At 39.7% G+C, this 57430-nt stretch carries 58 protein-coding genes and 2 tRNA genes; 38 read left to right on the top strand and 22 right to left on the bottom strand.

Translation table 11 applies throughout. From position 1 onward, the window contains the following. The first annotated feature begins 636 nt into the window (after window positions 1-636). The 5 genes from thrS to ACKWB9_RS09460 all read left to right on the top strand — a co-directional run bounded on the left by thrS (window position 637) and on the right by ACKWB9_RS09460 (window position 4712). Window positions 637-2577, top strand: coding sequence for a threonine--tRNA ligase (gene thrS, locus ACKWB9_RS09480; RefSeq protein WP_414002772.1), 1941 nt, complete (start codon window positions 637-639; stop codon window positions 2575-2577). Between the two features lie 30 nt (window positions 2578-2607). Beyond that, the gene (gene infC, locus ACKWB9_RS09475; RefSeq protein ID WP_414002780.1) at window positions 2608-3162 is read left to right on the top strand and encodes a translation initiation factor IF-3; all 555 of its coding nucleotides are present in this window, start codon (window positions 2608-2610) and stop codon (window positions 3160-3162) included. Window positions 3163-3268: 106 nt separating this feature from the next. Then, window positions 3269-3466: a 50S ribosomal protein L35 gene (gene rpmI / locus ACKWB9_RS09470; protein WP_109649079.1), complete on the top strand. Its 198-nt coding sequence runs from the start codon at window positions 3269-3271 to the stop codon at window positions 3464-3466. A gap of 126 nt (window positions 3467-3592) precedes the next feature. Continuing rightward, window positions 3593-3937, top strand: coding sequence for a 50S ribosomal protein L20 (gene rplT, locus ACKWB9_RS09465; RefSeq protein ID WP_414002771.1), 345 nt, complete (start codon window positions 3593-3595; stop codon window positions 3935-3937). A gap of 85 nt (window positions 3938-4022) precedes the next feature. Continuing rightward, entirely contained in the window at window positions 4023-4712 is a 690-nt protein-coding gene (locus tag ACKWB9_RS09460) for an SGNH/GDSL hydrolase family protein (protein WP_414002770.1), read from the top strand. A gap of 110 nt (window positions 4713-4822) precedes the next feature. On the opposite strand, the gene ACKWB9_RS09455 is transcribed toward ACKWB9_RS09460, so the two are convergent. Further along, window positions 4823-5245 carry a secondary thiamine-phosphate synthase enzyme YjbQ gene (locus ACKWB9_RS09455; RefSeq protein WP_414002769.1) on the bottom strand — a complete coding sequence of 141 codons (423 nt, stop codon included), beginning with the start codon at window positions 5243-5245 and terminating at the stop codon, window positions 4823-4825. 146 nt (window positions 5246-5391) lie between these two features. Here ACKWB9_RS09455 and ACKWB9_RS09450 point away from each other — a divergent pair, with 146 nt between their 5' ends. Together ACKWB9_RS09450 and ACKWB9_RS09445 are read left to right on the top strand one after the other, a co-directional pair. Beyond that, complete coding sequence (locus ACKWB9_RS09450) at window positions 5392-6186, top strand: HAD family hydrolase (protein ID WP_414002768.1); 795 nt, start codon at window positions 5392-5394, stop codon at window positions 6184-6186. A 26-nt stretch (window positions 6187-6212) separates the two neighbouring features. Continuing rightward, entirely contained in the window at window positions 6213-7076 is an 864-nt protein-coding gene (locus tag ACKWB9_RS09445; protein ID WP_414002767.1) for a DUF2911 domain-containing protein, read from the top strand. On the opposite strand, the gene ACKWB9_RS09440 is transcribed toward ACKWB9_RS09445, so the two are convergent. From ACKWB9_RS09440 to tgt, 6 genes are all read right to left on the bottom strand, one after another. Next, window positions 7073-8335: an asparagine synthetase B gene (locus ACKWB9_RS09440; RefSeq protein WP_414002766.1), complete on the bottom strand. Its 1263-nt coding sequence runs from the start codon at window positions 8333-8335 to the stop codon at window positions 7073-7075. The genes ACKWB9_RS09445 and ACKWB9_RS09440 overlap by 4 nt on opposite strands. 161 nt (window positions 8336-8496) lie before the next feature. Continuing rightward, the gene (dnaB, locus tag ACKWB9_RS09435; protein ID WP_414002765.1) at window positions 8497-10047 is read right to left on the bottom strand and encodes a replicative DNA helicase; all 1551 of its coding nucleotides are present in this window, start codon (window positions 10045-10047) and stop codon (window positions 8497-8499) included. A 168-nt stretch (window positions 10048-10215) separates the two neighbouring features. After that, window positions 10216-11169 (bottom strand): acetyl-CoA carboxylase carboxyltransferase subunit alpha, encoded by a 954-nt coding sequence (locus tag ACKWB9_RS09430; RefSeq protein WP_414002764.1) that lies wholly within the window; start codon window positions 11167-11169, stop codon window positions 10216-10218. A 56-nt stretch (window positions 11170-11225) separates the two neighbouring features. Continuing rightward, complete coding sequence (locus tag ACKWB9_RS09425; protein ID WP_414002763.1) at window positions 11226-12119, bottom strand: DMT family transporter; 894 nt, start codon at window positions 12117-12119, stop codon at window positions 11226-11228. Next, on the bottom strand, window positions 12106-13188 hold the full coding sequence (locus tag ACKWB9_RS09420; protein WP_414002762.1) for an LptF/LptG family permease: 1083 nt from the start codon (window positions 13186-13188) through the stop codon (window positions 12106-12108). Before ACKWB9_RS09420 ends, ACKWB9_RS09425 begins: the two co-directional genes overlap by 14 nt. Before the next feature lie 2 nt (window positions 13189-13190). Further along, the gene (gene tgt / locus ACKWB9_RS09415) at window positions 13191-14321 is read right to left on the bottom strand and encodes a tRNA guanosine(34) transglycosylase Tgt (protein WP_414002761.1); all 1131 of its coding nucleotides are present in this window, start codon (window positions 14319-14321) and stop codon (window positions 13191-13193) included. Window positions 14322-14551: 230 nt separating this feature from the next. Between tgt and ACKWB9_RS09410 the strand changes: the two genes are divergently transcribed. Beyond that, window positions 14552-15139: an outer membrane beta-barrel protein gene (locus tag ACKWB9_RS09410; protein ID WP_414002760.1), complete on the top strand. Its 588-nt coding sequence runs from the start codon at window positions 14552-14554 to the stop codon at window positions 15137-15139. Window positions 15140-15221: 82 nt separating this feature from the next. Here the strand turns inward: ACKWB9_RS09410 and ACKWB9_RS09405 are convergent, their stop codons facing one another. Continuing rightward, window positions 15222-16184 (bottom strand): FKBP-type peptidyl-prolyl cis-trans isomerase, encoded by a 963-nt coding sequence (locus ACKWB9_RS09405; RefSeq protein ID WP_414002759.1) that lies wholly within the window; start codon window positions 16182-16184, stop codon window positions 15222-15224. 75 nt (window positions 16185-16259) lie between these two features. On the opposite strand from ACKWB9_RS09405, the gene ACKWB9_RS09400 reads away from it, so the two are divergent. Next, window positions 16260-16658, top strand: coding sequence for an RNA-binding S4 domain-containing protein (locus ACKWB9_RS09400; RefSeq protein ID WP_414002758.1), 399 nt, complete (start codon window positions 16260-16262; stop codon window positions 16656-16658). A gap of 159 nt (window positions 16659-16817) precedes the next feature. Beyond that, window positions 16818-17315, top strand: coding sequence for a phosphoribosyltransferase family protein (locus tag ACKWB9_RS09395; RefSeq protein ID WP_414002757.1), 498 nt, complete (start codon window positions 16818-16820; stop codon window positions 17313-17315). Here the strand turns inward: ACKWB9_RS09395 and ACKWB9_RS09390 are convergent. Further along, on the bottom strand, window positions 17307-17846 hold the full coding sequence (locus ACKWB9_RS09390) for a shikimate kinase (RefSeq protein ID WP_414002756.1): 540 nt from the start codon (window positions 17844-17846) through the stop codon (window positions 17307-17309). The two genes, ACKWB9_RS09395 and ACKWB9_RS09390, sit on opposite strands and share 9 nt — an antisense overlap. 115 nt (window positions 17847-17961) lie before the next feature. Here ACKWB9_RS09390 and ACKWB9_RS09385 point away from each other — a divergent pair. The 16 genes from ACKWB9_RS09385 to ACKWB9_RS09310 all read left to right on the top strand — a co-directional run bounded on the left by ACKWB9_RS09385 (window position 17962) and on the right by ACKWB9_RS09310 (window position 31745). Beyond that, window positions 17962-18037: transfer RNA gene (locus ACKWB9_RS09385), tRNA-Lys, on the top strand. 290 nt (window positions 18038-18327) lie between these two features. After that, window positions 18328-19410 (top strand): Fic family protein, encoded by a 1083-nt coding sequence (locus ACKWB9_RS09380; protein WP_414002755.1) that lies wholly within the window; start codon window positions 18328-18330, stop codon window positions 19408-19410. A gap of 312 nt (window positions 19411-19722) precedes the next feature. Beyond that, window positions 19723-21339, top strand: coding sequence for a glutamate synthase-related protein (locus ACKWB9_RS09375; RefSeq protein WP_414002754.1), 1617 nt, complete (start codon window positions 19723-19725; stop codon window positions 21337-21339). 3 nt (window positions 21340-21342) lie between these two features. Next, entirely contained in the window at window positions 21343-22599 is a 1257-nt protein-coding gene (locus ACKWB9_RS09370) for a cation:proton antiporter (RefSeq protein ID WP_414002753.1), read from the top strand. Next, a complete protein-coding gene (locus ACKWB9_RS09365) occupies window positions 22592-24547 on the top strand; it encodes a thiamine pyrophosphate-binding protein (RefSeq protein ID WP_414002752.1) in 1956 nt (651 codons plus the stop codon). The genes ACKWB9_RS09370 and ACKWB9_RS09365 overlap by 8 nt, the downstream gene beginning before the upstream one ends. Before the next feature lies 1 nt (window position 24548). Beyond that, the gene (locus tag ACKWB9_RS09360) at window positions 24549-24761 is read left to right on the top strand and encodes a hypothetical protein (protein ID WP_414002751.1); all 213 of its coding nucleotides are present in this window, start codon (window positions 24549-24551) and stop codon (window positions 24759-24761) included. Continuing rightward, window positions 24758-25168: a hypothetical protein gene (locus tag ACKWB9_RS09355; RefSeq protein ID WP_414002750.1), complete on the top strand. Its 411-nt coding sequence runs from the start codon at window positions 24758-24760 to the stop codon at window positions 25166-25168. The genes ACKWB9_RS09360 and ACKWB9_RS09355 overlap by 4 nt, the downstream gene beginning before the upstream one ends. Further along, window positions 25168-26199 (top strand): Rieske 2Fe-2S domain-containing protein, encoded by a 1032-nt coding sequence (locus ACKWB9_RS09350; protein WP_414002749.1) that lies wholly within the window; start codon window positions 25168-25170, stop codon window positions 26197-26199. Before ACKWB9_RS09355 ends, ACKWB9_RS09350 begins: the two co-directional genes overlap by 1 nt. 3 nt (window positions 26200-26202) lie before the next feature. After that, on the top strand, window positions 26203-26991 hold the full coding sequence (locus ACKWB9_RS09345; protein WP_414002748.1) for a hypothetical protein: 789 nt from the start codon (window positions 26203-26205) through the stop codon (window positions 26989-26991). A 1-nt stretch (window position 26992) separates the two neighbouring features. Further along, window positions 26993-27439, top strand: coding sequence for a YHS domain-containing (seleno)protein (locus ACKWB9_RS09340; RefSeq protein WP_414002747.1), 447 nt, complete (start codon window positions 26993-26995; stop codon window positions 27437-27439). Window positions 27440-27473: 34 nt separating this feature from the next. Further along, the gene (locus ACKWB9_RS09335; RefSeq protein WP_414002746.1) at window positions 27474-28133 is read left to right on the top strand and encodes a LysE family transporter; all 660 of its coding nucleotides are present in this window, start codon (window positions 27474-27476) and stop codon (window positions 28131-28133) included. Continuing rightward, on the top strand, window positions 28130-28621 hold the full coding sequence (locus ACKWB9_RS09330) for a DinB family protein (RefSeq protein WP_414002745.1): 492 nt from the start codon (window positions 28130-28132) through the stop codon (window positions 28619-28621). Before ACKWB9_RS09335 ends, ACKWB9_RS09330 begins: the two co-directional genes overlap by 4 nt. Further along, window positions 28609-29334, top strand: a complete 726-nt coding sequence (locus ACKWB9_RS09325; RefSeq protein ID WP_414002744.1) for an NRDE family protein — start codon at window positions 28609-28611, stop codon at window positions 29332-29334. The genes ACKWB9_RS09330 and ACKWB9_RS09325 overlap by 13 nt, the downstream gene beginning before the upstream one ends. Continuing rightward, window positions 29331-30374: an ATP-grasp domain-containing protein gene (locus tag ACKWB9_RS09320; protein WP_414002743.1), complete on the top strand. Its 1044-nt coding sequence runs from the start codon at window positions 29331-29333 to the stop codon at window positions 30372-30374. Before ACKWB9_RS09325 ends, ACKWB9_RS09320 begins: the two co-directional genes overlap by 4 nt. A 66-nt stretch (window positions 30375-30440) precedes the next feature. After that, entirely contained in the window at window positions 30441-31025 is a 585-nt protein-coding gene (locus tag ACKWB9_RS09315) for a hypothetical protein (protein WP_414002742.1), read from the top strand. Between the two features lie 24 nt (window positions 31026-31049). Further along, window positions 31050-31745, top strand: coding sequence for a hypothetical protein (locus ACKWB9_RS09310; protein ID WP_414002741.1), 696 nt, complete (start codon window positions 31050-31052; stop codon window positions 31743-31745). Between the two features lie 32 nt (window positions 31746-31777). Here ACKWB9_RS09310 and ACKWB9_RS09305 read toward each other — a convergent pair whose 3' ends face one another. After that, complete coding sequence (locus ACKWB9_RS09305) at window positions 31778-32530, bottom strand: hypothetical protein (RefSeq protein ID WP_414002740.1); 753 nt, start codon at window positions 32528-32530, stop codon at window positions 31778-31780. Window positions 32531-32742: 212 nt separating this feature from the next. Here ACKWB9_RS09305 and ACKWB9_RS09300 point away from each other — a divergent pair. Beyond that, window positions 32743-32829, top strand: a tRNA-Leu gene (locus tag ACKWB9_RS09300). A gap of 246 nt (window positions 32830-33075) precedes the next feature. Here ACKWB9_RS09300 and ACKWB9_RS09295 read toward each other — a convergent pair. The 5 genes from ACKWB9_RS09295 to ACKWB9_RS09275 form a co-directional block, all read right to left on the bottom strand. Next, window positions 33076-33633, bottom strand: a complete 558-nt coding sequence (locus tag ACKWB9_RS09295; RefSeq protein WP_414002739.1) for a TlpA family protein disulfide reductase — start codon at window positions 33631-33633, stop codon at window positions 33076-33078. Between the two features lie 74 nt (window positions 33634-33707). Further along, window positions 33708-35981, bottom strand: a complete 2274-nt coding sequence (locus tag ACKWB9_RS09290; protein ID WP_414002738.1) for an aconitate hydratase — start codon at window positions 35979-35981, stop codon at window positions 33708-33710. A gap of 242 nt (window positions 35982-36223) precedes the next feature. Continuing rightward, entirely contained in the window at window positions 36224-37195 is a 972-nt protein-coding gene (locus tag ACKWB9_RS09285; protein ID WP_414002737.1) for an AAA family ATPase, read from the bottom strand. Window positions 37196-37199: 4 nt separating this feature from the next. Beyond that, window positions 37200-38642 carry a peptidylprolyl isomerase gene (locus ACKWB9_RS09280; RefSeq protein ID WP_414002736.1) on the bottom strand — a complete coding sequence of 481 codons (1443 nt, stop codon included), beginning with the start codon at window positions 38640-38642 and terminating at the stop codon, window positions 37200-37202. Next, on the bottom strand, window positions 38632-39471 hold the full coding sequence (locus tag ACKWB9_RS09275; RefSeq protein ID WP_414002735.1) for a peptidyl-prolyl cis-trans isomerase: 840 nt from the start codon (window positions 39469-39471) through the stop codon (window positions 38632-38634). The genes ACKWB9_RS09280 and ACKWB9_RS09275 overlap by 11 nt, the downstream gene beginning before the upstream one ends. Window positions 39472-39679: 208 nt before the next feature. On the opposite strand from ACKWB9_RS09275, the gene ACKWB9_RS09270 reads away from it, so the two are divergent. The 4 genes from ACKWB9_RS09270 to ACKWB9_RS09255 all read left to right on the top strand — a co-directional run bounded on the left by ACKWB9_RS09270 (window position 39680) and on the right by ACKWB9_RS09255 (window position 43538). Further along, window positions 39680-39919 (top strand): hypothetical protein, encoded by a 240-nt coding sequence (locus tag ACKWB9_RS09270; RefSeq protein WP_414002734.1) that lies wholly within the window; start codon window positions 39680-39682, stop codon window positions 39917-39919. An 11-nt stretch (window positions 39920-39930) separates the two neighbouring features. Continuing rightward, the gene (locus ACKWB9_RS09265) at window positions 39931-41067 is read left to right on the top strand and encodes a serine hydrolase (protein ID WP_414002733.1); all 1137 of its coding nucleotides are present in this window, start codon (window positions 39931-39933) and stop codon (window positions 41065-41067) included. 100 nt (window positions 41068-41167) lie between these two features. Then, complete coding sequence (gene rluF / locus ACKWB9_RS09260) at window positions 41168-41899, top strand: 23S rRNA pseudouridine(2604) synthase RluF (protein WP_414002779.1); 732 nt, start codon at window positions 41168-41170, stop codon at window positions 41897-41899. 325 nt (window positions 41900-42224) lie between these two features. After that, window positions 42225-43538, top strand: coding sequence for a carboxypeptidase-like regulatory domain-containing protein (locus ACKWB9_RS09255; RefSeq protein ID WP_414002732.1), 1314 nt, complete (start codon window positions 42225-42227; stop codon window positions 43536-43538). A gap of 115 nt (window positions 43539-43653) precedes the next feature. On the opposite strand, the gene recQ is transcribed toward ACKWB9_RS09255, so the two are convergent. Then, window positions 43654-45873, bottom strand: coding sequence for a DNA helicase RecQ (gene recQ / locus ACKWB9_RS09250; protein WP_414002731.1), 2220 nt, complete (start codon window positions 45871-45873; stop codon window positions 43654-43656). A 176-nt stretch (window positions 45874-46049) separates the two neighbouring features. On the opposite strand from recQ, the gene ACKWB9_RS09245 reads away from it, so the two are divergent. From ACKWB9_RS09245 to lptB, 3 genes are all read left to right on the top strand, one after another. Then, entirely contained in the window at window positions 46050-47015 is a 966-nt protein-coding gene (locus ACKWB9_RS09245; protein WP_414002778.1) for a KpsF/GutQ family sugar-phosphate isomerase, read from the top strand. Between the two features lie 32 nt (window positions 47016-47047). After that, window positions 47048-47860: a twin-arginine translocase subunit TatC gene (gene tatC, locus ACKWB9_RS09240; RefSeq protein ID WP_414002730.1), complete on the top strand. Its 813-nt coding sequence runs from the start codon at window positions 47048-47050 to the stop codon at window positions 47858-47860. A 120-nt stretch (window positions 47861-47980) separates the two neighbouring features. Next, window positions 47981-48721: an LPS export ABC transporter ATP-binding protein gene (gene lptB, locus ACKWB9_RS09235; protein WP_414002729.1), complete on the top strand. Its 741-nt coding sequence runs from the start codon at window positions 47981-47983 to the stop codon at window positions 48719-48721. 21 nt (window positions 48722-48742) lie between these two features. Here lptB and ACKWB9_RS09230 read toward each other — a convergent pair whose 3' ends face one another. The 6 genes from ACKWB9_RS09230 to ACKWB9_RS09205 form a co-directional block, all read right to left on the bottom strand. Beyond that, window positions 48743-50005, bottom strand: coding sequence for an MFS transporter (locus ACKWB9_RS09230; protein ID WP_414002728.1), 1263 nt, complete (start codon window positions 50003-50005; stop codon window positions 48743-48745). A gap of 90 nt (window positions 50006-50095) precedes the next feature. After that, on the bottom strand, window positions 50096-50497 hold the full coding sequence (locus ACKWB9_RS09225) for an RDD family protein (protein ID WP_414002727.1): 402 nt from the start codon (window positions 50495-50497) through the stop codon (window positions 50096-50098). A gap of 45 nt (window positions 50498-50542) precedes the next feature. Next, window positions 50543-50911: a DUF1801 domain-containing protein gene (locus ACKWB9_RS09220; RefSeq protein WP_414002726.1), complete on the bottom strand. Its 369-nt coding sequence runs from the start codon at window positions 50909-50911 to the stop codon at window positions 50543-50545. 5 nt (window positions 50912-50916) lie between these two features. Continuing rightward, window positions 50917-51375: a GyrI-like domain-containing protein gene (locus tag ACKWB9_RS09215; protein WP_414002725.1), complete on the bottom strand. Its 459-nt coding sequence runs from the start codon at window positions 51373-51375 to the stop codon at window positions 50917-50919. A 49-nt stretch (window positions 51376-51424) separates the two neighbouring features. Further along, complete coding sequence (locus ACKWB9_RS09210) at window positions 51425-52138, bottom strand: helix-turn-helix transcriptional regulator (protein ID WP_414002724.1); 714 nt, start codon at window positions 52136-52138, stop codon at window positions 51425-51427. Between the two features lie 37 nt (window positions 52139-52175). Then, window positions 52176-52931, bottom strand: coding sequence for a CDP-alcohol phosphatidyltransferase family protein (locus ACKWB9_RS09205; protein WP_414002723.1), 756 nt, complete (start codon window positions 52929-52931; stop codon window positions 52176-52178). A 176-nt stretch (window positions 52932-53107) separates the two neighbouring features. Between ACKWB9_RS09205 and ACKWB9_RS09200 the strand changes: the two genes are divergently transcribed. The 4 genes from ACKWB9_RS09200 (at window position 53108) to ACKWB9_RS09185 (ending at window position 57315) form a co-directional block, all read left to right on the top strand. Continuing rightward, on the top strand, window positions 53108-54289 hold the full coding sequence (locus ACKWB9_RS09200; RefSeq protein ID WP_414002722.1) for a lipoprotein N-acyltransferase Lnb domain-containing protein: 1182 nt from the start codon (window positions 53108-53110) through the stop codon (window positions 54287-54289). 25 nt (window positions 54290-54314) lie between these two features. Then, window positions 54315-56189 carry an ABC-F family ATP-binding cassette domain-containing protein gene (locus tag ACKWB9_RS09195; protein WP_414002721.1) on the top strand — a complete coding sequence of 625 codons (1875 nt, stop codon included), beginning with the start codon at window positions 54315-54317 and terminating at the stop codon, window positions 56187-56189. Window positions 56190-56447: 258 nt separating this feature from the next. Then, the gene (locus tag ACKWB9_RS09190) at window positions 56448-56684 is read left to right on the top strand and encodes a hypothetical protein (protein ID WP_414002712.1); all 237 of its coding nucleotides are present in this window, start codon (window positions 56448-56450) and stop codon (window positions 56682-56684) included. A gap of 112 nt (window positions 56685-56796) precedes the next feature. Then, window positions 56797-57315 carry a hypothetical protein gene (locus ACKWB9_RS09185; protein WP_414002720.1) on the top strand — a complete coding sequence of 173 codons (519 nt, stop codon included), beginning with the start codon at window positions 56797-56799 and terminating at the stop codon, window positions 57313-57315. Window positions 57316-57430: the final 115 nt, after the last annotated feature.

Raw genomic sequence — 57430 nt, 5'->3', positions numbered from 1 at the left:
TTAGGCCTGCCGCTAGCGTTCATCCTGAGCCAGGATCAAACTCTTCATCGTTATACTATATATACTATTAAGCAAACGACCAAAAAATATCCCCGGGCCCGTAATCTCGATTCAAATCCTTTTGTTATATGATTCAAAAAAAACCTACCGTCCATCTATCTATAATCCAGATGGACGCTGTCTCTACAATATGTCAAATGAACTTCCAGTCCAAGGGGAAAAGATATACCGAAATATCCCTCGAACCCCTCTCCAACACCCAGGCCTCAGTGCCTAAGCGGGTGCAAATATAAGAGGGTTTTTTAAATTAAAAACAAAATCCACATCTTTTTTACACTATTTTTTGCATCTAATTTTTAACTCATTAAAATCGAGCTAATTACAATTAGAAAAAAATCAGAAAGGGCATTGAATTTAATGATTTTCTTTTAATCCCGCAAGGCCCCTTCCATAATTATCTCCCCACACCTGGCTTTTATTGTAGGATAATATAGTAGCAGCATCTCCGAGGAGGGTTAGAGATATAACATATAGTCCCGCCATTCCACAAAACGGGAAACATCAAAACATATTCAATACACTATTGTAGGCCTGCAAACAAGATATTATCTTTGCCCATTGTTTAGCAAAAAAATAATGATTAAAATAACCTTACCGGACGGTTCCATAAAAGATTTTGAAAAAAGCCCATCCCCTATGGATGTTGCCAAAAGTATTAGTGAAGGTCTGGCACGAAATGTAATCTCGGCCAAATTTAACGGCACCACGGTCGAAACGGTTACACCATTGCAAATGGATGGGAGCCTGGTACTCTACACCTGGAAGGACAAAGAGGGCAAAACCGCTTTTTGGCATTCTACATCCCATATTGTGGCCCAAGCTCTGGAAGAACTTTACCCCGGCATAAAATTAACCATTGGCCCGGCCATTGATAATGGGTTTTATTATGATGTTGACCTACCCGAGGGCAGCATCTCCGAAAAGGACTTTCAAAAAATTGAACAGAAGGCTTTGGAAATCGCACGGGGAAAGCATGATTACAAAATGCGGTCGGTCTCAAAATCCGATGCTTTAAGGTTTTACAAAGATCAGGGAAACGAATATAAAGTAGAACTCATAGAAAACCTGGATGATGGAACTATTACCTTTTGTGATCACGATACTTTTACCGATCTGTGCCGTGGTGGGCATATTCCAAATACCGGCATTGTAAAGGCCATTAAAATATTAAGCGTTGCAGGAGCTTATTGGAGGGGAGACGAGAACAACACCCAGCTCACCAGAGTATATGGAATCTCTTTTCCAAAACAAAAAGAACTTACGGAATACCTTCAATTACTTGAAGAGGCCAAAAAAAGAGATCACAGAAAATTAGGGAAGGAACTGGAACTGTTTACCTTCTCACAAAAAGTAGGTCAAGGGCTTCCTTTATGGCTACCTAAGGGTGCGGCATTACGGGAACGGTTAGAACAGTTTTTGAAAAAGGCGCAAAAAAAGGCCGGTTATGAAATGGTAGTTACTCCGCATATTGGTCAAAAAGAACTATATGTTACTTCCGGACATTATGCAAAATATGGCGAAGACAGTTTTCAACCTATTAATACCCCAAAAGAGGATGAAGAGTTTTTATTGAAACCCATGAACTGTCCGCACCATTGTGAAATATACAATGCCAGGCCATTTAGCTATAGGGAACTACCTAAACGTTATGCCGAATTTGGAACGGTATATAGGTACGAACAAAGCGGGGAACTCCATGGTTTGACTAGAGTACGTGGTTTTACCCAGGACGATGCCCATATTTTCTGTACACCGGACCAGTTGGATACCGAATTTAAAAATGTAATCGATCTTTCCCTTTATGTTTTGGGATCATTGGGTTTTGAAGATTTCACTGCTCAAGTTTCCATTAGGGATTTAAACAATCCGGATAAATACATAGGGGCGGCAGATAATTGGGATAAAGCAGAGCAGGCCATCATCAATGCCGCCAAAGAGAAAGGTCTGGATTATATCATTGAAAGTGGAGAGGCCGCCTTTTATGGGCCTAAATTGGATTTTATGGTCAAAGATGCGCTCGGCAGAAATTGGCAATTGGGTACTATTCAAGTAGATTACAACCTTCCTGAACGTTTTGACCTGACCTATAAAGGCAGTGACAATGAACTCCATAGGCCTATAATGATCCATCGGGCCCCTTTTGGAAGTATGGAACGTTTTATAGCCCTTCTATTGGAACATACCGGTGGTAATTTCCCGTTATGGCTTATCCCGGAACAGGCTATTGTATTGCCTGTCAGCGAGAAACATGAAAAATATGCGGAAAAAGTTTTAAAATCACTGGAAAATAACGAAATTCGCGCCCTCATTGATAGTAGGAACGAGACGGTTGGTAAAAAGATACGCGAGGCAGAAATGAACAAAATCCCATTTATGCTGATCGTAGGTGAAAATAATGAGAAAGCAAAAACGATTTCCGTTAGGAAACATGGCGGAGAGGATTTAGGTGCTATCACCATTGATCAATTTACTAACTTGGTAACTAATGAAATAAATAGTACCTTAAAGTCGTTTTGAAAATTTAAGTTTAACTAAAAAATATAAGTCATAGCAATACGTAAAAGATTTAGGCCCCAACCTAGGAGGGAGAATAAGAACCCCCATAATATCAATGAAAAGATACTTGCTCCAGAAATAAGGTTGGTCGGAGACAATGTAGAAGTTGGCGTTTATCCTATCCGAAAGGCATTGGATATATCCAAGGAACTGGAATTGGACCTAGTCGAAATTTCACCAAAAGCGAACCCTCCTGTTTGTAAGATCATAGATTATAAGAAATTTCTATACGAACAGAAGAAGCGTGAAAAAGCCATGAAGGCGAAAGCTTCCAAAGTGGTGGTAAAAGAAATAAGATTTGGCCCGAATACGGACGACCATGATTATGAGTTCAAAAAGAAGCATGCAGAAAAGTTTCTTAAGGACGGTGCCAAATTAAAGGCTTATGTATTTTTTAAGGGAAGGTCCATAGTGTACAAGGATCAAGGTGAAATACTGTTATTAAGATTGGCTTCCGAATTGGAGGAATTAGGGAAAGTGGAACAAATGCCAAAGTTGGAGGGTAAACGAATGACCATGTTCATCGCCCCTAAGACAAAGAAGTAAAATAGATAATCGGACAATTGTTATCGTCCGTGCGACAAGATACTGAGCCAAGCCCTATCAACAGGCTTGTTCAGCATAGAGTGAGATTAATAAATAAATAGGAAAAATGCCTAAACAAAAAACAAAATCCAGTGCCAAAAAGCGATTTAAGCTTACAGGTACGGGTAAAATCAAAAGAAAACACGCTTTTAAGAGCCACATTCTTACAAAGAAATCCAAAAAGCGTAAACTTGCTTTGACCCATAGCACTTTAGTGCACGATCATGATGTCAATAGCATTAAGGAACAATTACGTTTAAAGTAATTTGTACTTAAAAAGGTAAATTTATTAACCATGGAGTTAGGCCAAAAATAAAAGAGTTATGGGTTATGGGTTCAAGATTATGAACACTGACAAAATTAACCGCCTACTACAAAAAATTAAAAAGAAATGCCAAGATCAGTAAATGCAGTAGCTTCCAGAGCCAGGAGAAAAAAGGTAATGAAGCAAGCCAAAGGTTACTTTGGGAGACGTAAAAACGTTTGGACAGTAGCCAAAAATGCGGTTGAAAAAGCAATGTTATATGCTTATAGGGACCGTAGAAACAAAAAAAGAAATTTCCGGGCACTATGGATTACCCGTATCAACGCGGGTGCCAGAATGCACGGGATGTCCTATTCTCAATTTATGGGTAAAGTAAAAGCAAACAATATCGAATTGAACAGAAAAGTTCTTGCAGATTTGGCCATGAACCACCCAGATGCCTTTAAAGCCATTGTAGAGCAGGTAAAATAAATTGTAAATTATAAAAAATCTCACGCAGAAAATCCGATTCTTTCGAATCGGATTTTTTGTATCTTGACTTTAAGTAAGAACATGAATGGGGAAATCGATAAAAATATGGACGCAGGTCATATCGCTTATAACCGCCCTCGTTTTTAGTTGTTCCACTTTTTCCCAAAAAGACAGTCTTTTATTTTTGGCATTGGGTGATAGTTACACCATTGGCACCAGTGAATCCTATCCATCTTGCTGGCCCGTTCAATTACAAAAAATATTACATAAAAAGGGAATCCATTTTAAAACACCGAAAATTATTGCCGGTGCCGGTTGGACGAGTAAAAAATTATTGGAAGAACTGTCATTGGAGGCTCCTACCGATAGTTATCATATGATCTCTTTACTCATAGGCGTGAACAACCAATATAGAAATCAAGGTATATCGGCATTTAAAAAAGATTTCTCCACACTCCTGAAAAAAAGCATCGTACTGGCAAAAAACAATACCTCTGGGGTGTTCGTACTATCTATTCCAGATTGGAGCGTAATGCCATTTGCACGGTATAAGGACAAAGAAAAAATTGTTGGGGAATTGAAGGAATACAATGCGATCGTAAAAAGAGAAGCTGAAAAACACAATGTTCTTTTTATCGATATTACCAAATTATCCAGAAAAGCACTATTTGATACTTCCCTCATAGCTAGGGACAGTCTGCATCCTTCACGAAAAATGTATAAGGCCTGGACAAGAAAAATCAGTAAAGAACTTCTTAAAAATTTTCATTTTTAGTTTGGCTCAACAATCGCGTAATTTTAATCGTATTCAAAGCAGGGAATCCTAATCTTTGGTTGTTCTATCTTTTTTATTGAATGCCTATTCCCCGGGACTATTTATTCGGACTACATGCCGTATGCACTTAGGACCAAAGTCCTTCCCGAGGCATAATTCCTGTGTTCACATAAATAAATGCCCTGCCATGTCCCTAAATTCAACGTCCCCTTGGTTATGGGTATTTGAACGGAAGTTCCCATTAGGGAAGCTTTGATGTGTGCGGGCATATCATCGGGGCCTTCATAATTATGAAGGTAATAAGGTGCATTTTCAGGAACCATTTTGTTGATATGGCTTTCAAAATCGACCCGAACCGTTGGATCTGCATTTTCATTTATGGTAAGGCTCGCAGAAGTATGTTGAATAAATACCTGTAACATTCCGGCATCAATATTTTTAATTTCCGGAATCCCATCGATTATTATATCGGTAACCAAATGGAAACCCCTCTCACAGGCGGGTAATTTTATGCTATTTTGATAGAATTTCATGTATTCCGCAATACTTTTATGGTTATAGACAAGCTTTGTTTACACCTACAAAGTCCCCTTAAAGGACAATCTATTGTAAAAACCCCATAAAACTAAACGATTATCTAACGCATAACAAATACCTTTGCGCTTTTAAAATCAGAGCGATGAATCTATCAAACATCAAAATGGTAGTCAGCGACATGGACGGAACGCTTTTAAACTCCAACCATGAAGTAAGCAGTAGTTTTTTTGAACTGTTCGAAACCATGAAAAACAAAGGTATCCGGTTTGTAGCGGCAAGCGGCAGGCAGTATAACAGTATTATTGAAAAACTATCCCCTATAAAAGAGGATATTATCGTAGTTGCCGAAAATGGCGGATTTGTTGTACAGAACGATGTGGAGCTTTTATCTACGCCCCTATCACAGGGTGTTAAAAATACCGTTCTTGACCTTCTCAACGATTTTCCTGAAATACATCCGGTACTATGCGGAAAACATGAAGCTTATTCATCTGGCCAATCGGCTAATTTTATTGAAAGATTAAAGGAATACTATTCCGAGTTTCAGGTGTTGGATGATTTAAAATCCTGTGATATGGAAATCGTTAAGATAGCCCTGTTTCATTTTGAAAGTTCCGAACAATACATCTATCCATTGGTCAAACATTTAGAAGAAAACCTAAAAATAAAAATTTCTGGGGAAAATTGGGTAGATATCTCCAGCCCCAATGCACATAAAGGTTTTGCACTTGAAAAATTAATGAAAACATATAATTTAGATTCCAATGAGGTTATGGTGTTTGGCGATTATAACAACGATTTGGAAATGATGGCACTCTCCGATTATAGTTTTGCGATGGAAAATGCCCATCCCAATGTTAAAAAAGTGGCCAACTTCACGACATTGAGTAATGATTCCATGGGGGTGGAGACTATTCTCTCGCAACTCCTTAGATAATAAAATAATATAACATTCAGCATACCATGAAAAAACACGTCGATCAATTATTCATATCCCTATTTCTTATTATTGCGGCCTTAGGAAACGCTCAAATTAACAAACCAAGCCTTAGTCCACTTATAAAAACGGAACAGCAAGTGGGTTTGGCAAAGGTTACGCTGGAATACGGGCAGCCCAACATGCAAAGAAGAACTATTTTCGGGAAACTTATTCCTTTTAACAGAATATGGCGCACTGGTGCAAATTCATCTACCAAAATCAGTTTTGATAAGGACATACAGCTTGATGGGAACCTTATTACTGCTGGAAGCTATTCTTTATATACCATACCCGGCCCGAAAGAATGGACCGTTATCCTGAATTCGAACACAAAACACTGGGGAAGTGCAGGTTACAATGAAAGTGAAGATGTTGTACGTATTAAAATCGCCGTACAGGAAATGAAGGATGCAAAAGAAACCCTTCAAATATATTTTGAGGGTTTTAATGCCAATGGTGCGGATATGGTCATTGCATGGGAAAACACCAAAATATCCTTGCCATTTTTTGTAGATTCCGATGCGGCCATCTTAAAAGAAATAGATCAAAAGATAAATGCGGCATCGGGTACCATCAATGCTCAAACTTATTTTGATGCCGCCCAGTTTTATTATTTTAAGGACATTGATCTGGATAAGGCAGCAGTTTGGTTCGACAAGGCCATTGAACTAAGGCCAAGTGCCTTTTGGTATGTATATTATAAGGCGGAGTTGGCTTATAAATTGAATAAAACGGACATGGCGAGAAAAGCGGCGGAAAGTTGCCTGTATGCGGCAAAACAGAGTACTTCCAGTGATTACGGTTACATCGCCAAGGCCACCCTGCTTCTTGAAAAGATAAATAACTAGGTCTTTTGCTTCTTTTTCCGAGCTGCGGGAAACAGGACGTTGTTTAAGATCAAGCGATATCCTGGCGAAGTCGGGTGCAACTCCAGTTCGGTTTTTGGGTCCCCTACCCTATGTTGGTAATCTTCGGGATCATGCCCTCCATAAAAGGTAAAAAACCCCTTGCCCTTGATGCCGTGGATGTAGCGTGCTTCCGAGTTTATTTTGTTCTCTCCCAAAACCATAACCGTAGGTTTTATTTCCGATCGTGAAAACGCAGTGGTCTGCCCCATAAACCCTTTTACCAAAGTCGTATGGTTCTGACACAACATGGTGGGGACCGGATCCCATTTGGCGGAAAAATCCATTAATGAAAAATAATCGGATTCTTTCGGAACATTTCCTCTTTTACCGGTCATGTCAATGGAAGAAAACTCATATTTTAAGGGGTTTCGTTCTAAAATAAAATCCCTGAACGCAAAGGTCTTGTTATAATCCAAACTGGATTGGTAATTGGGATCGGAAGCGTCCCCATCGAACATCGGTTCACAAATATCCACTTCATCCGCGGCCAATGCAATATCAAAACTATCCGTAGCGGAACACATGGCAAACATAAATCCGCCCCCGATCACATAATTCCTGATCTTTAGGGCCACTGCCCTTTTTTCTTCGGACACTTTATTATATCCCAGTTTCTTGGCCAGTTTCTCGGCTTCCCTTTTTCCTTCTATATACCATGGTACGGTACGGTAAGCCCCATAAAATTTACCGTACTGTCCCGTAAAATCCTCATGGTGCAAATGCAGCCAATCATACAGAGCCAATTTATCATCCAGTACTTCTTCATCATAAATGGTCACATAAGGAATCTCCGCATAGGTCAATGCCATGGTCACCGCATCGTCCCAAGGTTGATTGCCCTTTGGGGAATAAACGGCTATTTTTGGTGCTTTTTCCAAAATTACGGCATCCTGGTTTTTGGAAGGGCTACTAATTTCATCAAGAATAGCATTGGCTTGATCATCCGATAAAATCTCAAAGGAAACACCACGTATTTGACATTCTTTCCGGATACTTTCACCATCCGGCAATAAAAAGGAACCTCCCCTATAATTTAACAGCCATTGGACCTTTTGCTGTTTGGACAATATCCAGAACGTTATACCGTAAGCCTTTAAGTGATTTTTTTGACTTTCGGCATCCATAGGGACTAGGATGGAAGACGCAGAAATTTGTAGGCAAAAAAGAACGGAGAGTAGGGTAAAAAGCTGTTTATGCATAAAGTATTATGTTGCGGGGAGCTGCTCAAAATTAAGCGAAAAAAAGGCGCACCGTATTTACGGAGCGTTAAAGATTTGAAAAAATGGTATCGAACTCTTTGAAACATCCATCAAAACCTAATCCTAATAAAGCTCAACAAATGGTTTTAAAAGGTGCTGTTTTAGAACGGCACGTCATTATCTTCATCAGGACTTAAATCTTCGTTCATGGCACTACCGAAGGCATCATCCGCACTTGGAAGGTTTTTAACGGCGAACGGATTTTCCTCGTTGGCGTTCATCTTGGACTGAAACTCAAAAGGGGAATCAAAATCATCTAAATTATCGAACTTTCCTAATTGTCCGATGAACTTCAAACGGATATTCTCCAATCCGCCATTTCTGTGTTTGGCCACTATAAATTCCGCTTGGCCCTGTGTTGGCGTTCTTTCCTCATCGTCCCATTCCTCGATCTTATAATATTCCGGCCTATAGATGAACGAAACAATATCCGCATCCTGCTCGATGGCCCCGGACTCCCTCAAATCCGAAAGAATAGGGCGCTTGCTCCCCCCCCTGGTCTCTACCGCCCTTGAAAGTTGGGACAATGCGATTACCGGTACGTTGAGTTCCTTGGCCAATGCCTTCAAGTTCCGGGAAATGGTAGAAATCTCCTGTTCCCTGTTCCCTCCTTTTTGACTACCTCCCGCGGTCATAAGCTGTAGGTAATCAATAATTATCATTTTAATGCCATGCTGGGAGGCCAATCGCCTAGCCTTGGCCCGTAGATCAAAAATGGACAACGAAGGGGTATCGTCTATAAAAAGCGGTGCTTTTTCAAGTGTCTTTACCTTAACGTTCAACTGTTCCCATTCATGTTTCTCCAATCGGCCCGTACGTAGTTTCTCGGAAGACAATCCCGTCTCGGAAGATATTAATCTCGTTATTAATTGCACCGATGACATTTCCAGTGAAAAGAAGGCTACAGGTATTTCTGAATTAACCGCAATATTCCGGGCCATAGATAATGTCAGTGCCGTTTTACCCATACCGGGACGTGCGGCCACAATGACGAGGTCACTGGGTTGCCAACCAGAAGTTAATTTGTCCAATTTATCAAATCCGGAGGGAATACCGCTCAGGCCCTCTTTATTTGCAATTTCTTCGATTCGTTTCTTGGCCTGTATTACCAAATTTTGGGCAGTCTCCGCCGATCGCTTTAGATTTCCTTGGGTTACATCATACAATTTGGATTCCGCATTGTCCAAAAGATCAAAAACGTCGGTAGATTCATCATAGGCATCCTCGATTATCTCATTGGAAATTTTAATTAGGCTCCGTTGGATGAACTTTTGAAGAATAATTCTCGCATGAAACTCAATATGGGCGGAAGAAGCCACTTTTTGGGTCAATTTTATCAAATAAAAATCACCTCCAACGGCCTCTAACTTGCCAGCCTTCTTTAATTGTGAAGAAACGGTTAATAAATCCACCGGTTGGGACTCCTCGAATAAAACAAAAATAGCTTCGTAAATAAATCTATGGGCGTCTTTATAGAACACCTCCGGGTGCAGTATATCTATTACCTCATCCACACCTTTTTTATCGATCATCATAGCCCCCAACACAACCTCCTCTAAATCAACTGCTTGAGGAGGTATTTTCCCTCTTTCGAGGTTGATAATGGTAGATTTGTCGATCTTGCGACCAACTAAGGGCTTTGTGTTCTCCATACCTGCGAAAATATATAATTAACCTTAAGTTAACATAAAAGCATCCGTTCTGGATATTCACCGTTAACTAACAATTATGGTGTTAATAAGTTACAATTTAATGTTGATAACAAAAAAAATCCAAGAATCTTTGTTCCTGGATTTTTCTAAACGTGCTAAAATGGTATATCAACCACTATAAACCCCCATTTGAGCATATTTATCCATTCGTTGGTCTACCAATTCTTTTGGTGATAACTTTTGCAATTCCTCAAAATGGGCAATTATTTTATTTTTTACCGTGTCAAAGGTCTTCTCCCTATTGGCATGGGCACCACCGGCAGGTTCGCGGACTATTTCATCGATGAGTTTTAATTTTTTCATGTCCGTGGCCGTAAGTTTTAAAGCATCTGCAGCCCTTTCCTTAAATTCCCAACTTCTCCATAGGATAGAGGAACAGGATTCTGGCGAAATAACGGAATACCATGTATTCTCCAGCATCAACACCTTGTTCCCTACGCCTATACCCAACGCTCCCCCGGATGCACCTTCACCTATAATTACTACAATGATCGGTACTTTTAATCGGGTCATTTCCAGAATGTTTCTCGCAATGGCCTCTCCTTGGCCCCGTTCTTCGGCCTCAATACCCGGATAGGCTCCCGGCGTGTCTACGAAGCAAATTACGGGAACATTGAATTTTTCGGCAGATTTCATTAATCTCAAGGCCTTCCGATATCCTTCTGGGTTGGCCATGCCAAAATTGCGGTACTGCCTTGTTTTGGTATTGTATCCTTTTTGTTGTCCCACGAACATAAAACTCTGATCGCCGATCTTGCCCAAACCTCCTATCATGGCTTTATCATCCTTTACATTGCGATCACCGTGGAGTTCCAAAAAGGTATCGCCACATATAGCACGAATGTAATCCAAGGTATAAGGTCTGTTCGGGTGTCTTGAAAGCTGAACGCGTTGCCAGGCCGTAAGATTTTTATAAATCTCCTTTCTGGTCTCCGTAAGTTTTTTTTCAATCTGTTTACAGGTTTCGGTAACATCTACATCACTCTCTTCCCCTATAATCATGCATTTGTCCAATTGTTCTTCCAATTCCTTGATCGGAAGTTCAAAATCCAAATATTCCATAGTTAATCCGGTTTTTCTTTTGGTATGGGCAAATATAAAACTTAAATGGCTAATCTTTAGTTCCTGTTTCTTTTTCTATTTGCCCTTTGTTTTAATATACCGTTTGCAATTACCGTAATCAAAATCAAAAATGTCCCCAAATAAAATAAAGGATTCATTTTTTCCTCGGAACCGAACAATATCCACGCCAGAAGTATGCCGTAAACCGGTTCTAAATTAGTGGTGAGCATAACGGTATAAGGTGTTAGTACCTGCATTACCTTTACCGATGCAATAAAGGCGTATGCCGTGCAAAAGAGTGCCAAAATCAAGAGGTATATCCAATCCGTATGGTTTAAATTGAAAAAACTGCCTGAAAAATTTCCTCGGCATCCTAACAATATGGTAAGAAAAAGTACCCCGATACCCATTTCATAAAATGAAATTACCGAAGGCCGATAGGTTTTGACCAGTTTTCCATTGATCAATGAAAAAACAGCGGCCAAAAATGCGGATATCAAAGCAATGGCCATTCCATAAACGTATTTTGATTCTACCTTAAAAATAAGATAGAGTCCCACTATTACCAATAGACCAAAAATCACCTCATATCCGATAATCCTCCGTTTATATAAAAAAGGTTCCATTAATGCCGTAAAAAATGCTCCCGCTGACATCATGGCCAGTGCAACGGAAACCGTAGCTACCTTTATGGCCCAGAAAAATGTTACCCAGTGCAGGGCGATCACTATCCCGGCCGCAACAAACCACCAAATTGCCCTTTTGCTTATTCGCAAACTTAATTTTGCAAAAATCAGATACAAAAAAATGAACAATGTGGCCAAACCCATGCGGTACCAGACCAATGGTAGGGAGCCTATGGTAATAAGCTTGCCCAGAATAGCCGTAAATCCCCAGATAAGGACAATAAAATGAAGATGCAAAAGGTTTGTGGTCCTATCTCTTTGCATTTTGCAAAAGGTAAAATGCAAGGATGCCAAAGATTACATTGGGGATAATTACCGCAAGTAAAGGTGAAAAACCCGATTGCTCCGCCAATGTTCCAAAAACCTTATCGAAAAAGATGTAGATGAAAGCTATCAAAATACCAAAGGCCAAGTTTATTCCCATGCCTCCCCTCCTTTTTATCGAGGATACCGCAACGGCAATGATGGTCAGGATAAAAGCCGCCAAGGGTAGTGCCCACCGCTTATATTTTACAAGAATATACGCATTGATATTGGATGCCCCTTTTCTTTTCTGATTCTCGATAAATTTATCCAATTCGTACAGGTTTTTCGTCTCCGCCACATAGGATACGGGGGTCAGGTCATCTATTTTAAACGCAAACAAGGTATCCAACCTTCTTTTACTTTCAATAATGGCACTGTCTCCAACTATCTTTCGTTTTCTATAAGAAGTCAACCTGTAGGTGCTGTCCTTATCTACCCACCTAATATTTCCCGCGGATATTTTAAAATCCAATTTGTTCTTATCGGTAAAACGTTCATATGTAAAATTGTTCCCTTTTTTTCGGGCAGGGTCAAAACTGCTCACATAAATGAAATCCGTTTCGTTCAATTGGTTGAAAATATTGGTAGTGACCCGGTCTTTTTTGCCTTTTTTGAGATACTTGTATTTAAATTCATTGAACCCCACGCTAGCTTGTGGTACAATGAACATGGTCATAAAGAACATGAGAATGGCTATTATGGTAGCACCGATAAAATAAGGGCGCAAAAATCTGTTGAAAGAAATACCGGAACTTAAAATAGCTACAATCTCCGTGTTATTGGCCAATTTGGAGGTAAAAAAAATAACGGATAAGAACAGAAAAATAGGGAAAAGCAAACTGCCTATATAAATTGTAAAATCCAGATAATACCATAAAATCTCGTTCAAGGGAGCCTCATTGTCTATCATTTTCCCTATTTGCTCCGCCAGATTGGCCATGATACCGATAGGGATGAACAACAACAACATTACGGTAAAGGTTACCAGATATCGTTTTAGTATGTATTTATCTATTATGGAAAGCATAGTTACAAACGTTTATCCATTTGTTTGACCATCTTATTCTTCCAATCCCCAAAATCACCGGCCAAGATATGCTTTCTGGCCTCCCGTACCAGCCAAAGATAAAAGCCCAAGTTGTGAATAGTAGCTATTTGTTTGCCCAAATACTCCTTGGCCACGAACAAATGGCGCAAATAGGCCTTGGAATATTCCCTATCCACAAAGGTGATTCCCATTTCATCAATGGCGGAGAAATCATCCTCCCATTTTTTGTTTTTGATGTTGATGGTTCCGTGGGCCGTAAACAACATTCCGTTACGTGCATTTCTGGTAGGCATCACACAATCGAACATATCAATACCCAATGCAATATTTTCTAAAATATTTATCGGGGTTCCCACACCCATTAGATATCTGGGTTTATCTTCCGGCAATACCTCACAGACAACCTCGGTCATCGCATACATTTCCTCAGCCGGTTCTCCAACGGACAGGCCGCCTATCGCATTTCCTTCGGCTCCTGCATTGGCAACATATTCCGCAGACTGTTTCCTTAAATCCTTAAATGTAGAGCCTTGTACTATAGGAAAGAAACTCTGGGAATATTCATAGGTATATGGTATTTTTTTCAGATGCTCAATACAACGATCCAACCACCTATGGGTCATATGCATGGAACGCTTGGCGTAATTATAATCACAGGGATAAGGAGTGCATTCGTCAAAGGCCATGATAATGTCCGCACCTATTACACGTTGAATCTCCATTACATTTTCCGGTGTAAACATGTGCATGGAACCATCTATATGCGATTTAAACTTAACTCCTTCTTCTTTTATCTTACGGTTTCCGGATAATGAGTAGACTTGGTAACCACCGCTATCCGTTAAGATGTTCCTATCCCACCCCATAAATTTATGAAGGCCTCCCGCCTGTTGCAAGATAGATGTTTTGGGCCTTAAAAATAAGTGATACGTATTCCCTAGAATTATATCGGGATTTATTTCTTCCCGCAGTTCTTTTTGATGTACTCCTTTGACCGATGCCACAGTCCCTACAGGCATAAAAATGGGTGTTTCTATCGTGCCATGATCTGTTCGCATGGTTCCTGCCCTGGCCTTGGTCCGGTCATCTTTTTTATGTAATGTAAATTCCAATAGCTGCTAATAAAGCTGCAAAGATAACGAACTCCGCACCTCTAAAACTTAATAAAAACCAAAGAATATATATAATAAAGGTAATTTTCCTATTAAAGGGAGGGCATACTTTTTGAACCCCTATTTATTCCAACAATAAAGAAACAGGACTTGCGTTCTGGTGGTATAACTAGAAACAAAACATTTGGTATTGTTCTTGATTATCATGCATCAATTAAAACAAAACAATTATGAAAAAAGCACTTTTAGTAATGGTTATGGTATTTGCCGGGTTAATTGCCCATGCGCAAAGTGGGTCAGGATTTGGCCTTAAGGGAGGGTTGAATTACAACGGTAACGGAAAATTTTTTGATTCTGCAGAAAACACTTTTAGAAATCCCGATAAGAATGTGGGCTTTCATGCGGGTATCTTTGGAAAACTGGGAAACAAAATTTATGTACGCCCGGAACTGGTCTACACCAGTACCAAATCCGGTTACAACGAAGGCGACCTAAAAATCAATAAGTTGGATGCACCTGTTCTAGTAGGGATTAAAGTTATAGGGCCATTACATGTTTTTGCGGGGCCTTCCTTTCAATACATCTTGAATACGAAATTCAATGACCTGACCATAGACGATATAGAAAATGATTTTACCATTGGGCTTAATATTGGCGCAGGGATAAATTTGGGAAAACTGGGAGTCGATGTACGTTATGAAAGGGGATTCTCGGAAAATGAGGTCAACTTTATAAATTCCAATATAACAACACTTAATGGTGATCGTGTAGATACACGGCCCGATCAATTCATCGTGAGTCTTTCATTAAAGATCTAGTAAAAACTATCGCTAAAAACCAAAGACCCTTTGATTGCTCAAAGGGTCTTTTTTTCAATATTATTTATTGTAAAGATTCCTGTTAGTCGTTATCCAGATGATCGTCTATCCCATCACCATCCGTATCCTTAAAGCGCACAAAGTTGCCCTCATCATCTAAAACAATTTCTTCCCTTGTAGGAATACCATCATTATCATCATCCGCATCCCTATAATTGTACAGAATTCCACGTGGATCAAAATCACCATCGGTATTGTCATTATTGAGGTTCCCGTCCCCATCCAAATCTTCTAAAATTGAGGGGATGCCATCACCATCTAAATCCGTATCAGGCTCATAATCAAAAGCATCTATCTTAAAAACTAACGGTGAATATGCAGAAATACCTGTTCCGGCGGGCGGGCTATTAAAATAACCCAGTCCCGAGGGGATAAATATGGCCCCTATTCCAAAACCTTCATAGGTTATTGTACCGTCCGTATTTTCTATGGGCCCAGTCCCTTTTTGAAAATACTCCACTCCATTGCCAAACCCTCGTACGACACCAGAAAGATTAAAACGTACAGGTTGGTTGGTAGAAGCATCAAATAGCGTTCCGTTCAACAAAGAACCCTCATATCTTAAAATTGCATTGTCTCCGATGGTCGGCACACTATCTGGAACAGCACCCTGCCGTGCTACAAGAATATAAAGATTATGCTCAAACTCCTCTTCATCATTTATTCTAAATTCAGAAGAAGCAACCATAATCCGTTCCGTAATTAATTCAGATCTGTCAAAAATTGAGATCTTGTCCGCATTATCACCGGCTATGGTATCCAACCTTATTTTATAGTCAAAACCTGTGGGTGGTGTCTCAAACTCTTCGTAATTATAGAAGTGGGTCTTTAAGAAAGTAACGATCTCTTCGTCATCTTCAGCAGCTACCTCACTCAACAATCTTGGCGGTGCGCCCCCCCCCCCGCCAGAATCGTCATTCTTTTTACAGGAAGATAAAAAACCCAACATTAAAGCAATAATGATATAAACGCTTTTCAATTTCATCAACATAGAATTTAAGGGCGCAAGATACAATTTTCCCCTATTTTTGTTGAATACGTTAACAAAGATTTTAGTCTTATGCGCATAGACAAATACTTATGGAGTACCCGTTATTTTAAGACACGAAATATAGCTACGCAAAGCTGCAAAAAAGGTCATGTTAAAATTAACGGACACGTATGCAAACCGGGCAGGGAAGTTTTCCCCATGGATGAGATCACCGTAAGAAAAAATCAAATCGATTATAGGCTTACCGTGCTGGATATACCGGAAAGCAGGGTAGGTGCGAAATTGGTAGATATATACCGTAAGGATACCACACCAAAAGAAGCTTTTCAGCACAATGAACTGTTACAATATTCAAAAGATTATTACCGGAAAAAAGGAACCGGAAGACCCACCAAAAAGGACCGAAGGGAAATCGAAGATTATCTGGCCCCTTCCGATGAAGTAAAAAAGAAGACCAGCGAAAAATAGTTAAATATAAAGGGCCAGCCTAAGTCATATTCCTTATTCTTTCCCATGAAACAGTTATGCTCATTAAAAATACTTCATACAAGGCATAAAACCACTAATTTTTATGATCGTCCAAAAAGTTTGGGCGAGTTCAGTATCTTTATATTTTAATGGTATCTAATGGAACAAAATATACTTTCACATCAGCAAATACAATACAAAATAGAACGTATGGCATATCAAATATATGAGGCCAACGTACATGAAAAAGAAATCATTATTGCCGGAATAGCAGGCGGAGGCATCAATTTTGCTAAAAAAATAATACGTATCCTAAAAAAAATAACGGATGCCGAAATTACCCTTTGTAAAGTCAACATGAATAAGGACGAGCCCCTTAAACATAAGGTAACCACGTCTTTACCAAAAGAAATTTATGAAAATAAATCCGTGGTATTGGTAGACGATGTGCTCAATTCCGGAACAACCTTGATCTATGGAGTACACCATTTTTTAAAAACACCTTTAAAACAGCTCAAAACTGCGGTTTTGGTCAACAGAAACCATAAAAAGTATCCCGTAAAAGCGGATTATAAGGGCATAAGTCTTTCCACATCATTACAGGAACATGTGAACGTTGTTTTTGAAACTAAAAATGACAGGGTGTTCTTAGATTGATAAAGATATGATCTCCGTTACAATTTCTTCGGGAGATTTACCGTCCGCAACAATATTATGCGTAGCTTTATTATAGTAATAGCTACGTTCAAAGAGGTGCTTACCAATAAATTCAGCCAATTCCTCTTTTTCAAAACGAGCGATCATAGGTCGTTGTGTTTTTTCCAGTGACAATCTGGAAACCAGTTCCTTTAAGGAAACTTTTATGTAGTAGGTATTTGGTGTAGCATTGTTAATGGTATCCATATTAGTGCCAAAACAAGGTGTTCCTCCACCCGTTGAAAGAACCAAACTTTCCTTGGACGATAAAATTTCTTTCAGATATGCTATTTCCTTTTTTCTAAAATACACCTCACCTTTCTCCTTAAAAAGTTGACTTATGGTAGTACCTTCCAAAGATTCTATATGGTCGTCCAGATCTAAAAAATTAATATTCAATTGTTTGGACAACAGTTTTCCGAGCGTGGTTTTTCCGCTCCCCATATAACCGACCAATATGATTTTCACATCCTTATTTTGTGTAAAATTCAACTAAATTCCGATGTTTTCAAAAAAAAAGAAATTTCTCTTAAAATAGCCTTGTAAAATAAATGAATCCCTTTATATTTGCACCCGCATTCAGGGAAATGAATGTAATTGAAATTTTGACCTGGTAGCTCAGTTGGTAGAGCATCTCCCTTTTAAGGAGAGGGTCCTGGGTTCGAGCCCCAGCCAGGTCACCACTAACAAAACCCCTATCCATAGGGGTTTTTGTATTTTTATATCCTTCCCTTTTTTTAGATGAACTGGAATCAAGATAGTCCAGGTTCTCCTTTGACTTTAAAAGTTATACGCGGGAATTTAGACCGCTCCCTTGTTATATTGAATGAGAGCAGGTGGTCGATTATATTGTTTACTTCCAATCTAAAACCCAATAAAAGTAATTTTTACTCCCATTAATCAAACGAAGGTAATATTTATGTATATTTACCCTTGTATTGAGAGCAAGTGTAAATTCTACTCCTAAAAAGTGATGACATTTAACAAAGGCATTCCATATAACGATTTACCATTACTCCCCCCTAAAGGAGCTATAGAAACTACTACTGTCCTACGAAAAGCCATTTCGGCCAGTAGAAATTTATCAAAATTAAATGGAGCCATTACCAACCTGTCCAACCCAAAACTTTTTCTAGATATTATTCATTTACAAGAAGCGAAAGCAAGTTCTGAAATAGAAAACATCATTACCACCAATGATGATTTATATCGGGCCATTGTAGCCGATAAAAAATTTGATAATCCCGCAGCCAAAGAAGTAATCAACTATAAAGAGGCTCTATGGTACGGATTGGATCAATTAAAAAAAAAGCCGTTCATAACTACAAATCTCTGCATTGAACTTGTACAACGGATAAAACAAAATACATCAGGAATTAGAACAACGCCCGGCACTACCCTATCCAATGCTAAAGGAGAAACAATTTATATCCCACCGACAGGAGAAACCATTATTAGGGAAAAACTGGCCAATCTGGAAAAATTCATCAATGAACCAAGTAAATTGGATCCACTTATAAAAATGGCCTTGATGCACTATCAATTTGAAGCCATACATCCCTTCTCCGATGGAAATGGAAGAACGGGACGTATTCTACTCCTTCTCTATCTAAAGTTGGAAAAATTATTGGACGTACCTGCTATCTATCTCAGTGAATACATCATCGACAATAAAGCTGCTTACTATAAAAAACTGAGGCTGGTCACAGAAAAGGGAGATTGGGAAAGTTGGATATTGTACATGCTCGATATGATCGAAACAACATCAGAAAAAGGATTGCTCCGTCTTGAAAATATTCTTGCTCTAATGGAGCGTATGTCAACAGAAATAAAGGATAAATTACCCAAAGCTTATTCCAAGGAGTTGATAGAGATTCTGTTCCGATTACCTTATACCAAAAGACAACATTTAATTGATGAAAAATTGGGGACTCCAAAAACTGTAGGCAATTATTTAAGAGATCTCGAAAAGACCAATTTTTTAAAATCCGTCAAAATAGGAAAAGAGAAATTATATCTCAATTATCGATTGATGCAGATATTGGAAAAAAGTTAGATACAGAAACGATTTAAACCTTTCAAATTTTTGAATATGATCGTCCAGGTTCAAAACGGCTTTCTCGATCGGGTTTAATACTCTGACTTTAAAAGTTATACGCCGGAATTTAGACCGCTCACTCGTTATCTTTAATTCATTTAAACTTTTTTTGTCCCGTACTCGTATAGCGCTTATAAATTTCATTATTCGGTTTTAAAAAAATTCACTGTATCGTCTATATACTTCCTTATATTTATCATAAAAAGCTAAACGTAAAGTCCTTAAAAGTTAATCGACCAATAACCCATTACAACTAGAACAACGAACATAATGAGCAAAAACCGAATCGAAATTGCAAAAATCTCCGGATTAACGGAGAAACAACCGGCTTACGCCCTTGTTAAAAATACCGACTTAGTAATTATTAAACACGAAAATGGCATTTCCGTTCTCTATGGCAGGTGTCATCACCGGGGCGCATTATTGGCAGACGGTCATATTGATGGCAAAAACTTGATTTGCGGCGTTCACGGATGGGATTATAGATATGATACCGGAATAAGTGAGTATAACAATGACGAACAGCTTCATAAATTCCAGGAATATATTGATGGTGATTCCCTATTGATAGATGAAGATGAAATCACCCAGTTTGAGCATGACCATCCGCAACCTTTTGATAGGGATTCCTACTTGGGAACCTATGCGGACACCCATCCCGAAGATACAGAACCTTATACGGGTTACATTAAGGAATTGGCCCGGAACGGGCTTAAGAATTTAGGGCATCATGGGTTTTCCGCCTCAATGGGGGTCGATAGAAATACCTTGCCCAAATGGAACGACATCCAGTTTCTTCCTGCACAGTTGGCCACCCGCCCATTATTGGATCACGAGTCTGTGGACACCAAAGTGGTCATTGGCCCAAAAGCAAAGAAACCCCTGGTATTGGACATCCCGTTATTTGTTAGTGATATGAGCTTTGGTGCCTTATCACGTGAGGCAAAGATTGCGCTCTCCAAAGGTGCTGAAATGGCAGGGACCGGAATTTGCTCGGGAGAAGGAGGAATGCTTCCCGAAGAACAACAAAACAACTCCAAATATTTTTATGAGTTGGCCTCTGCCCAATTCGGGTTTACGTGGGATAAACTGGATAATGTACAGGCATTTCATTTTAAGGGTGGCCAAGGAGCTAAAACAGGAACAGGGGGACACTTACCAGGCAATAAGGTGAGTAAGGAAATCGCTGAGGTTCGGGGATTAAAAGAAGGGCAAACCGCCATTAGTCCGGCCACTTTCCCCAATTTTCACGGAGTGGCCGATTTCAAGACTTTTGCCGGGCAGGTCCGTGAGCGTACCGGGGGTATTCCGGTAGGATTCAAAATTGCCGCAAGCCACATTGAAAAAGATATTCAATTTGCTTTGGATGTGGGGGTCGATTATATCATTTTGGACGGAAGAGGTGGAGGAACCGGTTCCGCTCCAACCATTTTAAGGGACAACATCAACGTACCTACTATCCCAGCTTTGGCCAGAGCTAGAAAATATTTAGATAAAGTAGGCGCTAACCATGTAACACTGATTATTACCGGAGGGTTGCGAATTGCCGAAGATTTTGCAAAAGCCCTAATGATGGGCGCCGATGCCATTGCCGTTTCAAATTCGGCCATTCAAGCTATTGGATGTTTAGGAATGCGAGCCTGTGGCAGTAACAACTGCCCAGTAGGTATTGCCACTCAAAAAGAATCTTTACGAAGCAGATTGATCATCGATTCATCGGCCAAGCAATTGCATAATTTTTTCGGTGCGACCAATGATCTGATCAAAGTAGTAGCCCGCTCTTGCGGATATGATGATATTTCAAAATTTAACGCAGATGACCTGTCAACCTTTGATCATGATATGTATAAATTAACAGGAATCCCATATGCAGGAATAAACCCATAAGCAATGTTTCAAATTTTCACTGGTATCGTTGCCCTTTCGTCATTGCTCAGTTTTTTGAATAAAAAACTGCTCAAATTACCAGATACCATTGGCGTAATGATTTTAGCGATTCTAATGTCGCTATTGCTTGCAAGTATAGGGTTTGTGGATGAGGATGCTTTTGCAAGTGTTTGTTCTATAATCCATACGATTGACTTCCGGACTATTTTATTCGATTTTCTACTTGGCTTCTTGCTATTTGCGGGTTCAATTCATGTGAACCTACATAGCCTTATTCGAGAAAAAGGACCGGTTTTGATCTATGCGTCCCTAGGGGTTCTGATATCGACCTTTCTTATAGGTACTGCATTCTATTACGTATCTGAAGCTATTGGTCTTTCAATACCCTATAGCTATTGCCTGGTATTTGGTGCGCTGATTTCACCGACCGATCCTATAGCTGTTTTGGCCCTTTTGAAAAAAGCGGGTGCCCCAAAAGATATGGAAATCAAAATCGTAGGAGAGTCCTTGTTCAATGACGGTGTGGGTATTGTGATTTTTATTTCATTATTGTCCATAGCTACTATGGGAGGGCATGGCATAGAACCATTACATATCTTTTTTGAGTTTGCCCATGAGGCTTTGGGGGGTGTTTTATTGGGATTTGCCTTGGGCTTTTTAGGAAGATTGTTCCTCAAGAGAATTTATGAATCCCCAATTGTAGCTGTCCATATTACTATAGCGATGGTAATGGGGGGCTATAGTTTGGCATCAATGCTACACGTTTCAGGTGCATTGGCCATGGTAATCATGGGGTTAATGATCGGTAATTATTTACATAGTGCTTGTGAAAGCGAACCGTTAAAAAAACATATGAATGTCTTTTGGAAAGTTCTCGACGAAATATTGAACGCTATTCTCTTTGTACTCATAGGCTTGGAAATCGTGAGCCTTGATTTTCAAATGGATTATCTGTTTTTAGGGCTCATCGCCATTGTGATCGTACTCTTTTCACGATATATCTCCGTTTTTATTTCCAATATTTTTCTAAGAAAAGAGCATCGCAGCAATACCAAAAAAATTACGATTCTTACCTGGGCAGGACTGCGTGGTGGAATTTCTATAGCACTGGCACTAACCCTACCTGACGGTGAATTTCGGGAAGCATTGATTTTCGTAACTTACTGTGTGGTGGTATTCTCGATTATCGTACAAGGGTTGACCATTGATAAACTGGTAGTAAAACTTTTAAATAAAAACGAAACAACGAACTATGGATAATCCAAAAAAAATCGTTTGGCATAAGGTATTGGGCAATAAAAAAGAATTGCCCGAAGGCCGTGTAAAAACAGTTACCGCCGCCCATAAAGGTATTTGTTTGACGCACTTTGAGGGTAAATTCTCCGCTTTGGACAACAGATGTCCACACCAAGGAGGGCCTTTGGGCGAGGGTTCCATTGAAAATGGAATGCTGCGTTGCCCATGGCACGGTTGGGATTTTCACCCATGTACCGGCCTGCCACCAGGTGGCTATGATGACGGAATCGAAACTTTTGATGTTAAGGAAGAAGGGGATGCCGTGTACGTAGGCGTCGAGGAAGAAGCTGTACATGAAACCACTGTTTCGGATATTATGGCAGAAACCATGGTGAATTGGGGCGTGACCAAGGTTTTTGGCATGGTAGGACATTCCAATCTAGGTTTTGCCGATGCCATGAAAAGACAAGAAGAAAAAGGAAACCTAAACTTTTACGGAATCCGTCATGAAGGGGCCGCAGCCTTTGCAGCCTCGGCCTATGGAAAATTGACCGGGAAACCGGCGGCATGTTTTTCGATAGCAGGTCCCGGGGCTACCAATATGTACACGGGTATGTGGGATGCCAAGGTAGATCGCGCCCCATTATTGGCCTTAACAGGACAAGTAGCCACACAAGTGGTGGGTACGGGTAATTTTCAAGAAGTAGATCTGGTCAGGGGTTTTAGTACCGTTGCCGAGTTCAATCAGCGGGTACAAAGAGATAGCAGACATGCCGAACTAATGTCATTGGCCATTAAACATGCCATCCTAAAAAGAGATGTATCGCATTTGACTTTTCCGGACGAAGTCCAGGAACGGAAAGCCAAATCCAATGCAAAAGCACAAACTCCTGAAAATCGGATCACCCCCATGCAGATCGCCCCTCCAGAAGAAGCGGTGAACGATGCCGTTGCCTTGCTTAAAAAAGCAAAACGCCCTGTAATTATTATGGGCCATGGGGCTAGAGCAAATAAAAAAGCTATCGTAAAGTTTGCCGAGCGCCTAAATGCTGCCGTGGTCACAACCTTTAAGGGAAAAGGGTTGATTGCCGATAACCACCCGCTTGGTGGCGGTGTTTTAGGTAGAAGCGGAACACCCATTGCTTCCTGGTTCATGAACGAATCCGATCTATTATTGGTATTTGGGGCCTCTTTCTCGAACCATACCGGAATTACACCAAAAAAACCGATCATTCAAGTAGATTTTGACCCTTTGGCATTAAGTAAATTCCATAAAGTAGAGGTGGCTGTCTGGGGAGAGATTTCAAGGACCCTGGAAATCTTTGAAAATGAATTGAAAGGAAATGTAAATACCATTGATCAAACCGATGAGATTGCGACCCGATGGAAAATTTGGAAAGCGGAAAAAGCAAAAAGACTAAAAGAAACTTCGGATAAGGGCATCAGCTCCATTGCGGTTTTCGAGACCATGAACAAATTGACCCCCGAAAACGCCGTTATGTGTGTTGATGTTGGTAATAATGCCTATTCTTTCGGACGATATTTTGAACCGACGGATCAAGATTTTTTAATGTCGGGCTATTTGGGTTCCATCGGTTTCGCATTACCAGCGGCAATAGGGGCTTGGACCGCAGTTGGTGATACCCGACCTGTGGTCGCTGTGGCAGGAGATGGTGGGTTGAGTCAATATTTAGCGGAAATAACCACCTTGGTAAAATATAAAATGCCCGTAAAGTTGATTATTTTGAACAATCATGAATTGGGCAAAATTTCCAAAGAACAACGGGCAGGCGAATTTGATGTCTGGAAAACCTCGCTTTCAAACCCCAATTTTGCCGAATTTGCGCAATCCTGTGGTGCATGGGGCAAACGAGTGGAAGATCAGGAAATCCTTGAAACGGAAATGAAGGCATTATTTAATTGTAATGGACCTGCCGTTTTAGAAATAATGACCGATGTAAATTTGATTTAAGATGGAATTGGCAATCACTATTTTTCTTAGTATCCTGGCTTTTTATTTTGTGATGGGCCTGTTGTTCGGACTCTATTTTATTTTTCTTGGTGCGGCTAAAGTGGATCCATTGATGTGCGACAGTAAAAATATCGTTCGGCTGCTCTTATTTCCCGGAACGATAGTGACATGGCCTTTTTTATTGGTAAAACTTTTTAAATCCGGAACAGCATGACAGCAGGTCAGCGAAAGGCACACAAGTTTATCTGGTTGTGTATTGTGACGGTAATTCCCGTAATACTATTTTTGGCGGTCAAAGATTTAAATTTCACTGCGAGCAATGAAAATCTATTGCTTGATAGGGCATCAAACGGTGCTTCGGTCTCCAAACAGATCAAGAACAATATGATCAATGTCGATTTAATGATCAATGGAAATGGGAAAGTTATCAATATCCTATTAAAGAAACCCCTTAGAAGTACATCATCATTGGTCTATGTATTGGAAAATGGAAAAAGGGGGGAATTATTGGGGCAGTTGTCAGGGGTAGGTAAATATTCGTTTGAAACAATGGTCGATTTGGAGGGAATCCTTGTCTATGATGCTATCAAAGAAGTTGAAATCTCAAAATTGTTTTTCTAATGGGATTGGATTATAAACTTGTACTGTGGAATAAACATAAGAAGACTTATGACAAACTCATTGTCTTGAGTATGGTTTCATATCTGGTTTTATTTGTTGTGATCACCATTATCTTTAATCCTGAAGAAACCGCAGAAACCATGATTATTCGAGCTTTTGGTTCTTTGGCGATTGTTATGTTGCATATTATTTTGGCCATTGGTCCGTTGAGTCGGTTAAACCCACAGTTTTTGCCCATTCTTTATAATCGAAGACATTTAGGCGTGAGCATGTTTTTAGCTGCCTTGACCCATGGGGTATTTTCCATCATCCAATTTCATACCTTAGGAAACGTAAACCCTGTTTATGCAATTTTCACTTCGAATGTGGATTATGGTTCGTTGACCAATTTTCCCTTTCAGGTACTTGGTTTTTTAGCCTTGCTGATTCTCTATGCCATGGCCTCCACCAGTCATGATTTTTTCCTTAAAAACTTATCCCCGAAAATCTGGAAAGCATTACATATGTTAGTTTACTTAGCTTATGTACTGATCTTTTTGCATGTATTTTTGGGTGCATTCCAGCAAGAAATTTCACCCTTTACAATGGGGGTTTTAATATTTGGCTTTGTATTTATAGGGACTCTTCATCTAAAAGCGGCATTTAAAGAAGGTAAAATAGATGGTTTTATTGGTGAGAAAGACCATGTGGGCTGGTTGCAGGTCTGCAACGTTAATGAAATCGAGGCAAATAGAGCTAAAATTTTTATGGTCGGTGATGAACGGGTCGCTATTTTTAAACATGAAGGAAAGTTGTCAGCAGTTCATAATATTTGCAAACATCAAGGAGGCCCTTTGGGTGAAGGAAAAATTGTAGATGGATGTATTACCTGCCCATGGCATGGGTATCAATACCTGCCCCATAATGGGCAATCTCCACCTCCATTTACCGAAAAGGTAAAAACCTATCAACTAAAGGTATTGGAAAGTATAGTGTACATTGATCCGAAGGCATTTGCAGAAGGCACCGAAATAAAACCAGTACCCTGTTAACAAATGAAAAAGAAAGACGAATTTTATATTGGCTATGTTGACACTGTGGGAGAGGGTACGAAAAAGACCTTAAAACGTTTTGTTCTTTTTTCGACAGGCTCACTTTTACTCGCAGCTTTTCTCTTTTCTTTTTTTCAAAGACCTTCGGTAACAAGTTCATTTGATTTTAACGACCCTACAAAGGTTTCTGGCATATATCATGAATCGCCCTACCCCATGTTGCGCACGGCACTTGCCGATACTATATATAAGGATATTGTCTTATTGGGTTTCGGAAAATCCGGTGCCAATCCCTATTTGGATAAGATCAGGGAAAAGGAAGGTAGTTTAGTTAATAGACATTTGACAATAGAAGGGCAGTTGATTTACTATAACGGAAAAACGTTGCTAGAAATTGATGATAGCCAGAAAATCACCCTTAACGCACCGACGAATACATATTTTGAAAAAGCCATGCCCGTTGGAAACATGAAGTTAGAAGGGGAAATAATAGATCCCAAATGCTATTTTGGGGTCATGAAACCCGGCTTTGGCAAGATACACCGTAGCTGTGCCGCTCTTTGCATCTCTGGTGGAATTCCACCGGTTTTAGCAACAAACACCCAAAATGGCATAGAGGACTATTTTTTATTGACCGACCTGAAAGGAAATCCCATTCACAAAGACATAATACCATATATAGGCCAGCCTTCTATTATAAAGGGAGAGGTGTATAAACTTGAAGATTGGTATGTAATGCAGATAGACGTTTCCCAAATTGAAAAATTGGACAAAAAATCCATAATCTATTAAAATGAGAAAGATAATTGAAATATTGATTTTTATGATCGGACTGAACCTATCGGCCCAATCTATCGATTACAATACAAAAAAAGGGTATGTGGCAAACGGATATGACGTGGTCGCCTATTTTGACGGTCAACCGCTAGAGGGCAGCAAAACTTTCACCCAAGAACACAATGGGGTACGGTTTAAGTTTTCCTCTTCTAAAAATTTAGAAAAGTTCAAGGCCGATCCCAAAAAATACATCCCAAAATATGGAGGCTATTGTGCCTATGCCATGGCCAAAAAAGGAGATAAGGTGAGTATTGACCCGGAAACGTATGAAATACGTGATGGTAGACTATTTCTTTTTTATAATTCCTGGGGCACCAATACCCTAAAGTCATGGATTGCGGAATCACCAAAAAAACTTAGGCCCCTTGCAGATAGTAATTGGGAAAAGGTAAAAACAAAGTAAACCAGGGTTTCAAGACAAAGGTCGAAGGTTTTAAATGATGATAAAGAATTATCTTAAAGTTGGTGGAGCGGGTTTACTCATTAGCTGGTTGGGCGCATTACCTTTGGGTACCCTTAATATAACCGCTTTTGACATTGCCGCTTCACAGGGGGTACAAAACGCTTGGCTATTTTCCTTTTCGGCAGTATGTATAGAGTTATTATATGTACGCTTATCGCTTTGGGGAAGTAAAAAATGGGTACTGGAAGAACAATGGGTTTCCACGCTGTTACTTTTAGGGGCATTACTCCTGATTTTTATGGCAATCATAAATTTTACGGCATCAACAGAATTTACTGCCAGCATGGGCAACAACCCAGTTTTTAGACAAATAACTTCGCCCATTGTTTTAGGGGTTTTATTAAGCGTATTAAATCCGTTACAGTTTCCTTTTTGGTTAGCATGGAACAAAATATTGGATGCTAAGAAAATACTCCAAAACAAACCTATGTCTTATACTTCTTATATTTTAGGGATAGGTCTGGGAACCTTATTGGCCCTTTCGTTATTTATTTGGATGGGCAATAACTTAATTACGAACTACAAGGCCTATGCATATTATACGGATAAAATTTTAGGCCTAATATATCTCGGCTTTTCTTTGTATCTATTGTTCATGTTGTACAAAAGAAATTTAAAACCAATTACTGAATGAAAATATTTGAATCTTCAATAGATACTATTGAGCAGTTTAAGTCCATTTTATTGGAATTACCGGATGTCCATTACGCAGCACCTTGCAATGTTCTGTCCGGAGCTAGTATTGGTCAACATACACGCCATGTTATCGAACTTTATCTGTGTTTGATAAAAGGTTATGAATCGTGTGAGGTTTCCTATGACAAGCGGGAACGGGATAGAAAGATAGAAACCGAAGTAGCTTACGCTATCGAGCAATTGCAATTTATTCAAGAACACCTGTACCATCCCAACAAAAATATTAACATGACCTATGAACTGGACGGTATTGAAAATATTCTTCCTTCCAATTATCACCGTGAAGTCATGTATAATTTAGAACATGCCATTCATCACCATGCCTTGATAAAAATTGGTATTTTACATTTTACGGATATAAAATTGCCGGAATCATTTGGTGTTGCCCCATCAACGATCAGTTATAGAAAAACATGTGTACAGTAAGTTTTATTCCTAAAAAAGATACTGTTTTCATCACGTCAAATCGCGATGAACATATCTCTCGTCAAGCCAATTTAATACCTACACAAGAGTCCATTAATGGCCAGAAGATACTATATCCAAAAGATAAAACTGGCGGTGGCACATGGTTTTCAATAAACGAAAACGGAACGGCCCTGGTTTTACTCAACGGTGCATTTAAAAACCATCAACGTACCCTCCCTTACCGTAAGAGTAGGGGTCTAATCGTATTGGAAGTAATTTCAAAAGATGAACCTATCCGTCATTTAAAGGAGTTAAATCTGGAAAAAATAGAACCATTTACCTTAATGGTCTTTGACAATGTCGATCTGTATGAATTTAGATGGGACGGAACACAAAAACACCTTGAACAAAAAGACAGTTCCATAGCACACTTGTGGTCATCATGGACATTATACAATGAAACCGCCCAGAAAAAACGCAATGTGTTCTTTAAAGATTTTATCTCCGGAAACAAAATTGCTACAAAGGATGATATTTTGGCCTTTCATAAAAATAATCATGGGGATTATGAAAACGGGTTCATTGTAGATCGTAAAAACGGGCTGAAGACTTTGAGCATTACTCAAGCTATCATACAAAAACAAGAAATAGCACTGAATCATTATGATCTGCTGGCACAACAAAAAGAATCTGTGGTGATGCCTCTTTCATCTTTTCAAAATATCCTATGAGTTTAAAACTATTTTGGCATAAATTGATTCATTGGGAATACTGGCCGCTCCGGGTCATTTATTATCCACTTTTTCCGGTTTGGCTGTATCTTTCAATCAAGGCACGTTCATTTTTCTTTTTCAACGCAGCAAACCCTTCCATGAAAAATGGAGGTATGGCCATGGAATCCAAAATGGATATCTATCAAAAGATAGCATCAAAGTTCATTCCCAAAACTATCTTGATCCAAAAAGGGACTGCGTTCACGACCATTATAGACAAGATTCGCCAGAAAAACATCGAGTTTCCCTGTATTGCCAAACCGGATGTTGGTATGAAATCGTTCGGGGTAGAAAAAATATACTCGGAAAATCAGCTAAAAAACTATTTGAACAAAAACCCTTTTGATTTTCTAATACAAGAATTGATTCCCTATACAAATGAAGTAGGTGTTTTTTATATAAGAATGCCGAATGATAAAAAAGGAAAGATTTCCGGCATTGTCCATAAAGATTTTCTGGCCGTTACCGGTGACGGCACAAGTACACTGACACAACTCATTAAAAAAGACCCCAGAAGTCATATGCAACTTAAAAAACTAAGGCATTCCATAGGAGAAGAAGGTCTGCAAAAAGTTTTGGACAAAGGGGAAAGGTATGTTCTGGTTCCCTATGGAAGTCATACCCGGGGGGCAAAGTTTGTGGACGTTACCCATAAGAACAATCCTCAACTCGAGGAACTGATGAACCATGTTTGTACACAAATCGATGGCTTTTATTATGGTCGTTTGGATATTCTATATGATACTTTTGAAGATTTGTCCTTAGGAAAAAACTTTAGTATCATAGAAGTAAACGGTGCAGGCAGTGAGGCCACACATATTTACGACCCAAAACATTCTTTGTTCTTTGCATGGCGGGAGATTATCAAACATTGGAGTTATTTGTGTACTATTAGTATAGAGAACCATAAGAAAGGATATCCATATTTAAGCTATAAAGCCGGTAAGGAAATGTTAAAGCTGCATAACGAACATGAAGCACGAATACAAATTATATAAGATGGAACCATCAACTTATAGCATGGAAGGTTGCTTGTAGACATTAAAAACAATAAATCCAGACACATGAAAAAAAGAATGCGTTATATAATACCCGCAATATCCCTGTTTTTCATTTTGCAGGCATATGGCCAAAACACGCAAAAAAACTCAGGTATTGACCACGATGGGGTACGCCTGGGCGTTTCCGCGCAGTTTTATCCTGCAGGGTTTATTCCCACGGTAACCGTAGAACCTTTTTTATCCGAAGATTGGTCATTATTGTTCAGGGCAGGCGCAAATATTACGGACAGAAGAGATTTTAGCGATGAAAATATTACGGAAGAAGGAAATGGTTTTGGTGGTTCCGCAGGTATACGCAAACATTTTCCTTTATCGACCGGAAAAATCGTAACCAGCTTTATTACAGACGTTTGGAGTTTAAAAATCGATTGGACGGATAATGATGGAACACCAATCTCCGGAACTACGGATGTGGTCGTAGTACAGCCTTATTTGGAAGCAGGTTATTTCTACCCATTTAAAAATACTACTTCTGAAGTTGGTGCGACCATTGGATTTGGCCGAGAAATAAACGTGGTTACCAACGGGGACGATGTGGCTCAAGGATTTATTCTTAGCCTTGCGCTTCAATATAACTTTGGTCTATGACCATTTTTCGGTTTATAATGGAGTATGAAAAGTTGGATTTTTAGTATCATATCGTTTTTTCAGTTCGTTACATTCGCACAAGAGCCGAAACCCGAATTTTTAAAAGAAGAATATAATCGAACGTTCTATGAACGCTTCGCAAAGAAAAAAAAGATTCCACAGGCAATAAGGCCACAGGCACTCATAGCCCTTGCTTATTTTCCGGAACTGGAAAACACAAGAATCACATTTAAATTTAAAAAACGTAAAACTCCGCTTACCTCAAGGCCTAAAATTTCCAGTGTGTTATTACCAAAAGGAATCCGGTCTTACATCATCACCATCAGTACAGAAAGTACATCTTCCTTGGCCCCCATATTATTTTCAGCATTGCCCTATAACGCCCAAATTGGCGTATTGGGCCACGAGATTGCGCATATAGCAGCATATGAAACAATGAGTACGATCCAACTTATTGGCCTTGGATTTAAAATATCGAATACAAAATTTGCAGATGGCTTTGAGTTTAACACGGACAAAAGGAGTATTGCCCATGGTTTGGGTCATCAATTATTGGAGTGGAGCATATTTGTACGGAAAGCACTCGATATTAAGCAATGGAAGGGAGCCATGCGAGACATATCGGAAGGTAATGAACCAGAGGCCGGTCAACGGTATATGAATCCAGGGACCATTAAAAAATATATGGGCCTGTACGATATCTATAACACTTCCAATTAATGAACTCATCTTCTCGTTATTAGGAATACTTTTTACACTGTTGTTCCAAAATAGGTATTAAACGCTTCTCGTAAAAATTGAACCCCTTCTTCCTTACGCACTTTATATGCAGAAAGCACGGCACCCATAAACCCGGTATTCCTCCATTCTCCCCGGCTTAGCTCTTTAAAATTAGAAGTATCTATACTATCATGACCCAAATAGGCACTAAAATAAAAATAGTGGTGATCAACCACCGAATCCGGAATTGCCATACCGATACCAAAAGATTTTCCCGAACCGTCTGCTAATTCAACAAATGCACCCGTATCAAAATGATGGGGCCAAATGCGAATATCGGACTCCAGGCTTTCCTCTTGCAGAAATACCCGAAGTACATCTTGGGACAGGGTTCGTAACTCCGCCATTTTATCCAACGCTTTTTGATCGGTCAATCCAAACCTAAAATTGGCATCTATGGAATAGGGCAATGTATAATGCAAATGGTATCGGTATTTTTTTTCCAATCGGGAAGCTTCGGCCATTTTTGTTATCCACATTACGATTTCTTCATGAGTTTTACCATCAAGGTTAAAGGAAACCGTTTTGCTACCTATCCATTTCAAACTGAAATCGGTAAAATCAAAGGCAAGTCCAGTACCTATAGCATCAAAGGGCCAAGTTTGTACTATTCGTTTTCCAGGTACATAGCCTATGTTGGTATGACTGTCATCATCCTTAGGTGCCAAAAAACTTTTACCTGCCGTTGCTAAATACTGGATGGCGAGATGTACTTGTTTATTCATTTAAAGGATATTTTAGGGTTCTTACAATAGCCGACCACTTTGATTCAGCATTGGTATCAAGTTATCCAAATTTATCCAAATGCAAAAAAGGGTTTATCGATAATGTTATTTTTTTTGAAACGTAAAGAACTTCAAAATCCATTAAAATAAGTTAAGATCAGGTTTTGAATTGATAGATACCTTTTTATCTTTGCCCTTCACATTTAACCATTGCCCACGTGGTGAAATTGGTAGACACGCTACCTTGAGGGGGTAGTGTTCGCAAGGACGTGCTAGTTCGAATCTAGTCGTGGGCACCAAGGCCGAGGAATTCCTCGGTCTTTTTCTTTCCATAAGTTTTGGCTTTATACTACTTCAAAATGGCCCCTGTGCCCCATTCTTTCATAAGTATGAACAATGTAATTATTGATGAAATGGAAAACGTAAGTTCAATCTTCTATAAAGGGGAATTACCTATCGTCATAAAGATTATTCTGTATAGGTTCTGGTTAACGTACAAAATAATTTTTCAAAGGTAATCCCGTCTTTGGTCAGCACTTATTTTTTCACCTATTTTCTATTAGTCTATCCAACAGGTCATAAACCATATCGTTGTCCCAATCCGTAATGGCATTCTGGTGTATGGCAATAAATCCGTCCTTGTCCAGTACATATGACCCCGGAGGCTTTAAAAGTGTCAAGGGGCTGGGGTCTCCAACTATTTCATAGGTTACGGGAAACGTATAGTCATGTTTTCCCATAAAAAGCTCTACGGGAACCCGTTCTTCATTGGTTATAATATAGAAATCCATTTTTCCCTTGTACCGGTCGTACAAATCCTGAATATCCTCTAATTGGGCCTTTGAAGGTAAGTGCCAAGAGGTCCAAAAAGAAATAAAGACGACCTTTCCCTTTGACCTTTCAAAACTGAAAAAATTCCAATCCTCGTCTTTTAGCCTCCATTTATAATTTGCAATCTTGCCCCTATTCTCCGGTTTGATAATGGTCGGTGCGGTTGCCAGCCACCTGTTTAATACTAATTTACTAAAATCGCCCAAGGGGGTTACAAAAAAGGAAAGCACAAAGGCAATAATCAAAAGTGTATAAAGAGTCTGTCTTTTCATTAAGTTTACCTAAAGTCCAAAACTAAAAAACTCCCAATGAATATCGGGAGTTTTTAATAACTATTTCAATTTAATTATACGGCGTTTTCCTTTTTTATAACATTCAATGCAGAACCTTCTCGATACCATCCTATTTGGGCGGCATTATAGGTGTGGTTCGCCTTAATAGTATCTTTACTGCCATCAGTATGCACTATTTCTATGGTCAATGGTCTGTCTGGAGCAAAATCCGCAATATCAACAAAATTGAAAGTATCGTCTTCCTGTATTAGATCGTAATCACTTTCATTGGCAAAAGTCAGACCTAACATGCCTTGCTTTTTAAGGTTGGTCTCGTGTATTCTGGCAAAGGATTTAACCAAAACAGCGGCAACCCCTAAATGCCTGGGCTGCATGGCCGCATGTTCCCTGGAAGAACCCTCGCCATAATTATGATCTCCTACAACAATAGATTTGATTCCACCGGCTTTATAGGCTCTCTGCGTATCTGGAACCCCCCCGTATTCACCAGTCAACTGATTTTTTACAAAATTCGTTTTCTTGTTAAACGCATTCACTGCACCGATCAGCGTATTATTGGCAATATTGTCCAAATGGCCTCTATAACGCAACCAAGGCCCTGCCATGGATATATGATCCGTTGTACATTTTCCAAAAGCTTTGATCAGTAGTTTTGCACCTTTCAATTCTTGATTTTTTATAGGAACAAAAGGTGTTAATAGCTGTAGCCTTTCCGAATCGCCATTTACCACTACCTCAACTCCCGAGCCGTCTTCCATCGGAGGAAGGAATCCTGCATCTTCCACCTCAAAACCTTTTGGAGGGAGTTCCCATCCAGTTGGTTCGTCAAACTTCACTTCCTGGCCATCCTCATTGATAAGTGTATCCGTAACAGGATTAAAATCCAGACGCCCTGCAATGGCAATAGCGGCCGTTATCTCTGGAGATGCTACAAAAGCATGCGTATTCGGGTTTCCATCGGCACGTTTTGCAAAATTTCTATTAAAGGAATGTACGATACTGTTCTTAGGGGCATTCTTTGGATCGCTGTACCTCGCCCATTGCCCTATACAGGGACCACAGGCATTGGTAAATATTTTAGCATCCAATTTTTCAAAGGTATCCAAGATCCCATCTCTTTCCGCCGTGTACCGTACTTGTTCGGATCCTGGGTTAATGCCCAAATCCGCTTTTATTTTCAATCCTTTATCCAACGCTTGCTGGGCAATAGAGGAAGCCCTGGACAAATCTTCGTAAGATGAATTGGTACAGGAACCGATCAATCCCCATTCTACTTGAACGGGCCAATCATTACTTCCTGCTTTTTCCGTCATTTCCTTTCCTACATTGGTTGAAAGATCCGGTGTAAAAGGACCGTTCAAAAGTGGGCCAAGTTCCGATAAGTTAATCTCTATTACCTGATCGAAATACTGTTCCGGATTTTCATATACCTCTGTATCCGCGGTCAAATATTCTTTAACTGTGTTTGCCGCATCCGCTACATCGGCCCTGTCCGTTGCTCTTAAATAACGCTCCATGGAATCGTCATAACCAAAAGTAGAAGTGGTAGCTCCTATTTCGGCTCCCATATTACAAATGGTTCCCTTTCCGGTACATGACAATGCCTTGGCACCTGGACCAAAATATTCCACAATGGCTCCCGTACCTCCCTTAACGGTCAATATTTCGGCTACTTTTAATATCACATCTTTTGGGGCCGTCCATCCACTGATGGTTCCCGTTAACTTTACACCTATCAGTTTAGGAAACTTTAATTCCCAAGCCATGCCGGCCATAACATCGACCGCATCCGCACCACCAACTCCAATGGCCACCATTCCCAAACCACCCGCATTAACGGTATGGGAATCCGTACCGATCATCATTCCACCTGGAAATGCATAATTTTCAAGTACTACTTGATGTATAATACCGGCACCGGGCTTCCAAAATCCTATCCCGTATTTATTTGAAACGGATTCCAGGAAGTTAAATACTTCCGCACTGGTAGAATTGGCCGATCTTAAATCCGCTTCCGCCCCGTTCTTTGCTTGGATCAAATGATCACAGTGTACCGTTGTTGGTACGGCAACCTTGGGTTTTCCGGCCTGCATAAACTGAAGCAATGCCATTTGGGCGGTTGCATCTTGACATGCGATACGATCTGGGGCAAAATCCACATAATCTTTTCCACGCACAAATGCCTTGGCAGGATTACCGTCCCATAAGTGGGAATATAAAATTTTCTCGGAAAGGGTCAATGGTTTTCCCACTATTTCACGGGCTTTGTCCACACGTTCAGCTATGTTGGCGTACACAGCTTTTATCATATCAATGTCAAATGCCATTATTTATCTTTTTTAGGTTATAGCAATTTCGTAAAATTAAGAAAATACTAGGGGCAAATAAAATTTTTGGATCAGGATTACCGGTCTATTGAAGAAATGTTTATAAGCCTGTGCCATTATTGGAACATTGCCCAAATTTTTAAGGGAAATCCGATAAATTCTCAATATACGAAACTAACTATCTTGGAGTATATGAATGCTATGTACAAGACATTCTAGCAGTTACGGGGCCTTAGTTTTTTTTAGATTGCACCGGTATGCTCCAGCAAATGGGCGATAATATCCTCTTCCGAGATACCTTCTGCCTCAGCTTTGTAGTTTTTTATGATCCGATGCCTTAAAATACCATAGACCACAGATTGCACATCTTCAATATCAGGGGAATATTTTCCGTGTATGGCCGCATTGGCCTTGGCACCTAGGATTAAGTTTTGCGAAGCCCTTGGACCTGCACCCCAATCCACATAGTTTTTCACAAAACCTGAAGCCGAATCCATGTTCGGTCTTGTAGCATTGACAAGTTCAACGGCATACTCCACTACATTGTCCGGAACCGGAATACGACGTACCAAATCTTGAATCTCCAATATTTCTTTGGCATTATAAAGTGGGGCTACGCTTCCTTTCGCAATAGTGGTCGTATTTTTCACCACTTGAATTTCTTCTTTCACAGAAGGGTATTTTAACTCGATAGCGAACATAAACCGATCCAGTTGTGCCTCGGGCAATGGATAGGTCCCTTCCTGTTCAATAGGATTTTGGGTAGCCAAAACAAAATAGGGCAACTCTAATTTATGCTGCTGTCCCGCTATGGTAACCGCTCTTTCCTGCATTGCTTCCAACAAAGCGGCTTGGGTTTTTGGGGGCGTCCTATTGATTTCGTCCGCCAAAACAATATTGGAAAATACCGGTCCCTTGATAAACTTAAAATTCCTATGCTGGTCCAATATCTCACTTCCAAGGATATCGCTCGGCATTAAATCCGGTGTAAACTGTATCCTCTTAAAATTCAATCCCAAAGCTTGGGCGATGGTATTGACCATTAAGGTCTTGGCAAGCCCCGGAACACCTATAAGCAAAGAGTGGCCTCCCGTATAAATAGACAATAGAATTTGTTCTATAACAACATCCTGGCCAATAATTACCTTAGCTATCTCCTTTTTTAAGGCAATATGTTTTTTGACCAGTTGATCAACGGCAGTAACATCTGACATATTGTTATTGCTTTAACCAATTATTGGCAAAATCACACTCTTTATTCCCTCCGTTAACGCTAATATAAGTATCCTCAATATGTTCGGCCAACCATTTTTTAATGGCATTGAACTGTTTTTCCGTTTTGGCCAATTCTTGGATCTTTACATAGTCCTGGGCAAAATCCGCTACATGTTCATCATACCTATTAGTAACCCTTAAAATTTTATATTTTGCTCCTCCACCCCTAGGATCCTGCTCCAGTATTGGATAGGAAATCTCATTATCTTTTAGGTTTCTGACCTGATTATATAGATTTGGATCCATATTTGTAAGTTCAAAACGGGAATCAAAATTTACGGGGTTTCTTAGGAGTCCTCCATCAAATTTGGTTTCTTTCTCATCCGAAAAATTCAAGGCGGCCTCTGCAAAGGTAAATTTCCCGTCCATCACTTTTTGGCGTATGCTATCCAATTCGGATTTAGCTTCGTTCAGGGCTTCTTGTGAAATTTCGGGCCGCAAAAGAATATGGCGTACATCTCTTTCCTGACCCCTAATTTTTTCCACCAACATGATATGATATCCAAACTGGGTCTCAAAGGGTTCAGAAATCTCCCCTTCCTGCAAACTAAAGGCCATATCTTTAAATTCACTGACATACTGGGATTTTTTAGTGACGCTCGGAAGCAGTCCTCCCGATGATTTTGAAGGACCCTGGGAATACAAAATGGCCTTTACGCTAAAACTCGAATCATTATCCTCTATATCCGCTTTTATCTGATTTAATTTGTCTATAATTTTTTGTTTTTCGGCATCTGTAGGTTTTGGGGATTTTACTATTTGAGCTATTTCCAGTTCCGCACCAAAAACGGGGCGTTCATCCTCGGGTATTTTATTGAAAAACTGCCTTACTTCCTCCGGGGTAATTTCAATGTCCTTTACAATATCTTGTTGCATTCTTTCCGAAAGCATGCGCAACTTATTAATCTTGTACAATTCTTCACGAAAACTTTGCTCGTCCTCCTTTTTATAATATTTCAACAATTTTTCCATAGAGCCGATCTGCTGTACCAATTGTTGTAATTGACGGTCACTGGTGGCATTGACCTCATCATCGGAAACCAAAATACTATCCTGCACGGCCTGGTGTGCGTATAAACGATCTTCCATTAACCTGCCCAAAAGACTACAATGGGTTACTCCCTCTGTAGACGCTCCCTGACTTTTTAGGTCGATCAGTGTTTTTTCAACATCCGAATCCAATATAACATGATCCCCCACTACTGCGGCGATCCCGTCCAATTTTATCCTTTTAAAACTGTTTGAAGTATCTTTTTTGACCTGAACCGCTTCTGTAGCGTTCCCTGAGTGTAATTCCTGACTGTCCGATGCAACATCCTGTGCATACCCCATTCCCATTGCACACAGCAAGATGGTCAATAGCGTTGTTAATGATTTATTTTTCATCTGTATAAACTTCAAATTCCTTATCCTTGATCGCTTCATCTATGATTTCGGTTTCCAATTTTCGCAGATAATTTATTTTTCTGCGACTTAACAAAACTTGCTTAATAGTAGGTGCCACAAAAGGTAAAGGTGCTATTTCGTTAAGCTTTTTTACCTCTTCTATTTTAACCAAATATACCCCTAACGAGTCCTTCAATTCAAAAAATTGTGATTTTTTTAAGTAGCGGTCTTGATTCTCGAATGTAATTGGCGGGATTTCTTCAAAGATGCGGGAAGATCTTACCCAAATGGAATCGTTAAAGTTCAGTTTCTTGAACTGAACCCCTATGGAGTCCAAATACCTGACATCTTCTTCTTTAAATCGCCTTAAACGTGTACTCACTTCCTCTTTGTTCAAAAAGTTTACGGGCAATTCTATAAACCTGACTTTTACAATACGTTCCTTTAATTTAAAATTCTCCTTTTCCTGTTCATAAAAATACTGTAACTGACTATCGGAAATTAAAGAGTCCGAACCTTGCGAAATCAAGGCTTCTTTGTAAGCCCGTGTATATAGATCGGTTCTGTAATTTTCTACCAGCGCATTAAACTCGGAAAGTTTTTCTTCGGGAAGGTTTATCTTGGCCTTTGACAACAACAACTGATCGGCTGCCCAATTATTTATATAATTCGTAACAAATGAGATGCTGTCAACTTTTGCCATACCCTCGGGAATAAGTAGCGCAACATCTTCCAAATAAAGATAGTCCTCCCCCACACGTGCCAAAACCCGCTTTTCTTCCTTTGTTTTAAAATAGGGGTCACAGGATGCAAAAAGCAAAACCGCCATACTTACATATAGAAATTTCGACAAATTGGTAATCCTGTTATATCTTTCGGAAAAAAACATCTCGCAAAAATAGTAAATACGGCATCTTGAGCAAACGCTCCTTGCCTTGATTAACACAATTTTATGGGCGATGGTCAGAATTTATTATTTTAGCCCGGTGATTTGTTGGCACATCCATAGCGCAAATCCCCTTATACAAAGTTAAAAGTTGGGCAGAAAAATTAAGCTTATTTGGGATTTTAGAGGATCGGCGGCCCTTAAAACGGCAGAGCACCATGAGAAGCATTTAAAGGAATTCATTGTCTTAGAAAATATGGAACCATGCATTACGGGGCATCAACAGGTCAACGATATGTATAGTCTAGCATTTATGGTCGTTGATGAATCCGTTATGATCGCCATTAGAGATGCTTTAAAACCACACCGTGGAGAAGTGTACATCGATTAAATCATCTACACATGGCGAAGATCCGTTTTCTTTTAATAGTATTCCCTATTTTCTTTACGGCATGTAAAGACCATATAACGGACAGTAATATCCTTAAAATGGCCCTATCCTCCAAAAACCCCAATATAAAAAGGGTCATGGATAGTGTGGAACGGTATGAAATTCAAATCAGATATACCCAAATAGATAGAAAAGATGATAGTGTCTCTTTTTCCGACTATGATTTCCAAGTAGATAAGAACAATTATTTCTACCCGGCCAGTACCATAAAATTTCCAATTGCCGTATTGGCATTGGAGCGACTAAACGCAGTCGATTCCTTAAACCGAAACACCAATTATTACATAGAAGGGGATTCTATAGAAACAACCTTTGCAAAAGATATTTCCCAAATATTCGCAATAAGTGACAATGGGGCCAATAATAGGCTCATGGAATTTCTGGGTCAGGATACCATCAATTCCAAGCTACATAGAAAAGGTATTGAGCCAGTAAGAATTTCCCATAGGGTAGGATACCATACGGATGATTTAATGACCAAACCCTTGATTATATATCTTAACGATAGTACAACGGCTCCAACCCAACCCACACAGAACACGGCAGCCATTCCCTTGAAAATAGATAATCTTGAAAAAGGAACCGGTTTTTATGACGATGGTTCCTTGGTTCATGAACCTTTTGATTTCGGTTTAAAAAATTACTATCCCGTAACTGCTCAGCATGCCTTGTTAAAACGGATTATCTTTCCGGAAAAATTTAGACCCTCGGAGCGATTTAATTTATCTCGGGAACAACATGATTTTTTATTGGAAACAATGCATACCTTACCAAAAAATATAGGGTATGACGCTATTGAATATTATGACGGATACTGCAAATTCTTTTTGTTCGGGGACACCAAGGGTCCTATTCCCGATCATATCGAAATTTACAACAAGACCGGATCTGCGTATGGTACGCTTACGGATTGTGCCTATATAAAGGATGAGAAGAACAATGTGGATTTTTTCTTAACGGCAACGATCTTGGTCAATAAAAATGGAATATTCAATGACAACCTTTATGAATATGATACTGTAGGCATGCCTTTTTTGGCCGAATTGGGCAGGGAAATCCACAAATTAGAAATGAATCGAAAAAAATAAACAAAACAAGACCATTGAATATGGATCATTTAAAGCAAAATAATTACACTTGTGGCATTTTCACCGTCAATTTTCAATTTGCAACTATGTAGCGGAGTTTATGGATTTTCAAAAACAGACCAGAATAAACAAATATTTGAGCGAAGCAGGTTATTGCTCCCGTAGGGAAGCGGATAAGCTCATAGCCCAAGGTAGGGTCACCATTAATGGGAAAGTTCCGGAAATGGGGACAAAGATCAGTAACGGCGATACGGTTCATGTAGATGGTGAACTTATAAAAAATGTCCAAAATGAATCGGTTTACATCGCTTTTAATAAACCTATCGGCATTGTATGCACTACGGATACCGGGGTCGAAAAAGATAATATTATAGATTACATTAATTATCCTAAACGGATTTTCCCCATAGGACGATTGGATAAAGCTAGTGAAGGCCTCATTTTTTTGACCAATGACGGGGATATCGTCAATAAGATACTCAGAGCCAGGAATAACCATGAAAAAGAATATTTGGTCACGGTAGATCGACCCGTTACTTCGGACTTTATAAAGAAAATGCGAAACGGTGTCCCAATTCTGGATACGGTTACCCGCAAATGTGAAGTTGTAAAAGTAAGCAACTATCAATTCAGGATTATCCTTACCCAAGGTTTGAACAGGCAAATAAGACGTATGTGCGAATATTTTGATTATAAGGTAAAAAAACTGAAACGTATCCGCATTATGAACGTGCATTTAGATCTTCCTGTGGGTACATGGCGAGATATTACAACTGATGAGCTCAGAGAAATAAACCGTCTTGTAAACGATTCTTCCAAAACCCATAAATAAATATTTCTCCCAACCGTCCAAAAACACCTTTTGCCATAGCCAATCTTCTTATATAATGTATAGTAACAAGGGATAGTAACAAGGGTTTGAACATGATATATTCCAATATTCGGATCAAAACGTTTTCACGTCCAACAAAATAAATACCCAGTAAACGCTCCAATTCCTTAATGATTTGAAATCTAAACAGGGGTTACGGAAAAAAACCCTCTTGGAACGTTTAATGTTCAAAAATCTAATCAATACGTTAAATATCATAGATATATGTCCAAAAAGAACTAATTTGGATTAAGAAAAAAAGCAAATTCTATAAAACTCCTCATTTATGTACGCAATACTATATCACATAAGAAAAACATCTCTCATTTGGATTTGGTCACTTATGTTCATGGTGGTCGGATCGATAAATTTATTGACCGCACAAGAACCCACCTATAAGGAATATTCGGGGAAAATAGCGGACAGCAAAACGAAAAAACCTTTGGTATTTGCCACACTTACCGTGGAAGGCTCCAATATAAGCACGATTACCAATACGGAAGGAGAATTTTTATTAAAGGTACCCAATGGTAGTATCGGCACAAATGTTATCGTATCCTTTCTGGGCTATAAATCCCTGACCCTGCCTTTGTCCGGCTTAAATCAAGGCAAGAATAAAATTTTAATGTACGAGTCGGTTACCGAACTTGCAGAAATAAGTCTAAGCATCCCCAAGGATGCTGAAGCATTGGTACGTGAGACACTTAAAAAGCGTGGAGAAAATTATATTGACCACCCCACGGTAATGACAGCTTTTTATAGGGAGACCATTAAAAAGCGTAAAAAGAATGTAAGCCTATCGGAAGCGGTCGTCAATATATACAAAATGCCCTATTCCTCGGAAAGAAGGGATGCCTTAAAATTGTATAAGGCCCGTAAAAGTACCGATTATAGCAAGTTGGACACCGTTGCCTTAAAATTACAGGGAGGACCTTTTAATGCATTATTTCTGGATATTGTAAAATATCCGGATTATATTTTTACCCATGAATCCATAAGTGATTATAATTTTTCATTTGAAAGCTCTACCCGGGTAAACGATAAACTGATCTACGTTATCGATTTTCATCAAAAACCGGAAATCACGGCACCACTATTCAAGGGTAAACTCTATATAGATGCCGAAAATAAAATATTGACCAGTGCCATTTATTCCCTGAATGTTGCAAACAGGAAATTGGCATCGCAGATGTTTGTACGTAAAAAGCCCAGGAATGCAGAAGTATGGCCAACAGAAATAGCCTATAGGGTAGATTACAGGGAAAAAAACGGGAAATGGTATTATGGGTATAGCAACGTACTCATGGAATTTAAGATAAATTGGGATAAAAGATTGTTCAATTCCGTATACAGCATGAGCTGTGAAATGGCCATTACGGATTGGGAAAAGAATTTGGAAAATACCATTCCCAAATCCAAGGAACGCATTAAATCTAACATTATATTAAGTGATGAGGCCATTGGTTTTGCAGATCCCGATTTTTGGGGGGAATACAATATTATCGAACCGGAAAAATCAATAGAATCCGCAATCAAAAAAATCCAAAGGCAACTTAGAAGGGCCAAAGGGAACGGCGGCAGTGGAGCTTCCACACCTTGAGTACCGTATAAATAAAAGTCCCTCAAATAATTATATTGTTGTTTGAGGGGTTTTTTTGTTTGTTACGGGAAATTTTTTAAGGTAAATATATATTGTAATTGCTCGGCATATAAGGTCAATTGGCTATTTCGCTGATGAATTTAAGCCGGTACAACCGTAATTCCTCATCTTCATATTCCCCATCGAACTCTTTCATTGCTTCTTCCAGGTCATCCGTTTCGGCTTCCAGAAAATATTCATGGATTTCTTCCTGCTGATCCTCATCCAAAACCTCATCTATCCAATACGTCAAGTTAAGTTTGGTCCCGCTAAATACGATCTGCTCCATTTCCTTCAATAATTCCGATATTTCCAATCCTTTGGCCGAAGCAATATCATTCAACGGTAATTTACGATCTACATTTTGGATAATATACAGTTTTAGGCCAGAATTGGCACCGGTACTTTTTACGACCAGATCATCTGGCCGTATAATCTCATTTTCCTCTACGTAAGTCTTTATATAATCCAAGAAGGGTTTTCCGTATTTTTTGGCCTTGCCCTCGCCCACACCATGTACATTCAACATTTCCTCATGCGAAATAGGATATTTTAATGCCATATCTTCTAAGGATGGGTCTTGAAAGACTACAAATGGCGGAACATCCAATTTATCGGCCTGTACCTTTCTTAAATCTTTGAGCTGTTTCAATAGTTTTTCATCGGCGATACCTCCGGACTTTGCCGCTCCAACTATGGCATTGTCATTCTCGGCATTGTACACATGATCTTTGGTCATCATAAATGATGATGGTTCCTTCATGAATTCCTTACCTGCGTCCGTAATACGGAGTACACCGTATTGCTCTATTTCTTTCTTTAAGAGTCCGGCTACCAAGGTCTGGCGGACCAAGGCCATCCAATGGCCCTTGTCCTTATCCGAACCTATTCCAAAAAAATCCTTTTCGTTGGTTTTATGGGAAGCAATTATGGCATTGCTATCTCCTCTCAAGGTATTTACGATCTCCTTGGATTTGAATTTTTCAGAAGTGCCCTGGACTACTTTGAGCAATTTTAGCACATCTTCCTTCGCTTCCTGTTTTTCCTTTGGGTTTCGGGCATTGTCGTCCATATCCGCTCCCTCGCCATTTTTCTCGTCAAATTCCTCCCCAAAATAATGCAACATAAATTTTCTACGGGACATAGAGGTTTCCGCATAGGCAACCACTTCCTGTAATAGGGCATTTCCTATTTCCTGCTCAGCTACGGGTTTTCCGGACATGAATTTTTCCAATTTCTCAATATCCTTATACGAATAGAACGCCAAGCAATGGCCTTCTCCCCCATCTCTTCCCGCCCTACCGGTCTCTTGGTAGTAGCTTTCAATGCTTTTGGGAATGTCATGATGAATGACATAACGAACGTCTGGCTTATCTATTCCCATACCAAAAGCGATCGTGGCAACTACAAGGTCAACATCTTCCATTAGGAACATGTCCTGATATTTAGAGCGGGTCTTTGCATCAAACCCGGCATGGTAGGGAACGGCAGAGATTCCGTTTACCTGCAATACCTGAGCCAATTCCTCAACTTTTTTGCGGCTCAAACAATAAATAATCCCTGATTTTCCGGTATTTTGTTTTACAAAACGGATAATATCCACATCTATATTTTCCGTTTTGGTCCGTACCTCGTAGAAAAGGTTCGGTCTATTAAAGGATGCCTTAAAAAGTTTGGCGTCGTTTATTCCCAGGTTTTTGATGATATCCTCCTGTACTTTTGGGGTTGCCGTGGCCGTGAGGCCTATTATTGGGATACAACCTCCCAACCGGGCTACTATAGCCTTCAAATTGCGGTATTCCGGTCTAAAATCATGCCCCCATTCCGATATACAATGCGCTTCATCAACAGCTACAAAAGAAATTTTCACCGAACGCAAAAACTCTACATTTTCCTCTTTGGTCAGGGATTCCGGGGCCACGTACAACAGTTTTGTGATTCCATCCGTTATATCCTGTTTTACCTGTTTTATTTCGGTCTTATTCAAGGAAGAGTTCAATACATGTGCGATCCCGTCGTTCGAGGACACGCCCCTAATGGCATCCACCTGGTTCTTCATTAAGGCGATCAAGGGCGATACGATAATCGCCGTTCCTTCCTGCATTAATGCCGGTAGTTGATAGCAAAGGGATTTACCCCCACCGGTAGGCATGATTACAAAGGTGTTCTTACCTTGGATGATGTTCTTTATAACCTCTTCCTGAAGACCTTTAAACTGGGAAAAACCAAAATACTTTTTTAAAGAGGCGTGTAAATCTATCTCCTCCAACCCTGTAATGTGTGTTACATTTTCCAATTTATCAAAGTATCAATTTTATATAATATGAAGATATATAATCCAAATAAGAGCTCAAAAAGACAAGTTCAAATTCTTATCTTATTAAACATCTTATAAAATTAAGTTTGTTTAATTTTGCAATCTTAAAGATAAGATAATCTTTGGGGAATACAATTCATAAATTGAATAATACATTGACATCCGCGAACACCATTCTTGATATAGCCAGAAAAACTATTGAAACGGAACGCGATGCCATTGGTCATCTTGCCCAATTGTTAAATGGCGATTTCGCAGATGCCGTAAACTGTATTATCGCATCCAAAGGCAGGGTCGTTATATCCGGTATCGGAAAAAGTGCCATTATAGCCTCTAAAATTGTAGCTACCTTAAATTCTACGGGGACACCTGCCATATTTATGCACGCCGGAGATGCTATTCATGGGGATTTAGGTACCATTCAAGACAACGATATCGTTATCTGTATTTCCAAGAGCGGTAGTACACCAGAGATCAAACTGTTGGTTCCCTTGATCAAAAGAGGGAAAAATAAATTGATAGGAATGACGGGGAACCCCGATTCATTTTTAGGCAAACAGGCCGATTTCGTACTCAACACCTTTGTGGAAAAAGAGGCCTGCCCCAATGGATTGGCCCCTACAACGAGTACCACGGCGCAATTGGTCATAGGGGATGCCCTTGCCATCGTATTACTGGAACTTAGGGGATTTAGCAGCACGGATTTTGCCAAATACCATCCCGGTGGCACATTGGGCAAAAAACTATACTTGCGCGTAGCGGATATTGTAAAGAACAACATGCTTCCCAAGGTTCAATCGGATACGGAAGTAAAAAAGGTAATTGTTGAGATTTCCGAGAAAATGTTGGGTGTTACCGCCGTTTTAGATGGCGAAAAAGTGGTCGGGATCGTCACGGACGGTGATATACGACGTATGTTGAACAAATACGACAATATCAAAGCACTTACCGCTAGGGATATCATGACCGCCGATCCAAAAACCGTAACTACGGATACTCTAGCGATCAAAGCCCTTGAACTGATGCAGAAAAAAGGTATTTCCCAGCTATTGGCCATGGAGAATGATAGTTATGTTGGGGTAATTCATCTTCACAACTTAATAAACGAAGGTATTATATAATGGGTTCAAAAAGTACGACTCCACCAAACGAAATGTCATTTTTAGACCATCTGGAAGAGCTGAGATGGCATTTGATCCGATCTACGCTCGCTATAGTCATTATAGGATGTATTGCGTTCTTTATGAAAAAATTTATTTTTGACACTCTTCTTTTGGGGCCTTCAAGAATGGATTTTCCCACATACCGGTTTTTCTGTGATATCGCCACGTCCTTAGGTTTTGATTCGACTTTTTGTGCTCAAGAGCTTCCGTTTACCATACAAAACCGGAAAATGGCCGGGCAGTTTTCGGCCCATATCTGGGCCTCTATTTGGGCCGGGTTTATCATTGGTTTCCCCTATGTACTTTATGAACTTTGGAAATTTATCAGTCCGGGGCTATATGAAAAGGAGCGAAAAAATTCGAGAGGATTTATTTTTATCGCATCCATCCTTTTTTTTCTTGGTGTTCTTTTTGGATATTATATAGTTTCCCCATTATCTATAAACTTTTTGGGAACATATCAAGTAAGTGAACAAATATTTAATGAAATCGATTTGGACTCTTTTGCCAGAAATATAAAAATTTCTGTTATAGCTTGTGGTGTTTTGTTCGAATTGCCTATTATTATTTTCTTTTTAACGAAAGTGGGGCTGGTAACTCCCGCGATCATGAAAAAATATCGAAAAATAGCCTTGGTGGTCGTACTGATATTTTCTGCGGTCATCACGCCACCCGATGTAACCAGCCAGATCATTGTTGCCATACCCGTATTGATCCTTTATCAAATCAGTATTTATATATCTGCCAGAGTATTAAAACGAGAAGCGAAAAAGGAAGCGAAAAAAGCAAAGGAAAAACAATAAAAATCTTTAAGGCAAACCACTTATATAAAGCATATTGAATACTAAGAGGATTCTAACAAACGAGGTTAAATAAACGATAAAACCTTTTTCGTAACCTGAAATAGGTTTAGATTTGAGCATATGAAATTACGTGCCGAAAACATCATGAAATCCTATCGTGGCCGTCGTGTGGTCAAAGGTATTTCCTTAGAGGTCAACCAAGGTGAAATTGTGGGTCTTCTAGGGCCTAACGGAGCCGGAAAAACTACTTCTTTCTACATGATCGTTGGACTTATTAAGCCCAATGGCGGTAAGATTTATCTGGATAACATGGAAATCACCAAGTTCCCCATGTACAAAAGAGCCCAAAACGGGATAGGATATCTGGCACAGGAAGCTTCCGTTTTTAGAAAGTTGAGTATTGAAAAGAATATTCTTAGCGTATTGCAATTGACCAAGCTGAGCAAAAAGGAACAGCTTATGAAAATGGAATCGCTCATAGAGGAATTCGGTCTTGGGCATATTCGGAAAAACAGGGGTGATCTATTGTCCGGTGGGGAACGTAGACGTACGGAAATTGCACGCGCCCTAGCAACGGATCCTAAATTTATTCTGTTGGACGAACCCTTTGCCGGTGTAGATCCCGTAGCGGTAGAGGACATACAGCGTATTGTGGCACAACTCAAAAACAAGAACATAGGTATTCTCATCACGGATCATAACGTACAGGAGACCCTGGCCATTACGGAAAGGTCCTATTTAATGTTCGAGGGAGGGATTTTAAAATCCGGAGTCCCGGAAGATCTGGCCGCCGATGAAATGGTCCGCAAAGTATATCTGGGGCAGAACTTTGAACTCAGAAAAAAGAAGTTGGATTTTTAAACCTTATAGAGATGTTGCCATTTATTTGCGGTGAATCCAATAATAATAAAAAGAAGCTACTCCCCCTATAAAAGAGAAAATGGCCAACATCCAAAACACCAATTGGTGTCCTTCCGCCCCAGGATACCGGTCCAATAAATAACCCATAGCGGGACCTGCAAAAATATCCGGGGTATACCCTATCAAAGAAATCAGTCCTACGGCCGTACCGGTAAGTGTTAAAGGAATGTGTCCTTCTTGCATCACCGCAAAATATAATGATCGCGCCGCATAAACACCAACGGCGACCACAAGAATGGAAATAAAGAATAAGATTGTGGTAAAAGCCGAGATTAAGCCGATAGCGAACAACAAAGCCCCGATAAAGGTAATTACAAAACTAACGCCAAGCCATATACTACTTTTGGAGCGATCTGCCAAAAACCCGATGATCACTCCTATTATAGGGCGAATAAACAAAAGAAAGGTCCCCACTTGGGCAGATTGTACCTGATCATATAGCATTACATCTTTGGCGTAGAGCGAAAATACATCAGTAATCTTATAACCCACATAGGCACAAAGAATAATAATCATTAACAACCATACCGCAGGAAGCCTTAGAACCGTACGCACTTCTGAAATAGTGATTTTTTCCAATACCAATGGTGCTTCTTCGGTTTTCAATTTCATAAAAAACCATACCAAGACCCCGACCAGTGCAACCATGGCGACCGAGCTTAAAATTACGTAGCGAAAAGCCTCCCTATTCTGCGCCAGATCCGCGGTAATCGTTTTCTCTCCTATAACGATCGAAAAGATAAAAACGCCCATAACCCCGAACAGGGCACCCACCAATCCCCTGCCCCCATCCAAAAATCCAAAGGCCTTTCCCTGGGCCGCGGAACCGCCCCATATTCGGGTAGCTTTTATCATGGCCGCCCAAAACAAAAAGATGGTGGTAAAACCCCAATAGCCGTAGAGTACCTTAAGAACCATATAACCCGGAAAAGCGGCGTATACCAACCCGCCCAAAGCCGTCATCCAAAGGGCTAGCACCATCAACTTTCTAGGGGGGAATCTATCTGCCAAAGGACCTCCAAAAAGATAAGAGACCAATGCGGTTATGCCATAGATAGAAAAACATAATCCCAATTGGGTATTGGTCAATTCAAAAACTTCCAAAACCGTAGGGCGAAATACCCGGGCAAGTACAAAGGGAAGAATAAAAACGGTCTCTCCTGCCAAAATAAGCAATAGCAAATAAGACCAAGGGGCGCTCGTATAAGTATCCTTTTTGGACAAAGTAAATGGTTCAAACGGGTTTACAGGGGTATGAAGATAAGGGCAATTCCCGAGGGCTAAAAGCGAAGTGGCAAAATATGTACTTTCACCTTATTTTTCATTTGTTTTTAGAACGACCGAATTTGCGGCCAGATCATGGATCGCCTTTTTTCTTTCATGGCCGGTCACAGTCAAAAAAGACAACCATCCCAAAGTATACTTTAATATAAATCGCAGAAGAGCCAATGGAAAAATGACATTTTTGCCACTATCGCTATCCCGTTTTACGGTAACCCCCATATAGGAGTGGCCGATAGTACCTCCATAAAAACTAATAAAAAGCGGTTCATAAAGGGCAAAAATAAAAGCAACGGAAATGATCTTAAAAATAACATGGACTTCTTCGAACAAGGCAAAAATCTCCGTAGTGGCATACATAGCAGCTACCATGATAAGGCTATCAATAAATGCCGCTTTTACACGATCTGGCAATAAGGCATATTCATTTTTCATACGGTCGGGGAAAATAATCTCCTATAAAGATATATCAAATCTCTTTTATTTTGTTTTAATAATACCGTTCCTGTACAGGTTCAAGGCTTCATTAAGAAGTAACTCTATCGTTTTTACGGGCAAATCCTTATGGGGGTTTATTCTGAAAATCTTCATCTTTGAACGACTCCCTTTCTCCAATTCAGGGTGATCCAAAAACTTCCCTGCTACAAAAAGAAGGTAAGGTTCATCGGTCTTTTTATCCGTCCAGAGATAACAAAATATATTTTTCCCGTAACAGAAACAGGGCATTCCCCATTTTCGGGTTTCCGTAATTTTCTCGTCCTGTTCCAAAATTATCCTGCGCAATGCAAGGAGGCAACCTTTGTTAGGTTCCTCCTTGTCAAGATAATAATTCTCCGATTCCGGGTCCATCTTATCTACTTTACGGCAATTAAAAAATCTACCTCGGCATCGGCCGGATGTTGTGCTTTTTCCCCATATACTTCATAATCTACGGTATAAACACGCTCTAAGTCCATTTCCCAGATTTCAAGCCATTTGTTAATGACCACTCCCTTGGTTAAATCGCCCTTGGCAGATAGTTGTACATAGTTTCCGCCATCAAATGATTTTCCTATCATTCCTTCGGGAATCGTATCTAAATTTTTCACCTTACAACCTATAATCGTTGTATAAAACCCGGTATGATCGCTTTCATAATCCGTGTACAGTGCATATAGGGCACCATCAACCTTGTTCGGAATCTTGTCCGCTATGTTTTCGGATATGAATTCATTCCACAATTCCGGTATTTGTTGGCCTGCCCCACCCTTTTTATTATTGGTCCTTACGGAGGTTCCTATAATTTTAAAAGGGCCAATTTTTACGTTTTGCATAATCTCTTGTTTTTAGTTTATACAAATGTAAATGAGTCCTGTGTCAACCTTATGTCAGGGGTGGGTCCCATTTTTTTCTGCACGCTTCCAGATACTGTTCCAATGTTATTTTATGAGGTTTAAAATGTTCCGGGCCAACTTGAAGTTTTTGAATTCGATCCAATCGAAATGCCCTAAAATCATTTTTCAATCTACAAAATGCTATCAAAATCCAATTCTCCTGAGTGGTGTACAACGCAAAAGGTTCGATCGTACGTTCTGTCTTTTTATTATCCAAAGACACGTAATTTAATTTAACGAGGCGAAAATTGGCTATCGTGGATTGCAATTGTATCAGATAATCGCTCGTCTTTTCATCATCGGTATTGTTTCGTACTTGTATCCTCTCCGAAAGGAACTCCGTTTTGACCTGTTGGCTGTTTTTTAAGATCGATTTTATTTTGGTAATGGCATTTTTATAATTCTCAACAAGGGACGCATCCTTGTTCTTAAGAATGAGATGCTCTGCAATGATGAGTGCGTTCGCCTCTTCTTCGGAAAACATGACCGGAGGCAATTGAAAACCCTCCATTAAGGAATACCCCCTACCCTCTTCCGTAATGATGGGAATACCCGACTTCTCAAGGGTGCGAATGTCACGATACACCGTTCTGATACTTACCCCGTGTTCTTCGGCAATGGCTTTTGCCGTTACCAATTGCCTAGATCGCAATTGTGTAATAATGGCCGTTAACCGGGCCAAGCGTGGTTTTTCTTCAGACATTCCATTAGTATCTTTAAAGCGGTGAGCAGCTTTATTTTCAGTTTTTACCACTCAAATCCCAATTGCTCACCAAAGAACTCAATACATAAAAAAGAATGATAAAAGGTATGGCCAAAAACCGCATGGTCATTAAAAACACCAAACTCATTATAAGAAAAATGTAACGTAAGGCATTGTCCTTAAAAGTCCAGTTTTTGAATTTTAACGCAAACAAAGATAAGTTACAATTGAGCAAAAAGGCACTTAAAAGTGTGATTCCCATCAAAAACCATTGATTTAAAATAATAGTACCCAAAGTATGGTTATCCTGATAAAATAAAATCATAGGGAGCGATAAAATCAGTAGTGCATTGGCCGGTGTGGGCAAACCGATAAAGGAGGACACCTGGTTTTCATCTAAATTAAACTTGGCCAGACGATACGCAGAGGCCATGGTAATAACAAAACCAAAAAAAGGCAGTAAAGTGCTTATCTGAAATGTTTCAGGGTTTTGCAAAACAACGCCTTCCCCTACTCCCCCATCTCCGGTTTGGGCCATCGCCAAGAGTTGAAACATCACGATCCCGGGAACCAGGCCACTGGTGATCACATCGGCCAAAGAATCCAATTGCAGGCCCAAATCACTTTTCACATCTAAGATTCGGGCGGCGAATCCGTCAAAAAAATCAAAGAAGATACCGAGCACTACAAATAATGCAGCCTCTTCCAATTTGTTCTGAACGGCAAAAACGGTGGCCACACAACCACAAAAGACATTCAAAAGGGTTATGAGATTGGGGATGTGTTTTTGCATAAGGTCGTTTGTTCAATAGCACTATTATTATGCGTGCCGATTTAAATTACACCTTAAAAATACTATAATTCCTTTCGTTATTTAAACCCTTTTTCAATCAAGTGAATTATAAAAAACCATTATGGATTAAATTGGTTATTATTCGCATCTTTGTCCATGGATCGAATTCATTGTGGATGCTAAAAAAAATTGGCCTTGTTTTTATTCTTTTTTGTTCAATAGGTTTTTCCCAAAAGAAAATTGAACTGACCTCCCTATCCAGAATAAGTATACTGACTTTTGGGCCGGGCGATGATCTCTATTCCAAATTTGGACATACCGCTATTCGCATACAGGAACCTTCATTGGACCTTGACATTGTTTTTGATTATGGCAATTTTGCTTCATTTGAGGATGGTTTTTATTTAAAGTTCATTCAAGGGCAATTAACCTATAGCATGGGCGGCAGGAAGTTTTCTTCCTTAATAGAGGAATATAGGCAGGAAAACCGTTTTGTGCGTGAACAAATGCTCAACCTTACTTTAGAGGAAAGAAAACAATTGTTCACCTTTCTAGAGAACAATTTCTTGCCGGAAAACAGGAACTATTCGTATGATTTTTTCTTTGATAATTGCGCTACCAAAATCCCGGAAATCCTTAAAACCGTGTTTAAGGACAAAATTTATTTTGCCAATGACCATTTGAAAGAACAATTTACCTTTCGCCAATTGATCCATCAAAAAGTAAAGACCAATACATGGTCCGGTTTTGGTATTGATCTGGCTTTGGGTACTTCCATTGACAAAAAAGCCAGTGTAAAAGAGCATATGTTCCTTCCGGAATATGTTTATCGCCAATTATCCGGCACTACTATAAAAGACAAGCCTTTAGTAACCAAAGATCATTTGATCTTAACTGAAAAAATGCCTGTTGGGGCTGCCATTTTTTTGCTGTCACCAATGTTTTGGCTTTCCATATTCTTGATGCTAGTGTTGTATGTAACCTTTCTCAACCTTAAAAAGAACACTCGAAGCAAATGGCTGGATTTTGGTTTATTTTTTATGACGGGAGCTGCGGGCCTGTTATTGTTCTTTTTATGGTTTTTAACGGACCACAAGCCTACGGTCAATAACTTTAATATCCTTTGGGCATTTCCATTGAACCTATTTTTTGCTTTTATCGTATTAAAAAAATCAATCCCATCATGGAGCAACAACTATCTATGGGCTTTATTGGGGCTTCTCTTTTTGGTCCTGATTATTTGGACACTCCAAATACAGATCTTTTCGCCATTGATTATTTTTATTCTTATGGCATTGGGAATCAGATATGCGTTTTTATTAAGATGTTCCATTAAAAACTTAAAACCGAACGCCTGACATTTATATTTGAAATTTAAAAAACATGAATCTACTTACCGTTGAAAATATTTCCAAATCCTATGGTGAACTGGTCCTTTTTGACAAGCTGTCCTTTGGAATAAACAGGGATCAAAAAATTGCGCTGATCGCCAAAAACGGGAGTGGTAAAACATCCATTTTAAACATCCTTTCCGGTGCGGACAGCCCGGATAACGGTCAGGTAAACTACAGAAAGGGCATTCGGGTCTCTTTTTTGGCACAAGAACCGGATATGAACCCTGACCTGAGTGTGGAAGAAACCATATTTGCATCGGACAATGAAGTATTGCGGGTCATCTCCGATTATGAAAAAGCACTGGCCGACCCCGAAGATGCGGAGGCCTATCAAAAGGCCTTTGAGGCCATGGACCGTTTTGAGGCCTGGGATTTTGAGACCCAGTACAAACAAATCCTCTATAAACTAAAGCTAGAAGATCTTAATGCCAAGGTAGGTAAGCTTTCGGGCGGGCAAAAAAAGCGCCTGGCCCTGGCCAATGCCCTTATCAACAGACCCGATCTTTTGATCTTGGACGAACCTACCAACCATCTGGATCTGGAAATGATAGAATGGCTGGAGGGTTATTTTGCCAAAGAAAATATGACCTTGTTCATGGTAACGCACGATCGTTATTTTCTGGAACGTGTCTGCAATGAAATATTGGAATTGGATAATGGGATACTTTATCCCTATAAAGGCAATTATTCCTATTATTTAGAAAAGAAAGATGCACGCCTGGAACAAGAAGCGGTAGAACAGCATAAATCCGAGATCCTTTTTAAAAAAGAATTGGCGTGGATGCGGCGTCAACCAAAGGCGCGCACTACAAAATCCAAATCGCGCATAGATGATTTTCACGACATAAAGCAAAGGGCCAATCAGCGCAGAAAAGAACATCAGGTACAGTTAGAGCTCAACATGGAACGGATGGGGAGTAAAATACTGGAACTGCACAAGGTCTCCAAATCCTATCCGAACAAACCCATTCTGGAGAAATTCGAATATAGTTTCACCAAAGGGGAACGTGTAGGGATTATTGGCAAAAATGGTACCGGGAAATCCACCTTTCTGAATATTCTAACAGGGAGAGATCAACCGGACAATGGTAAAGTAGTGGTGGGAGACACGATAAAATTCGGTTATTACACCCAAAAAGGGATTACCATTAAAGAAGGGCAAAAGGTAATAGATGTAATCCGGGAATTCGGGGATTTCATTCCTTTGATGAAAGGAAGGCAAATATCCGCCCAACAGTTATTGGAACGTTTTCTTTTTGACCGAAAAAAACAATATGACTTTGTAGAGAAGCTAAGTGGCGGGGAACGCAAACGTTTATACCTTTGCACGGTCTTGATCCAGAATCCCAATTTCCTGATCCTTGACGAGCCCACCAACGATCTGGATATTGTTACCCTAAATGTATTGGAGAGTTTCTTGTTGGATTTTCAGGGGTGCCTTCTGGTCGTTTCCCACGATCGTTATTTTATGGACAAGATCGTAGATCATCTATTTGTTTTTAAAGGTGAAGGAGTAATCGAGGATTTCCCGGGCAACTATTCGGACTACAGGGCTTATGAGGATAGCCAAGTGATGGAAAAGCGGGAACAAAAATCACGAACCAATACCCCTAAGACCCAATGGAAAAATCCCGACTCGGGAACAAAACTATCTTATTTAGAACAGAAGGAATACAAACAGCTAGAAAAGGACATCCAAAAATTGGAAGGGAAAAAGAAAGAAATGCAGAATAAATTTTTAGGGGATTCCCTATCCGGAGAAGAAATCAATGTGCTTTCCATAGAACTTCAGGAAATTACGGATTCCATTGATTTAAAAACAGAACGTTGGTTTGAACTATCCGCACAAATGGAAGCGCACTAGTATTTCTCTTAACTAAAATTGACTTAAAACCATCTATTAATCATCAAACACAAGGTTTTTAAAGTTTTTAATCCATTTAAATACCGTTAAACGACCTCTTTTTCCGGTAAGGTGTTTTTGGGCGGGGTGCCGTTAATCGAGTGGATTTTACACTTAATCCGAGCTTTTGCCCGATAACGAGAATCGGGTGCCCTTCACCGATCCACGACCCCTTGAAATACGCTTGCGCAAGTTATAATAGTGTAACAAACGCAAGTCATGAAAACAATAGCCACCATCATCTTCACCATCTTCATCGGGATCGCCGCACAGGCACAGTCCACCACTGCCGAAGTCAAGGTCGAGACTATTGGGATGACCATCGTTACCGAGACCGCTTACGAACTGGATACGGAGACCAAGGCCGAGGTTGCCAGGTTGTACAAGTTCAAGAACGCCAGGGTAAAGAAGGCCCTTTCCTTCACTACCAAAAGGAACAAGGCCAAAATGGCTTAATACCTTACCCTCTAGAATGGCTTGCCCTATCCAAATAAAAATTCACAAAACATCAAAGTCGCCAAAACAATTCAAAAAACATTCAAACCAAAGTTGAAAGGTATTAGTACATTTGGGAAATTTTGACACCGATAAAGTGTATCGCTTCCTTGCCCGTTTAAAATTTCTGTTCTCGGCCACCAACCAACATGGTGTTCATTCCCCTTTCATTTACAGTTTTGTGACCAAAGGATTATATAAAAAAGGAAGTAAGAAACTTTCCGTTACTGAAAATGTCCTGGTTAAAAGCATAGCATATTTTGATGTTAAAAAAGTAGGGTTGGTAAACCATTCCGAAGAATTAAAAATAAAACTGGATTCAATTTTCCAAGATCTCAACTATCGGGAATCTCCTTTTGATATTATCTATGCGGATGCCCTGAGCAAGCCTTTCAAAACGGTCTCCCAAAAACATATCCATAATGACAGCCTGCTATTATTGGAAGGTATTTACAAGAACAAGGCACGGACACAACGCTGGAAAGCGATTAAAAACCTGGACCAAGTTACCGTAACCATAGATCTATATTATTGTGGTATTGTTTTTTTTAGGAGGGAGCAGGCAAAAGAACATTTTAAGATACGGATTTAAACCACTAATTTTAATCAAGAAGATCAGAAGATGGATAATACTATTTACATTGTACTCGGGGTTCTATTTGCCATTTACCTTGTAATCGGCATAATGAATCGGAGAAAGTCTAAAG

The organism is Maribacter spongiae (assembly GCF_047345125.1).
Lineage (GTDB): Bacteria > Bacteroidota > Bacteroidia > Flavobacteriales > Flavobacteriaceae > Maribacter.
Note: the sequence above shows the minus strand (reverse complement) of the source record. Positions and strands in the feature narration are given on the sequence as shown.

Excerpts from the sequence above, each read along its gene's own strand:
- thrS (WP_414002772.1), top strand. The coding sequence starts at position 637 with ATGATTAAAATAACCTTACCGGACGGTTCCATAAAAGATTTTGAAAAA.
- rpmI (WP_109649079.1), top strand. The coding sequence starts at position 3,269 with ATGCCTAAACAAAAAACAAAATCCAGTGCCAAAAAGCGATTTAAGCTT.
- rplT (WP_414002771.1), top strand. The coding sequence starts at position 3,593 with ATGCCAAGATCAGTAAATGCAGTAGCTTCCAGAGCCAGGAGAAAAAAG.
- ACKWB9_RS09460 (WP_414002770.1), top strand. The coding sequence starts at position 4,023 with ATGGGGAAATCGATAAAAATATGGACGCAGGTCATATCGCTTATAACC.
- ACKWB9_RS09455 (WP_414002769.1), bottom strand. The coding sequence starts at position 5,245 with ATGAAATTCTATCAAAATAGCATAAAATTACCCGCCTGTGAGAGGGGT.
- ACKWB9_RS09450 (WP_414002768.1), top strand. The coding sequence starts at position 5,392 with ATGAATCTATCAAACATCAAAATGGTAGTCAGCGACATGGACGGAACG.
- ACKWB9_RS09445 (WP_414002767.1), top strand. The coding sequence starts at position 6,213 with ATGAAAAAACACGTCGATCAATTATTCATATCCCTATTTCTTATTATT.
- ACKWB9_RS09440 (WP_414002766.1), bottom strand. The coding sequence starts at position 8,335 with ATGCATAAACAGCTTTTTACCCTACTCTCCGTTCTTTTTTGCCTACAA.
- dnaB (WP_414002765.1), bottom strand. The coding sequence starts at position 10,047 with ATGGAGAACACAAAGCCCTTAGTTGGTCGCAAGATCGACAAATCTACC.
- ACKWB9_RS09430 (WP_414002764.1), bottom strand. The coding sequence starts at position 11,169 with ATGGAATATTTGGATTTTGAACTTCCGATCAAGGAATTGGAAGAACAA.
- ACKWB9_RS09425 (WP_414002763.1), bottom strand. The coding sequence starts at position 12,119 with ATGCAAAGAGATAGGACCACAAACCTTTTGCATCTTCATTTTATTGTC.
- ACKWB9_RS09420 (WP_414002762.1), bottom strand. The coding sequence starts at position 13,188 with ATGCTTTCCATAATAGATAAATACATACTAAAACGATATCTGGTAACC.
- ACKWB9_RS09410 (WP_414002760.1), top strand. The coding sequence starts at position 14,552 with ATGAAAAAAGCACTTTTAGTAATGGTTATGGTATTTGCCGGGTTAATT.
- ACKWB9_RS09405 (WP_414002759.1), bottom strand. The coding sequence starts at position 16,184 with ATGAAATTGAAAAGCGTTTATATCATTATTGCTTTAATGTTGGGTTTT.
- ACKWB9_RS09400 (WP_414002758.1), top strand. The coding sequence starts at position 16,260 with ATGCGCATAGACAAATACTTATGGAGTACCCGTTATTTTAAGACACGA.
- ACKWB9_RS09395 (WP_414002757.1), top strand. The coding sequence starts at position 16,818 with ATGGAACAAAATATACTTTCACATCAGCAAATACAATACAAAATAGAA.
- ACKWB9_RS09380 (WP_414002755.1), top strand. The coding sequence starts at position 18,328 with ATGACATTTAACAAAGGCATTCCATATAACGATTTACCATTACTCCCC.
- ACKWB9_RS09375 (WP_414002754.1), top strand. The coding sequence starts at position 19,723 with ATGAGCAAAAACCGAATCGAAATTGCAAAAATCTCCGGATTAACGGAG.
- ACKWB9_RS09370 (WP_414002753.1), top strand. The coding sequence starts at position 21,343 with ATGTTTCAAATTTTCACTGGTATCGTTGCCCTTTCGTCATTGCTCAGT.
- ACKWB9_RS09365 (WP_414002752.1), top strand. The coding sequence starts at position 22,592 with ATGGATAATCCAAAAAAAATCGTTTGGCATAAGGTATTGGGCAATAAA.
- ACKWB9_RS09360 (WP_414002751.1), top strand. The coding sequence starts at position 24,549 with ATGGAATTGGCAATCACTATTTTTCTTAGTATCCTGGCTTTTTATTTT.
- ACKWB9_RS09355 (WP_414002750.1), top strand. The coding sequence starts at position 24,758 with ATGACAGCAGGTCAGCGAAAGGCACACAAGTTTATCTGGTTGTGTATT.
- ACKWB9_RS09350 (WP_414002749.1), top strand. The coding sequence starts at position 25,168 with ATGGGATTGGATTATAAACTTGTACTGTGGAATAAACATAAGAAGACT.
- ACKWB9_RS09345 (WP_414002748.1), top strand. The coding sequence starts at position 26,203 with ATGAAAAAGAAAGACGAATTTTATATTGGCTATGTTGACACTGTGGGA.
- ACKWB9_RS09340 (WP_414002747.1), top strand. The coding sequence starts at position 26,993 with ATGAGAAAGATAATTGAAATATTGATTTTTATGATCGGACTGAACCTA.
- ACKWB9_RS09335 (WP_414002746.1), top strand. The coding sequence starts at position 27,474 with ATGATGATAAAGAATTATCTTAAAGTTGGTGGAGCGGGTTTACTCATT.
- ACKWB9_RS09330 (WP_414002745.1), top strand. The coding sequence starts at position 28,130 with ATGAAAATATTTGAATCTTCAATAGATACTATTGAGCAGTTTAAGTCC.
- ACKWB9_RS09325 (WP_414002744.1), top strand. The coding sequence starts at position 28,609 with ATGTGTACAGTAAGTTTTATTCCTAAAAAAGATACTGTTTTCATCACG.
- ACKWB9_RS09320 (WP_414002743.1), top strand. The coding sequence starts at position 29,331 with ATGAGTTTAAAACTATTTTGGCATAAATTGATTCATTGGGAATACTGG.
- ACKWB9_RS09315 (WP_414002742.1), top strand. The coding sequence starts at position 30,441 with ATGAAAAAAAGAATGCGTTATATAATACCCGCAATATCCCTGTTTTTC.
- ACKWB9_RS09310 (WP_414002741.1), top strand. The coding sequence starts at position 31,050 with ATGAAAAGTTGGATTTTTAGTATCATATCGTTTTTTCAGTTCGTTACA.
- ACKWB9_RS09305 (WP_414002740.1), bottom strand. The coding sequence starts at position 32,530 with ATGAATAAACAAGTACATCTCGCCATCCAGTATTTAGCAACGGCAGGT.
- ACKWB9_RS09295 (WP_414002739.1), bottom strand. The coding sequence starts at position 33,633 with ATGAAAAGACAGACTCTTTATACACTTTTGATTATTGCCTTTGTGCTT.
- ACKWB9_RS09290 (WP_414002738.1), bottom strand. The coding sequence starts at position 35,981 with ATGGCATTTGACATTGATATGATAAAAGCTGTGTACGCCAACATAGCT.
- ACKWB9_RS09285 (WP_414002737.1), bottom strand. The coding sequence starts at position 37,195 with ATGTCAGATGTTACTGCCGTTGATCAACTGGTCAAAAAACATATTGCC.
- ACKWB9_RS09280 (WP_414002736.1), bottom strand. The coding sequence starts at position 38,642 with ATGAAAAATAAATCATTAACAACGCTATTGACCATCTTGCTGTGTGCA.
- ACKWB9_RS09275 (WP_414002735.1), bottom strand. The coding sequence starts at position 39,471 with ATGGCGGTTTTGCTTTTTGCATCCTGTGACCCCTATTTTAAAACAAAG.
- ACKWB9_RS09265 (WP_414002733.1), top strand. The coding sequence starts at position 39,931 with ATGGCGAAGATCCGTTTTCTTTTAATAGTATTCCCTATTTTCTTTACG.
- rluF (WP_414002779.1), top strand. The coding sequence starts at position 41,168 with ATGGATTTTCAAAAACAGACCAGAATAAACAAATATTTGAGCGAAGCA.
- ACKWB9_RS09255 (WP_414002732.1), top strand. The coding sequence starts at position 42,225 with ATGTACGCAATACTATATCACATAAGAAAAACATCTCTCATTTGGATT.
- tatC (WP_414002730.1), top strand. The coding sequence starts at position 47,048 with ATGTCATTTTTAGACCATCTGGAAGAGCTGAGATGGCATTTGATCCGA.
- lptB (WP_414002729.1), top strand. The coding sequence starts at position 47,981 with ATGAAATTACGTGCCGAAAACATCATGAAATCCTATCGTGGCCGTCGT.
- ACKWB9_RS09225 (WP_414002727.1), bottom strand. The coding sequence starts at position 50,497 with ATGAAAAATGAATATGCCTTATTGCCAGATCGTGTAAAAGCGGCATTT.
- ACKWB9_RS09220 (WP_414002726.1), bottom strand. The coding sequence starts at position 50,911 with ATGGACCCGGAATCGGAGAATTATTATCTTGACAAGGAGGAACCTAAC.
- ACKWB9_RS09215 (WP_414002725.1), bottom strand. The coding sequence starts at position 51,375 with ATGCAAAACGTAAAAATTGGCCCTTTTAAAATTATAGGAACCTCCGTA.
- ACKWB9_RS09210 (WP_414002724.1), bottom strand. The coding sequence starts at position 52,138 with ATGTCTGAAGAAAAACCACGCTTGGCCCGGTTAACGGCCATTATTACA.
- ACKWB9_RS09205 (WP_414002723.1), bottom strand. The coding sequence starts at position 52,931 with ATGCAAAAACACATCCCCAATCTCATAACCCTTTTGAATGTCTTTTGT.
- ACKWB9_RS09200 (WP_414002722.1), top strand. The coding sequence starts at position 53,108 with ATGCTAAAAAAAATTGGCCTTGTTTTTATTCTTTTTTGTTCAATAGGT.
- ACKWB9_RS09195 (WP_414002721.1), top strand. The coding sequence starts at position 54,315 with ATGAATCTACTTACCGTTGAAAATATTTCCAAATCCTATGGTGAACTG.
- ACKWB9_RS09190 (WP_414002712.1), top strand. The coding sequence starts at position 56,448 with ATGAAAACAATAGCCACCATCATCTTCACCATCTTCATCGGGATCGCC.